General features: G+C 45.0%; 33 protein-coding genes, 2 pseudogenes and 1 other annotated feature (1 of these 36 running past the window's edge). Of the genes and pseudogenes, 20 read left to right on the top strand and 15 right to left on the bottom strand.

Annotation, left to right across the window (positions count from 1 at the left end; genetic code table 11):
• Positions 1-221 carry the start of a site-specific tyrosine recombinase XerD gene (gene xerD, locus AB4493_RS14895; RefSeq protein ID WP_372155293.1) on the bottom strand. It extends 694 nt beyond the left edge of the window, so the window shows 221 of its 915 coding nt (coding positions 1-221); the start codon lies at positions 219-221; its stop codon lies beyond the left edge, outside the window.
• A 150-nt stretch (positions 222-371) separates the two neighbouring features.
• On the opposite strand from xerD, the gene fldB reads away from it, so the two are divergent.
• On the top strand, positions 372-893 hold the full coding sequence (gene fldB / locus AB4493_RS14900) for a flavodoxin FldB (protein WP_017062875.1): 522 nt from the start codon (positions 372-374) through the stop codon (positions 891-893).
• A gap of 146 nt (positions 894-1,039) precedes the next feature.
• Here fldB and brnQ read toward each other — a convergent pair whose 3' ends face one another.
• Complete coding sequence (gene brnQ, locus AB4493_RS14905) at positions 1,040-2,353, bottom strand: branched-chain amino acid transport system II carrier protein (protein ID WP_372155295.1); 1,314 nt, start codon at positions 2,351-2,353, stop codon at positions 1,040-1,042.
• Positions 2,354-2,667: 314 nt separating this feature from the next.
• On the opposite strand from brnQ, the gene AB4493_RS14910 reads away from it, so the two are divergent.
• Together AB4493_RS14910 and srmB are read left to right on the top strand one after the other, a co-directional pair.
• Positions 2,668-3,396, top strand: coding sequence for a tRNA1(Val) (adenine(37)-N6)-methyltransferase (locus AB4493_RS14910; RefSeq protein ID WP_372155297.1), 729 nt, complete (start codon positions 2,668-2,670; stop codon positions 3,394-3,396).
• Positions 3,397-3,503: 107 nt separating this feature from the next.
• Positions 3,504-4,769, top strand: coding sequence for an ATP-dependent RNA helicase SrmB (gene srmB, locus AB4493_RS14915; protein ID WP_017059323.1), 1,266 nt, complete (start codon positions 3,504-3,506; stop codon positions 4,767-4,769).
• 133 nt (positions 4,770-4,902) lie between these two features.
• Here srmB and yaaA read toward each other — a convergent pair whose 3' ends face one another.
• Entirely contained in the window at positions 4,903-5,679 is a 777-nt protein-coding gene (yaaA, locus tag AB4493_RS14920; RefSeq protein ID WP_017059322.1) for a peroxide stress protein YaaA, read from the bottom strand.
• A 208-nt stretch (positions 5,680-5,887) separates the two neighbouring features.
• Positions 5,888-7,315 (bottom strand): sodium:alanine symporter family protein, encoded by a 1,428-nt coding sequence (locus AB4493_RS14925; RefSeq protein WP_032545312.1) that lies wholly within the window; start codon positions 7,313-7,315, stop codon positions 5,888-5,890.
• A 709-nt stretch (positions 7,316-8,024) separates the two neighbouring features.
• On the opposite strand from AB4493_RS14925, the gene AB4493_RS14930 reads away from it, so the two are divergent.
• Positions 8,025-8,213, top strand: coding sequence for a DUF3545 family protein (locus AB4493_RS14930; protein WP_017059319.1), 189 nt, complete (start codon positions 8,025-8,027; stop codon positions 8,211-8,213).
• A 151-nt stretch (positions 8,214-8,364) separates the two neighbouring features.
• On the opposite strand, the gene AB4493_RS14935 is transcribed toward AB4493_RS14930, so the two are convergent.
• The 3 genes from AB4493_RS14935 to nfo form a co-directional block, all read right to left on the bottom strand.
• Positions 8,365-8,916: a hemerythrin domain-containing protein gene (locus tag AB4493_RS14935; RefSeq protein WP_017070073.1), complete on the bottom strand. Its 552-nt coding sequence runs from the start codon at positions 8,914-8,916 to the stop codon at positions 8,365-8,367.
• Between the two features lie 86 nt (positions 8,917-9,002).
• Entirely contained in the window at positions 9,003-9,683 is a 681-nt protein-coding gene (ung, locus tag AB4493_RS14940) for a uracil-DNA glycosylase (RefSeq protein WP_017059317.1), read from the bottom strand.
• 397 nt (positions 9,684-10,080) lie between these two features.
• Positions 10,081-10,989, bottom strand: a complete 909-nt coding sequence (nfo, locus tag AB4493_RS14945; protein WP_102319761.1) for a deoxyribonuclease IV — start codon at positions 10,987-10,989, stop codon at positions 10,081-10,083.
• 326 nt (positions 10,990-11,315) lie between these two features.
• Here nfo and grcA point away from each other — a divergent pair, with 326 nt between their 5' ends.
• Positions 11,316-11,693: an autonomous glycyl radical cofactor GrcA gene (gene grcA / locus AB4493_RS14950; RefSeq protein WP_017059315.1), complete on the top strand. Its 378-nt coding sequence runs from the start codon at positions 11,316-11,318 to the stop codon at positions 11,691-11,693.
• A 77-nt stretch (positions 11,694-11,770) separates the two neighbouring features.
• Here grcA and thrC read toward each other — a convergent pair whose 3' ends face one another.
• The 3 genes from thrC to thrA are packed head-to-tail and all read right to left on the bottom strand — an operon-like array spanning position 11,771 to position 16,484.
• Positions 11,771-13,054, bottom strand: a complete 1,284-nt coding sequence (gene thrC, locus AB4493_RS14955) for a threonine synthase (protein ID WP_102394353.1) — start codon at positions 13,052-13,054, stop codon at positions 11,771-11,773.
• Complete coding sequence (thrB, locus tag AB4493_RS14960) at positions 13,051-14,007, bottom strand: homoserine kinase (protein WP_372155311.1); 957 nt, start codon at positions 14,005-14,007, stop codon at positions 13,051-13,053. The genes thrC and thrB overlap by 4 nt, the downstream gene beginning before the upstream one ends.
• A 17-nt stretch (positions 14,008-14,024) precedes the next feature.
• Positions 14,025-16,484, bottom strand: coding sequence for a bifunctional aspartate kinase/homoserine dehydrogenase I (gene thrA, locus AB4493_RS14965; protein WP_017059312.1), 2,460 nt, complete (start codon positions 16,482-16,484; stop codon positions 14,025-14,027).
• A gap of 29 nt (positions 16,485-16,513) precedes the next feature.
• Positions 16,514-16,632, bottom strand: a sequence feature (Thr leader region).
• A gap of 317 nt (positions 16,633-16,949) precedes the next feature.
• On the opposite strand from thrA, the gene AB4493_RS14970 reads away from it, so the two are divergent.
• Positions 16,950-17,408 (top strand): hypothetical protein, encoded by a 459-nt coding sequence (locus AB4493_RS14970; protein WP_017070076.1) that lies wholly within the window; start codon positions 16,950-16,952, stop codon positions 17,406-17,408.
• 138 nt (positions 17,409-17,546) lie between these two features.
• On the opposite strand, the gene AB4493_RS14975 is transcribed toward AB4493_RS14970, so the two are convergent.
• Positions 17,547-18,032: a putative 4-hydroxy-4-methyl-2-oxoglutarate aldolase gene (locus AB4493_RS14975; RefSeq protein WP_017059310.1), complete on the bottom strand. Its 486-nt coding sequence runs from the start codon at positions 18,030-18,032 to the stop codon at positions 17,547-17,549.
• Between the two features lie 47 nt (positions 18,033-18,079).
• On the opposite strand from AB4493_RS14975, the pseudogene AB4493_RS14980 reads away from it, so the two are divergent.
• Both AB4493_RS14980 and arcA read left to right on the top strand, forming a co-directional pair.
• Positions 18,080-18,181: pseudogene (locus AB4493_RS14980) on the top strand (ribonuclease activity regulator protein RraA); the annotation flags it as partial.
• A 429-nt stretch (positions 18,182-18,610) separates the two neighbouring features.
• Positions 18,611-19,327, top strand: coding sequence for a two-component system response regulator ArcA (arcA, locus tag AB4493_RS14985; protein WP_004741534.1), 717 nt, complete (start codon positions 18,611-18,613; stop codon positions 19,325-19,327).
• Between the two features lie 136 nt (positions 19,328-19,463).
• On the opposite strand, the gene AB4493_RS14990 is transcribed toward arcA, so the two are convergent.
• The 4 genes from AB4493_RS14990 to AB4493_RS15005 form a co-directional block, all read right to left on the bottom strand.
• Positions 19,464-19,907, bottom strand: a complete 444-nt coding sequence (locus tag AB4493_RS14990) for a hypothetical protein (RefSeq protein WP_017062884.1) — start codon at positions 19,905-19,907, stop codon at positions 19,464-19,466.
• Between the two features lie 7 nt (positions 19,908-19,914).
• The gene (gene arcB, locus AB4493_RS14995; RefSeq protein ID WP_372155299.1) at positions 19,915-22,284 is read right to left on the bottom strand and encodes an aerobic respiration two-component sensor histidine kinase ArcB; all 2,370 of its coding nucleotides are present in this window, start codon (positions 22,282-22,284) and stop codon (positions 19,915-19,917) included.
• A gap of 174 nt (positions 22,285-22,458) precedes the next feature.
• On the bottom strand, positions 22,459-24,210 hold the full coding sequence (locus AB4493_RS15000; protein ID WP_017059307.1) for a diguanylate cyclase domain-containing protein: 1,752 nt from the start codon (positions 24,208-24,210) through the stop codon (positions 22,459-22,461).
• A 91-nt stretch (positions 24,211-24,301) separates the two neighbouring features.
• On the bottom strand, positions 24,302-25,255 hold the full coding sequence (locus tag AB4493_RS15005; RefSeq protein ID WP_017059306.1) for a TIGR01212 family radical SAM protein: 954 nt from the start codon (positions 25,253-25,255) through the stop codon (positions 24,302-24,304).
• Positions 25,256-25,784: 529 nt separating this feature from the next.
• Between AB4493_RS15005 and gltB (AB4493_RS15010) the strand changes: the two genes are divergently transcribed.
• The 12 genes and pseudogenes from gltB (AB4493_RS15010) (at position 25,785) to AB4493_RS15065 (ending at position 44,201) form a co-directional block, all read left to right on the top strand.
• Positions 25,785-30,332 (top strand): glutamate synthase large subunit, encoded by a 4,548-nt coding sequence (gltB, locus tag AB4493_RS15010; RefSeq protein ID WP_372083386.1) that lies wholly within the window; start codon positions 25,785-25,787, stop codon positions 30,330-30,332.
• Positions 30,332-31,801 carry a glutamate synthase subunit beta gene (locus AB4493_RS15015; protein ID WP_017066517.1) on the top strand — a complete coding sequence of 490 codons (1,470 nt, stop codon included), beginning with the start codon at positions 30,332-30,334 and terminating at the stop codon, positions 31,799-31,801. The genes gltB (AB4493_RS15010) and AB4493_RS15015 overlap by 1 nt, the downstream gene beginning before the upstream one ends.
• Before the next feature lie 428 nt (positions 31,802-32,229).
• A complete protein-coding gene (gene gltB / locus AB4493_RS15020) occupies positions 32,230-36,693 on the top strand; it encodes a glutamate synthase large subunit (protein ID WP_372155301.1) in 4,464 nt (1,487 codons plus the stop codon).
• 16 nt (positions 36,694-36,709) lie between these two features.
• Positions 36,710-38,122 carry an FAD-dependent oxidoreductase gene (locus AB4493_RS15025; RefSeq protein ID WP_372072700.1) on the top strand — a complete coding sequence of 471 codons (1,413 nt, stop codon included), beginning with the start codon at positions 36,710-36,712 and terminating at the stop codon, positions 38,120-38,122.
• 170 nt (positions 38,123-38,292) lie between these two features.
• Entirely contained in the window at positions 38,293-38,724 is a 432-nt protein-coding gene (locus AB4493_RS15030; RefSeq protein ID WP_372155303.1) for a DUF1499 domain-containing protein, read from the top strand.
• A gap of 127 nt (positions 38,725-38,851) precedes the next feature.
• Positions 38,852-39,547, top strand: a complete 696-nt coding sequence (gene mtnN / locus AB4493_RS15035) for a 5'-methylthioadenosine/S-adenosylhomocysteine nucleosidase (protein WP_372155305.1) — start codon at positions 38,852-38,854, stop codon at positions 39,545-39,547.
• A 10-nt stretch (positions 39,548-39,557) separates the two neighbouring features.
• Entirely contained in the window at positions 39,558-40,511 is a 954-nt protein-coding gene (locus AB4493_RS15040; protein WP_372155307.1) for a cobalamin biosynthesis family protein, read from the top strand.
• Position 40,512: 1 nt separating this feature from the next.
• Positions 40,513-41,382 carry a vitamin B12 ABC transporter substrate-binding protein BtuF gene (btuF, locus tag AB4493_RS15045; RefSeq protein ID WP_372155309.1) on the top strand — a complete coding sequence of 290 codons (870 nt, stop codon included), beginning with the start codon at positions 40,513-40,515 and terminating at the stop codon, positions 41,380-41,382.
• A gap of 74 nt (positions 41,383-41,456) precedes the next feature.
• On the top strand, positions 41,457-42,074 hold the full coding sequence (locus AB4493_RS15050) for a TRIC cation channel family protein (RefSeq protein ID WP_016789753.1): 618 nt from the start codon (positions 41,457-41,459) through the stop codon (positions 42,072-42,074).
• 248 nt (positions 42,075-42,322) lie between these two features.
• Positions 42,323-42,832 (top strand): annotated as a pseudogene (locus tag AB4493_RS15055) (IS5/IS1182 family transposase); the annotation flags it as partial.
• A 668-nt stretch (positions 42,833-43,500) separates the two neighbouring features.
• Entirely contained in the window at positions 43,501-43,776 is a 276-nt protein-coding gene (locus AB4493_RS15060; protein ID WP_017066511.1) for a hypothetical protein, read from the top strand.
• Positions 43,777-43,889: 113 nt separating this feature from the next.
• On the top strand, positions 43,890-44,201 hold the full coding sequence (locus tag AB4493_RS15065; protein ID WP_102428212.1) for a hypothetical protein: 312 nt from the start codon (positions 43,890-43,892) through the stop codon (positions 44,199-44,201).
• Positions 44,202-44,602: the final 401 nt, after the last annotated feature.

The raw sequence follows: 44,602 nt of genomic DNA on the forward strand, positions 1-44,602 counted from the left end.
TTAAAATCGGCGTCGGCTAACCAGCCTTGATAATCCTGTAAACCTGAAAGGCTAATGAAGTCGAGGCGGTAATTGTTCTTTTCCATCCACGCTAATAACTTGGACAAATCGGTACGGTACGAGACAAGCGTATTCTCCGATAATCCTCGCTCCATCCACATAGCATCTAAAAACTGCTCAACGAGACCGTGGTCTGCGCTCTGCCCTTGAGGCGACTGCATAGTGTTACTCACAATATTGGAAACTGTTTTGAGAGTATGCCAGAGCAAATATGAATGCCATAAAAATTACGACTTGAGCGGATAATCGCTGCAATCGAAGTCGATTTATGGTTAGAATTCGCCATCTGAAATTAAAATCGAACGTTTGCTATGAAAATTGGATTATTTTACGGCTCAACCACCTGCTACACAGAAATGGCAGCAGAGAAAATTCGCGGCATTATTGGTGAAGACCTAGTTGATATCCATAACGTGAAAGAAAGCCCTCTTTCATTGATGGCGGACTACGACCTTTTATTGCTGGGCATCTCGACTTGGGACTTCGGTGAAATCCAAGAAGATTGGAATGAACTGTGGGAAGACATCGCAACCACGCCTATGAAAGGCAAGGTTGTGGCTCTGTTTGGTTTGGGTGACCAAGAAGGCTACGGCGAATGGTTCCTAGATGCGATGGGTCTATTGCATGATGAACTGAAAACCGCGGGTGCAGAGTTTGTTGGCTTCTGGCCAAACGATGACAGCTACGAGTTCGAAGCGTCTAAAGCGTTAACCGAAGACAAATCTCAATTCGTTGGTTTGGCGCTTGATGAAGATTCACAATACGAGCTAAGCGACGACCGTATCGCAAGCTGGGTTGAGCAAGTACTGGTTGAGTACAGCGAAAAGCTATAACCAAACAGAAGTACTCCCGGCTAAGTAGCTAACCAAGTAACTAGCTGGATATAAAAAGACCACAGAATACAAAAAGGCCTCATTACTGCGAAGTAATGAGGCCTTTTCTATTTCATCTCGAAGGACAATCTAATCTCAACGGAAGATTAAACAGTCTCTTCAGCCATCTCTTGTTCTGTTGACTTGCCAACAAAGAACATACAGATGATTGCAGCCGTTGTTGGAAGCAACCAACCCATACCGATCTCAAACAGTGGCAGCATCTCAAGTGCAGACACGTCTACACCCGCTACTTTAGCGCCATCAATAAGAGCAAACAGCAGTGACACTAATACCACTACGCGGTAAGCCGCTTTTGGATTAGGGAAACGGCTACGTAAGAATGTCAGAGCAACCAACGCGATAGCGACTGGGTACAGTGCAAACAGTACTGGAACAGACAGAGAAATCAGTTGAGAAAGACCAACGTTCGCAACGGTTGCACAAGCTACACCATTGATGATTACCCAAGTCTTGTAAGACAGAGGCGTTAGCGAGCTGAAGTAATCAGAACATGCTGACACAAGGCCAATCGCCGTAGTTAGACATGCTAATAGTACGATCACAGAAAGCACTAGCTGACCAGAAGGACCAAACAACGATTGAACGTATAGGCTTAAAATAGCACCGCCATTGTCTGCACCAGCTGCGACTGTTGCACTTGTTGCGCCTAGGAAAAATAGAGAGATGTAAACAAACGCCAGACCCGCTGCGGCAATACAACCCGCGCTAATTAGGTACTTAGTCGTCGCTGCACGGTCAGTAATGCCCTTGCTACGAATCGCATCAACAATCAGCATACCAAACATCAAAGAAGCAAAAGTATCCATGGTGTTGTAGCCTTCAAGGAAACCTTTGGTTAGTGGTTGAGTGATGTACTCACCGTGAGCCGCAAGAATATCGCCTTGAGGGTTAACGAATACAGCAATCGCCAGCACAACCAAACCAACGAACAGTGCAGGTGTTAGCACCTTACCAATGACGTCAATAAGCTTACCTTGCGACCATGAGAAGAACATCGCTACTGCAAAAAATGCAATCGAAAAGAGAGTTAGGTGAGCTTGAGAGGCATCGATGAAGAACGGTTTCACCGCCATCTCATAGGCAACAAGGCCAGTACGCGGTGCAGCAAATGCAGGACCGATAATGATAAAGATCAGTACAGCCATGATGGTTGCTGCTTTCTTAGGAAGATCTTTAGTTAAGTGACCCCAAGAGCCACCAGCCACTGCGACCGCGACGATAGTGATTAACGGCAGACCAACGGCAGTCAGCAGAAAACCAGACATCGCTGGAAGGAAGTGATCACCGGCTAATTGGCCAGCTAGAGGTGGGAAGATGATGTTACCCGCACCCAAGAAAAACGCAAAAAGCATAAAGCCCAATGCCATTATATCTGTTAGTTTTAGACTCTGTTTCACAGATAATCCTTAATTATATTTATGAATTTATGTTGTGCTTACATGAATGTTACAGCTCAAAGCTGCCAATCAATCTATAAAATAGTCGCGCATAATGACGAAACAACTGGCTAGCTGCAAGTCACCACACAAAAACACCATATAAATTTGCATATGAGAACAAAAAGCAGTGGATTCCACTAGCTATAGAAAAATAGCCACAATTATAAACTAACCATAATGCACAACAATATTTTTCCAAGCAGAACATTGATTCATACAAGCGGTTAACATTAGAGCTAATCACTTAAAATATCTCGATACTCAGAACATTAATGAAAGACAAAACAGTGCAAACTAAAAGCTTCAATTTTAAGCAATTCTCAATTTACGGCGGGAAAAGCGGTATGCCAGTCAGTACCGATGGCGTATTACTTGGCGCGTGGGTAAGCCTGCCACAAAGATCATGTGTACTCGATATTGGAACCGGGACAGGTCTGCTGGCTTTGATGGCTGCGCAGCGTTTTGAAGATGCTTCAATCTCTGCGATAGATATTGATCAACACGCTATTGATGCTGCCACTATCAATATTGAGCAGTCGCCTTGGCAAAATCGTATCTCCCTTGATCACGGCAGCGTGTTAACAGCCGACTTTCCACAAAGGTTTGATGCGATCATCTGTAACCCGCCCTACTTCAACTCTGGAGAACAGGCGCAGCAAAGCCAAAGAGCCACCGCCAGGCACACCGACAGCTTGGATCATTTAGCGCTTGCCCAGCGTTGTTTCGAGATAACAACCGACGCCGCGACTGCCAGTTTCATCCTACCGACGCCTGAGGGGGAAGGTTTTATCAAGCTTGCCGAGCAATGTGGTTGGTATCTAGCAAAACGCCTTGATGTAAAAACAACAGATAAAAAGCCAGCTAGCCGAATTTTATTCGAGTTATCTAAAGATCCTGCTTGCGAGCAAGATTTGCAGCGCGAATCGCTTACAATTCACCATCAAGGTGGTTATAGCGAAGCATTTATTGCGCTCACTAAAGATTTTTATCTCAAGATGTAGCAAATACCATGTGATCCTAATCACTAATGCTTCTATAATGTCCGACTACTCTTTTTTATCGTCTGCTTTTTGAGGCAGAAACATTTATTGCTTGTGGAGAAACAACAGTGATCAGAACCTTTGCAGAACTCGATCTAAACCAAGAGCTGCTTAAAGCAATTGACGAAATGGGCTACGAACGTCCAACACAGATACAAGCTGAAGCAATCCCACAAGCGTTAGATGGAAGAGACGTTTTGGCTTCTGCGCCAACAGGTACTGGTAAAACAGCATCATTTGTATTGCCAGCACTGCAATACCTACTGGATTTCCCACGTAAGAAATCTGGCCCTGCACGTATGCTTATCCTGACGCCAACGCGTGAGCTAGCAATGCAGATCACCGAACAAGCACGTGAGCTTGCTAAATACACCAGCCTAAATATCTTCACGATCACGGGCGGTGTGATGTACCAAGAGCACGCAGATATCTTAAGTACCACTCAAGATATCGTAGTAGCAACACCTGGCCGTTTGATGGAATACATTGAAGGCGAGCGTTTTGACTGTCGTGCGATTGAATGGCTGGTTCTAGATGAAGCCGACCGCATGCTAGACATGGGCTTTGGTCCTGTTGTTGACCGTCTGTCTGCAGAGTGTCGCTGGCGTAAACAAACTTTACTGTTCTCAGCAACGCTAGAAGGTAAAGGCATTGAAGGCTTCACTGAAGATCTACTGAAAAACCCAGCGGAGATCGATGCGAAATCATCACTTCGTGAGCGTAAGAAGATCACTCAGTGGTACCACCGTGCAGACACAGCAGAGCACAAGCTGAACATCCTAAAGCACGTCATCACAGAGCAAGCTGAGCGCAGCATCGTATTCTTGAAGACGCGTGATCGTCTAGGTGATCTACGAGCTCAACTTGAAAGCGCGCAAATTCCATGTGCGTGGATCCAAGGTGAAATGCCTCAAGATCGTCGTAACAACGCGATTGCTCGTTTCCGTGACGGCTCTGTAAACGTACTGCTAGCGACTGACGTTGCTGCTCGTGGTATCGACCTTCCAGACGTAAGCCACGTAATCAACTACGACATGCCACGTACTGCTGACGTATACCTACACCGTATTGGCCGTACTGCTCGTGCTGGTAAAAAAGGTAACGCGGTTTCTATCATTGAAGCGCACGATCAACTAATGATTGAGCGTGTGGCTCGTTACACAGACGAACCAATCAAAGAACGCTTTATTGAAGGCATGCGCCCTACGCATAAGAAAGCGGCCGTGACTAAGAAGAAGAAGCCGAAGAAAGAAGATAAGAAAGCGGTAGAGAAACAAAAAATCGCGAAGAAGAAAAAAATCGCGAAGAAAAAGAAAGCAGCAAAGAAGAAGTAATCTACCAGCTTCAACGATTCAATAAAAAAGCCCCATGCAGTTCGCTGCATGGGGCTTTTCTCTATCTGGCCTGTCTCGGTCTCTAATATTAACTACAGGCTAAAACCGAGAGCTACTCGTTAGCCAAGGACTACTAGTTTTGCTCTTCGCGCTTAAAGACAAGCTCTTTCGCGTTCGACTCTTCTTCAACGAAGTAGTAGCCCGCCGTATCAAACTGGGTCAGCGCCTCAACCGAGTCGATCTTGTTCTCGATGATGTAGCGAGCCATCATGCCACGCGCTTTCTTCGCGTAGAAACTGATCACCTTGTACTGACCGTTCTTGCAGTCTTTGAATACAGGGGTAATCACTTGGCCATCCAAGTTCTTCGGCTTCACGGCTTTAAAGTATTCGTTCGACGCTAGATTGATCAACACATTGTCGCCTTGAGCATTCAACGCTTCATTGAGCTTGTCTGTGATGATGTTGCCCCAGAACTGGTACAAGTTAGTACCACGAGCATTGGCTAAGCGTGTACCCATCTCTAGGCGGTATGGCTGCATCAAATCTAATGGCTTAAGCAAGCCATATAACCCAGAAAGCATGCGCAGGTGGTCTTGTGCGTAGTCAAAATCTTCATCCGATAGCGTTTCAGCGTCTAGGCCAGTGTATACATCGCCTTTAAAGGCTAGGATTGCTTGGCGTGCGTTGTCTTGGGTAAAGGTCTCGCTCCACTGCTCAAAGCGCGCTACGTTCAACCCTGCGATTTTATCGCTGACTTTCATCAGTGCAGAAATATCTACTGGCGTCAGTTTGCGGCACTCTTCAATCAGCTCAGCAGAGTGTTCAACAAACTCAGGCTGACTAAAGCGTTCCGTCGCTAATGGTGATTCGTAATCAAGTGTTTTGGCTGGAGAAACGACAACTAACATAACTTTACCCTAATCGGTTATCTAACTGGATGCTGCTAGAGTATAGAAAAAACATCAACTTGTCTTTATGACTCTTCCTATTACTTCGATAGGGAGAATGAGCTTCGATAGACAGAATGAGACAAATGACAGGCAAACAAAAAGGCTAAGGTCGAAACCTTAGCCTTTCTAATCACTTTAGGATGAGCCGTTTATCGCTCCAACAAGATTACTTCTTGTTGTTGTCCCAAATACCGTCTTCCAGCTGAGACTTAAGCTCTGGGAAGTCATTCGAATCGAATGTTGGTACTTTACCCGCGTCTAGTTGGCGGTTGTAGTCTTTCGCTAGCTTAATCACGATACCTGATAGCAGGATAATCGCCACCAAGTTAACAATCGCCATTAGGCCCATCGATACGTCAGCCAGTGCCCATACCGTTGGTAACGTCGCTAGAGAACCGAACATAACCATACCCAGAACAACGATACGGAACAGCACTAGGCCCTTCTTGTTGTTGTGCTCAAGGAAGATAAGGTTCGTTTCAGCGTACGAGTAGTTTGCAATGATTGAAGTGAAAGCGAAGAAGAAAATCGCTACCGCTACAAAAATGCCGCCCCATTCGCCCACTTGTGCTGTTAGTGCACGTTGCGTTAGTTCGATACCCGTTACTTCACCGTGTGGTACATACTCACCAGACATCAGGATGATTGCGACTGTTGCTGAACAGATAACAATGGTATCCATGAACACGCCTAGCATTTGCACGTAACCTTGTGATGCTGGGTGCGGTGGGTAAGGCGTAGCAGAAGCTGCTGCGTTTGGCGCAGAACCCATACCCGCTTCGTTCGAGAACAAACCACGTTTGATGCCGTTAATCATCGCTTGTGCGATTGCGTAACCTAGGCCACCCGCTGCTGCTTCTTGCAGACCGAATGCACTCTTGAAGATAAGAGCCAGTACTTCAGGCACTTTCTCGATGTTCGCGAACATCACGTACATAGCGATCGCTAGGTAAGCCAATGCCATGATTGGAACGATGATTTCTGCTGTGCGTGCAATCTTACGGATACCACCGAAGATAACGAACGCAGAGATGATTACGATACCAACACCAACGTAGCTACGCTCAAGGTCGAATGCCGTATTCATTGCGCTTGCAATCGCGTTCGCTTGAACCGCGTTGAATACAAGACCAAATGCAATGATGAGGAAGATAGAGAATAGAACCCCCATCCAACGCATGCCTAGGCCTTTCTCCATGTAGTATGCAGGGCCGCCGCGGTAGTTACCGTCGTTATCACGCGTTTTGTATAGCTGTGCCAGTGTGCTTTCTGCAAACGATGTTGCCATACCTAGCATTGCGATTAGCCACATCCAGAAGATAGCACCAGGGCCACCAGCGGTTAGTGCTACAGCAACACCTGCCATGTTACCCGTACCTACACGAGCAGCGAGACTAGTACAAAGAGCTTGGAAAGAAGAGATACCAGCACTGTCTGCTTTACGGCTGTTTCTAAGAACAGAGAACATGTGGCCGAAATGGCGGAATTGAATGAAGCCTAGTCGTACAGTGAAGTAGATACCCACACCAACCAGTAAGTAAACTAAGATAGATCCCCAAAGGAGATCGTTCATCAAATTGATTAAGTCTGTCACGTGAACCTCGTAATTGAGTTTAAGCACCGATCATGCTTCCTAGCCTTCCTCTTAATCGCCTATGCCTCTGTCAATGTTGTGTCGGCACTCTTGTTATATTCTTGCGGCGATTGAGACTGTAAATGTCGCTTCATGCATCCATTTTACGTATCAGTGTATTTTTTGACGGGCGGATAATGCAGCGAGACGGCCTAAAAATCAATATGCAAATACACTTATATTAAAATGACATTTCACTAATAACACACCTTTTGTTAACACAACTTTCAACAATGCAGCCCAATAAAAGTCACATTATCGGGACATAATATCAACAACAGCCACGGCACTACCCCAACAAGAACACCATCCTATAAAAATGACGTCAGCCTAGGTTTTACAAGGTATAGTGAAGATCTTCGTTTTTTTCTAGGCCAATGAGATCCCTATACCGCACGGTACCATGTGCACTTCAATGCATTGTAGTCAAAACGCTATTCCATTCGCACAATGAATTAACATTCAATAACCCCCAATTTAATCGTTTACTTAGGTTTGTTTGCCTGTTTTTTATACATAATAATTCTCACAATGTGTGAGCATGCATAAGAAAATAGAACAAAAGCTTCATGGATTTGAAACAAATGAGAAACAAATCAAAGTTATTGTGAACCTAAATATGATATTTATTGGTTCGTAAGAACTAGTCCCACGGAAGGAGATATGGCTTATGGATAGCTTTCAATTCGATGAAGTATCAGAACTAGAAATGCCTCGTGTAACTCAAAAATCACGCTCGAAACCACTCAAGCGTAAGTGGCGTGAAATCGAAGCCATCAACGATCGTAGGCAGCTTGAGAAAGAGCTGAGAGAGATGAACCTAGGTCTTGATTTTAGCCTTGACGATATAAAACTTTAATCAGCACGATAAGAAATCAGATAGCAAAAGGCACCTATATAGGTGCCTTTTTTATTTTTTGAGGTAGTTAATCCGCTCAAAGCGCCATTTGGAAACCAACCCTCTAATATAGAGGACACCTAAAATAGGTGCACCTCAACATTACAACGGGCTAAACACACTCTTGTTCATTTTGTCGAACCCGAGCCGCGAGTTGGCGATATTGATCGGCGATGGTCTCTCCAAAAACAGGGTCATCTTCCGGTTGAAGCCATTGAGACTCCACTTCTTGCCAATCTTTCACCGTGAACGCCTCAACAATCATGGGTAGCACATGCTTCTCTTCATATTCCATGTGCTTTCGCTGAGCCTTAACAAACGCTTCAAGCTGCTCAATAAAGACTTGCTGAGGAACCACCGCATCTTGAAGGATCATATCGACCAAACCTAAAAAGTCCGCCGTTTTCTCAGAAAGCAATTGATGCTCTAACTCCAAGTCTTCAATCGCTTGCTCGCTGCCATATTGCTTAAGATAGTAGCGATAAATGACGTCTTCTTTAGGGTGATGCACTTTGTCTGAATGGTTCATAAGGTAATGAACCACCTCTGCGATCAGGCTATAGTTTATTTCTCGCTCCTGTTTCAGAAACTCTAACTTACTGTTGAGTATCGCGAGTAAACGAGCCATATAGCCATGCTCTCGTCTTATCCTTTCAATCATCATAGTATTGCACTCCATTACACCTACTATTTATAAGTGTATACGAATATGCTGATTTATGATTTGACCCTGCTCAGAAAACCACCAACCTACACTTCTGTTGGTAAACGCCAGTCAATAGGTTGTTGATCCATAGAAGAAAGCAGCTTGTTGGTTGTAGAGAAATGCTGACAACCGAAGAATCCACGGCGTGCCGATAATGGCGATGGGTGAGGTGCAACCAACACATGATGCTTGTCGTCATCAATCGCTTGACCTTTCTTCTGGGCGTGTGCGCCCCACAACAAAAAGATGATCGGTTCAGAGCGCTGATTGAGCTCAGCAATAATGGCATCGGTAAAGGTTTCCCAGCCACACTTAGCATGTGAGTGTGCTTTTGCCTCTTCGACTGTAAGGACTGTGTTCAACATCAACACCCCTTGCGATGCCCAAGAATCGAGATAACCATGACTAGGAATCTCAAAGCCCTCTATATCTTGTGCAAGCTCTTTGTACATATTGCGTAGAGAAGGTGGGATTTTCACACCAGGAAGCACTGAGAATGCTAAGCCGTGAGCTTGGTTAGCACCGTGATAAGGATCTTGCCCTAAGATAACCACTCGCACGGATTCGAAAGGCGTCATATCAAAGGCACTGAACACCTGTTCTTGTGGCGGGTAGACGGTTTTACCACTATTACGTTGCTGTTCAACAAACGCGAGGACACTCTGAAAGTACTCTTTATCACGTTCATCATTAATAATGGATTCCCAAGTCTTTGGTGCGGTCATCGTTTTACTTCCCAATCATCAAGGTTTCTAGCGGCTTTCGCCAGACAAAAAAATAGCTGTATCGGCTAACTGTCCTAAATAAGGCTCTAGTTATACCTCATACAGCTATCAATAAACATGATGTGTAGGGTTCACTTGTTGATGAATCATAATAATCAGTTCAAGTTGTGCTTATCTCGATTAACCACTTTTCTGCTGTGTACGATGGTGGCCGTGGTTATGCACGTGACGGTTTGGTGTAGGTAAACGGCGTGCGACAGCAATAGTTGAAGTTTGGGTGATTGAATACATAAAGGCACCTCCTCTAAGACATCGTGAACTACATATTCACTTTAATACTATGAAAGAAAGGTGCCAATTTTTAGAAATAGACGGAAATAAATTTCCCCCTCTATTATTACGCTTGTTCGCTCGCTAGCGTTGCTGAGCGATGAAACATTCTAAGTTGTTGAATTTCCTCTTTCCAGATCGTCGAATCAATGGTTTCCAAGATAAGAGGGATACCATTAAAGCGAGAATCAGAGGCAATATACTCAAAACAATCCCAGCCAATTTCGCCTTTTCCTAAAGAATGGTGTCGATCGACTCGGCTCGCGAACTCAGCTTTTGAATCATTGATGTGCATTGCTCTTAGATAGTGCATACCCACGATGCGGTCGAACTCAGCAAAAGTATGCTCACACGCCTCTTTTGTACGTAAGTCATAGCCAGCAGTAAACGTATGGCAGGTGTCTAAGCACACACCCACACGTGACTTATCTTCTACCTGCTCGATAATCTCGGCTAGATGTTCAAACTTCCAACCCAGATTAGTGCCCTGCCCAGACGTATTCTCGATCACTGCGATTACGTCAGGTACCGCTTGATGAGCTAGGTTGATCGATTCAGCGATCTTCGCCAAACATTCGCTTTCTGAGATTTTCTTTAAATGACTCCCAGGATGAAAATTCAAAAGCGTTAGTCCAAGTTGATTACAACGCTCCATTTCATCAATAAAAGCCGCGCGTGATTTCTCTAGCTTCTCTTCTTCTGGCGCTCCTAGGTTAATCAGATAGGAGTCATGAGGAAGAATGTGCTCAGCACCGTAGCCCAACATTTTGCAATTGGCTTTAAAGGCACTAATGGTTTTCGCTTCTAGTGGTTTTGCCGCCCACTGTCTCTGGTTCTTGGTAAACAGTGCAAACGCATTGGCACCTATTTCACGTGCACGCATAGGCGCCTGATCAACACCACCAGCAGCCGACACATGAGCGCCAATAAACTTAATATTTGTTTCCGGTTTTGAGGATGAATTATTGTTTGTCATTAAATCACTTTACACTTTCAGAATGCTTAATAAATAAAGGGTCGTATCGGTTGTAGTTCAATAAAAACACAACAAATGTAGTAAACTTACAACAAATATGACTGTTAAATATTTTTTATACTTTAAAATATTTTGTAATTACTTTGTTTTCAAAGGTTTTATTGATTTACCTCAATATAATCACCTTTGTAAAAATATGGTTTTTGGTTGTTTTTTGACTTAAATCAATGTTAACCTTACCAATATTAGGTATACATTACCCAGCTCAATAAAAATCGAAAGTTAACACCATAATCAAACCACATTCAGTGGACTAGGAGATAGTTATGATCCAAGGTATTCAAATTACTAAAGCAGCAAACGATGACCTACTAAACTCAATCTGGCTACTAGATAGCGAGAAGAATGAAGCTCGTTGTGTTGTTGCTACTGCAGGTTTCGAAGCTGACCAAGTTATCTCAGCTGCAGACCTAGGCGAGTACGAAAGCCGTGAAGTTGCAATCGAAGCAGCACCACGCATCGAAGGTGGTCAACACCTAAACGTTAACGTTCTTAAGCGTGAAACGCTAGAAGACGCAGTTGCTCACCCAGAGAACTACCCACAGCTAACTATCCGTGTATCGGGTTACGCTGTACGTTTCAACTCTCTAACAACTGAACAGCAACGTGACGTTATCGCACGTACGTTCACTGAGTCTCTATAATTTTTAGAGCTTAAATTAGAATACAAAAACGGCGCTCATTGAGCGCCGTTTTTATTTGTTCGAAAAACAAATGGACGTTACGGTTGAACTCGACGAAGCACAGCTTTTAGCGCTTCAAAATCGTTATCAAGATCTTCAGACAACAATTCCATCGCCGCGTGTTTTGCTAGCGGGCCAGGCAGTTCGATATCAGAACCTAGGATGTCATCAACCACTTCTTTGAATTTCGCTGGGTGTGCTGTACACAGGAACAAGCCAGTTTCGTTCTCTTGCAGTTGCTCTTCCAGTAGACGGTAAGCAATCGCACCATGTGGTTCACATAGGTAACCTTGTGCTTTTAGGTCGCGAACTGACTCAGCGCTCTGCTCGTCAGATACTTTACCTTTGCCTAGTGTATCTAAGCCCCAACCTTTCAGTTGGCAAAGCTCTTCGATACGAGGCCAGTTGTTTGGTTGGCTTACGTCCATCGCGTTCGATGTTGTCGCAACAGTCGGTTTTGGATCCCATTGACCTGTTTCTAGGTAACGAGGAACAGTGTCATTTTCGTTAGTTGCTGCGATAAAACGCTTAACAGGTAGACCTAGCGCTTTAGCCAATAGACCAGCCGTTAGGTTACCAAAGTTACCACTTGGTACAGAGATAACGAGGTTTTCACGTTGCTCTTTAGTCAGCTGAGAAGCCGCCTCAAAGTAGTAACAGATCTGAGCCATTAAACGGCTGATGTTAATCGAGTTTGCCGAATTAAGACCGATCTCTTTACGCAGTTCAGCGTCATCAAATGAGTCTTTAACTAGAGCCTGACACGCATCAAAGTCACCATCAATCGCCACAGTGTGGATGTTCTTGCCAAGCGTACAGAACAGCTTCTCTTGCAGTGGGCTGATCTTGCCTTTCGGGTAAAGAATCACAACATTGATGTTTTCCATGCCGTAGAAAGCATGCGCAACCGCCGCACCAGTATCACCTGATGTTGCCGTTAAGATAGTGATTTGACCACCATCAGAAACAGCTGCTAAAGATTGAGCCATAAAGCGGCCACCGAAATCTTTAAACGCCAGTGTTGGACCGTGGAAAAGCTCAAGCGCGTAAACGCCGTCTTTTACTTGGTTGATTGGTGCAGGGAATTGGAACGCTGCATCCACCATTTGGTCGATCTGTTCTTTTGGTAATTCATCACCAATCAATGCTGACAGAATCTTTGAGCTACGAGGGACAAAGTCCTCTGCTAGCAGCGCATCGATATCATCAAACTTTGGCAGTTCAGATGGGAAAAATAGACCTTGATTACGGCCTAAGCCTTGACGAACGGCTTGGCCAAAAGAGACTTGTTCATCATTTTCTTTGATGTTGTACAGTTTCATAACTCACTTCCTGTAACGATCGAACCCTGCTTATCTAGGCGACAAACGTGAACGAATCCTTCTTCATTTTGTACGTAATTTTGTTCTAACCAGCGTGCAACACGCTCGGCGACATCTTGTTCTTTGCAAATGCTAAATAGAGTTGGACCACTACCAGAAATACCAGTAGCCAGTGCCCCAGCTGACAGCGCGTATTTACGAGCATCAGCAAACCCTGGAAGCAGTTTCTCACGATATGGTTCAGCGATCACGTCTTTGATCATCTTCGCCGCCAGTTCAGATTGACCTGAATGACACGCGTGGATAAAGCCCGCTAAGTGACGACCATGAGCAATAATATCCTGACGACGATATTGAGATGGTAGGATCTCTCTCGCTTCAGCCGTTGAAACCTTAATACCCGGATAAGCCATTACCCAGTACCAGTCGTCAAAACACGGTACTTCTTGGCTGATGATGCCTAGCTCTTCAAGCATGAGCTGCACACCACCAAGGTAACATGGCGCAACGTTATCGTAGTGGATACCACCTGAAATCTTGCCTTCCATTTCACCCATCAGAGCAAGCAGTTCAGTTTCATTCAGGGGCTGACCGTGAAAACGGTTTAGCGCATCCAGTGCCGCGACGATTGAACATGCACTAGAACCCAAACCTGAACCGATAGGCATGTTCTTTTCTAGTGTCATTTCTAAAGGCTTTAGCGTAACGCCTTTTTTATCAAGCTCTCTCGAGAACACCACCCAGCAGTCGTAAACGATGTTTTCTTTTGCTTCAGTTGGCAGCTTAGAAACAAAGCTGCCTGCAGTTTTAAGTGAGAATGGTTCATCACCGGCTTTAACCATAACTCGGTCACCTAGCAGCGTGCCATCCACTGGAGACACAGCGGCCCCCAGCACATCAAACCCTACACTGACATTACCGATTGATGCAGGAGCATAAACGACAACATCCATATCACTTGAACTCATTCTTAAACTCCTAATTTCCAACCAAGAGTACGCATCACATCAGAGAATACGCCAGCAGCTGTTACTTCAGTACCCGCGCCGTAGCCACGCAGTACTAGAGGGATTGGTTGGTAGTAACGGCTGTAGAATGCTAATGCGTTCTCGCCATCTTTAATCTTGAACATTGGGTCGTCGCCATCAACAGCAGCGATACGAACCTTACACTTACCTTCAGCGATTTCACCCACATAACGAAGTACTTTACCTTCTTCTGCTGCGATAGCTGACTGCTCTTTGAAGTAAGCATCCGCTTCTGGTAGGCGAGCCATGAACTCTTCAACCGTACCTGAATCATCAAAACCCGGTGGCAGAGCTTGGTCTACTTCAACATCTTCAAGTTCAAGCGCCATGCCTGCTTCACGAGCAAGAATAAGCAACTTACGCGCCACATCCATACCAGATAGATCATCTCGAGGATCCGGTTCAGTGAAGCCGTTATCTTTTGCAATATTGGTTGCCTGGCTCAGTGTCATACCTTCATCAAGCTTGCCGAAGATGTAAGACAGTGAACCTGAAAGAATGCCGTTGAACTTCTCAAGTTCATCACCTGCAGAGATAAGGTTCTGTAGGTTTTCGATGACCGGTAGACCTGCACCTACTGTTGTCTCGTACATCAGCTTACGACGTGAGTTGCGTGCAACTTCACGAAGCTGATGGTAGTAAGCCATGCTTGCTGTGTTTGCTTTCTTGTTTGGTGTTACTACGTGGAAACCAGCCGCTAGGAAATCAGCGTACTGCGCCGCAATACCTTCGCTAGACGTACAATCAACCAATACTGGGTTGATGATGTGGTTACGTTGAACCAAAGCCGCTAAACGCGCTAGGCTGAACTCTTCAGTCGCACTCGACATACGGTCACGCCACTGCTCTAACGGTAGACCATCGCTGTCTAGCAACAAACCTTTACTGTTTGCTAAACCACATACGCGAATCACGATGCCTTTTTCAGCCAGTTTGCCTTGCTGACGTTGGATCTGGTCAACAAGCTCGCCACCAACACCGCCGACACCCACAACGAATACATCTAGGAAGTGCTTAGAGTTAAATAGGTTCTCGTGACACGCTTTGATTGCTTCAGAGATTTTGTCTTCAGGGATAACCGCTGAAATAGCGCGCTCTGAAGAACCTTGAGCAATAGCAACAATGTTGACGTTCACTTCAGCTAAAGAAGAGAAGAACTGAGATGCTACGCCACGTGAAGTGCGCATACCGTCACCCACCAGCGTTACAATCGCAACGTCATCCATGAACTCAACCGGCTCTAACAGGCCATCTTTAAGTTCAAGTTCAAACGCGTCTGACAACACTTGTTTCGCTTTCACCTTATCAGCCGATTCAATACAGAAGCTGATGCTGTACTCAGAAGAAGATTGAGTAATAAGGACAATAGAAACGCCAGCAGAAGACATCGCGCCGAATACACGACTCGCCATACCTACCATGCCCTTCATGCCTGGGCCTGATACGTTAACCATGGTTAGGTCACTTAGCGTCGTAATACCTTTGATTGCTAGGTTATCTTCGCCAGTGTCTTGGCCAATCAAAGTACCTGCGCCTTGTGGGTTGAAGCTGTTTTTGATCAGACAAGGAATGTGGAATTGCGCAATAGGAGCAATGGTTTTTGGGTGTAGAACCGAAGCACCAAAGTAAGAAAGCTCCATCGCCTCTTGGTAGCTAAGAGACTTGAGCAGACGAGCATCATCAACTAAGCGTGGGTCACAGTTGTAAACGCCATCGACATCAGTCCAGATTTCACAGCAATCAGCACGTAGACACGCCGCTAACACAGCCGCTGAGTAGTCAGAACCATTACGACCTAGTGTGACTAGCTCACCTTTTTCATTACCCGCAGTAAAGCCAGGCATGATGTTAACGTGACCTTTAGGAAGTGGAGATTGTTGGAAGTTCTGAGTAGAGACATCCACATCGACCATAGCTTCAAGGTGATCGCCTTTAGCGTATAGGTATTGGACAGGGTCAATCAGGCTTGCTGGTTGGCCTTTCGCTTCCAGTACCGCTTTCATTAACTGGATAGAGATTCGCTCACCTTTACTGATGATGCGAGCATTAACGTGGTTCGGGCACATACCAAGTAGGTTGATGCCATTCACGAACTGCTTTAGCTGAGCAAGAGAGGTATCCACCTGCTCTTGAAACGCGGCACCATCGATAGAAGGCACGACCGCTTTGATCTCTGCAAACAGTGTGTTAAATGAAGATTCGATCTCTGTAATCTGTGCGTCAGCTTCACCATTTTTCAGTGCAGCTTCAATAACAGCGACCAACTTATTGGTTGTTTTTCCTGGAGCCGATAGTACAACGGCTAGCTCTTCTTGCTGGGCATTATTAGCGATGATATCAGCCGCTCGTAAAAAACGATCTGCATCAGCTAATGATGAACCTCCAAACTTTAAAACGCGCATCCCTTTCTCCATAAGTCATAAAAATGGTACAAAAAAAGGCCTGTATCTTGTTGGATACAGGCCTTTTTTTTAAAATCCGTTACTTAGCAGCCTGCCCCAACAATGTTAATGTCGGTAATAATAATGGTTGTGGTCATTACTAGGTGGCTTACGTGCTGCATATCAAATTCTCTGCTTGTGCTTTACTCTACGTGTATCAATTTTTACCACTGGACGTCAATGAAAAGTTGCGTTTTTTTTACATTCGCACCGTTTTTCAGAGCAAACCGTCATTTAAGGGATAAAACACCCTGTATAAACCTTCACTTAAGATACTGGATTTACTCATTGAACAGGCAATAGTGATCAGTTGCATATATAGTCATAACAAAATGCTATATCGATTGTGCAGCGAACGTACAAGTTCTGTGCTTTAATTGAACGATAACGTTCGAAGAACAATAATAATGACATCAGGAGTGGGAAATGAAGAGATTACTTATTCTTTTGGCTTTTGCTATGCCTGTTGTTTGTTCAGCGAATAGCTTGCCTCTACTACCCAGCCAGATCGATAGTTCTTCTCATAAATTCTTTATCTCCACACAAAACGCGTCGAGTGAAAGCTTCGATACTTGGAAGATAGACAGTGGCTACTCTTATAGCTTGTTTTCAGATGTGGATCTTTACGTCGGTACACGTATCAATAGTGCGGCACTGAAACAGGAAAGTGGATTCTTGAGTGGTGTCAGTTATCAGTTCTCAGAAAGAGTCTCTTTTAACAGTTCTCTACACACCTATAAAGACGAGACCGAAGACAATGAGAAATCGGTAGCCGCAGAGGTTTCCAGCCGAGTGCAACTAACAGATAACCTAGATTTGCATGCCACCCTTGATTATGAAGAGTGGCAGCAAGGTGTTGAAGTGGGACTAGGGTTTCGCTTTTAGTCTCTTTAGCTTGTTCTTTATTAACAGATTAGTGCGGATTGAGATCCAAACTTTTAGTACATCACAAACCATTCCCCGTTTAGTACATCACAAACCATTCCCCGTTCTAATCTATCAACGGCATTCAATTTGAGTCAGTTACGATTCAATTAACAGCTCAGATGAAATTAACACGCCATTCCAATCGGCATAAATATAGTCACCAGGCTGAATCAGTTGATTATGTATAGAGAGTGTCACATTCACTTGGCCGACACCGCGTTTCTCTGTTTTGAATGGCGATGCACCTAACGCCTGAACGCCAAGGTCCATTTGCGACATCATGCCTACATCACGCACCGCACCGTTTACAATCACGCCTTCCCAACCGTTTTCTATCGCGAGAATAGCGAGTTGATCGCCAAGCAGCGCCTTCTGGCATGAGCCATTTCCGTCAACGACAAGCACTTTGCCACAGCCGTCGGTCTCTAAAACCTCGCGAACCTTGGAATTATCGTGATAACAACGAACTGTTACAATTTTTCCAAAGAACGCACCACGTTGGCCGAAGTTCTGCAATGGCATGTTCAGTAGGGTGACTTCGCTTTCAAACTCATCACACAAGTCGGGTGTTATATCGTGCATATATCCTCCGTGAGTAAGGCGTTACCGGTTATGTCAGGCTAGCCTCTATGCTTTTATATGTTATTAAAATTAATCCTTTGTTTTCATTGTTCTATGCTCAATTTATTACTCAATAAAAGTTGATTGAGCATATTTATCTACTAGACTCTTAAGACAGCTTTCAGCTTCCTTGGTTCATAATCCGGTCTGTAGCAGGCAAGATGTGCGAAGCATCTCGAATAATCATTCTTGTTTTGGTGCTAAATAGTCACCATAACATTGGTTAAGTTGTAGCCATACTATTAAAGTTTGTTGCGATACGGCAATTGATGTAAATCAACAAAGTGAATGGAATTAACATTCTCGCGTTGTTAGCATGCTGTTAACATTATAGAATCCACTCCAATCACTAAAAGAATGATTGAAAGGCGTACTGGATCTACGTTATTGGGCAATACTTCAAGGAAGGCAGATAGCTGGAAGTAAGTGTTTTTTTGAAAACTTTAAGTTATCATCAAAAATACATTACCTGTATGTTATGTTTTTGCCTAGAATTTATTCTATTAGCACAGTTTCGTCACAAATTTAGGTACCGCCAAATGCAAACCCCGCAGATTCTTATCGTTGAAGATGAGCAAGTAACTCGTAACACTCTAAAGAGTATTTTTGAAGCAGAGGGATATGCTGTTTTTGAGGCTAGCGACGGTGAAGAGATGCACCAAGTGCTATCTGACAACCAAGTTAACCTTGTAATTATGGACATCAACCTTCCAGGTAAGAATGGCCTACTACTTGCGCGTGAACTACGTGAGCAAGCAAACGTAGCGCTTATGTTCTTAACTGGTCGTGATAATGAAGTTGATAAGATCCTTGGCCTAGAGATCGGCGCTGATGACTACATCACTAAGCCTTTCAACCCTCGTGAACTGACTATCCGTGCACGCAACCTTCTGAACCGTTCAATGAGCACAAGCTCTGTTCAAGAAGAGAAGCGTAGCGTTGAGAAGTATGAGTTCAACGGTTGGGTACTAGATATCAACAGTCGTTCTCTGGTTAGCCCAGATGGCGAAGGCTACAAGCTACCTCGTTCAGAGTTCCGTGCTCTACTTCACTTCTGTGAGAACCCAGGTAAGATCCAAACACGTGCTGACCTTCTTAAGAAGATGACTGGCCGTGAGCTTAAGCCACACGATCGTACTGTAGACGTAACAATCCGTCGTATTCGTAAGCACTTTGAATCTGTTTCTGGTACGCCAGAAATCATCGCAACGATTCACGGTGAAGGCTACCGCTTTTGTGGTGACCTAGAAGACTAATTCGATTCGCGCCTCTTACCATTTAGCACTACTCACCAGTAAGTGTTTTGAACACTAGAAGCGTCATCAATAGTTATTAAAAAGGGAGAATGCCAACGCATTCTCCCTTTTTTATTGTTCTTAATTGGATAAGATTTTAGTAAACCGTATCCACCTTAACGTCTTTCTCTACTAACCACTTCACGGTTTCGCCATCTTTAAGTTCCACCGCCACATCAACAGGCTTGTCACTGTCGATTTCTAGCTGCCATACAAACGCGACTTCCCATTGAGTTTCACTGTGTGTTCTTAAATCAAGATCGTCAGCCGTTACCAACAAGGTGTCTGCACCCTGTTTAACCGTAACACTTTCAACCGCAAGCGTTGCTGGCAGTTGTGAGTCTGACTCTAGGTAGATAGCACCATGTAGGGTCTTATCTTGAGTCTCGCCAATCGTTGGCATCTTGTTGTGCCAAAGGTTGCTTTTCATGGTAACTGTTGCTGCAGATACTTCGACTTGATTATCTTGCTGCCATTCTACTTGTGGCGCAGAACAACCCGCTAATGCCACTACACATGCGGCGAATGCTAATTTTTTCATTATTCTTCTACCTTTGATTTAACCAACTCTTTAAAACTTCAATGTCATTCTGGTATTCGTTATTTATCTCATCAACCCAATCTGAAATGTTCTCCCACCACGCAGGCAAATCTGGAGATTGAGCTTTCTGGGCAACTTGTTGGATGCGTTTCAGACCAATAGAACCTGCAGCACCTTTAATCTTATGTGCCTCAGAAACGATACTGGCTTTATCTTTCGCGACCATGTTGGAGTTCAATATTTCCATATACTCCGGCATCATATCTTCGAACATCGCGATGTTATCCAAAACCGGTTTCGGTCCAACAATATCAACATAAGACTCTAGCATATCAATATCAAGCAAAGTGGTATCAATTTCTGAAAGAAAAGGCTTACTCGCGTCGACTTTATCAATGCTCTCAACCTTATCGGTGCCCGCTACCTTCTCAATTACCTCTGGTGCATCTTCGATAAGTTCACTGATGACATCTTGGATAGCTCGAACCGACAAAGGTTTACTGATCGCTTCGTCCATGCCTTTCTGGAAGTACTCTTGCTTGTTGTTTAATACGTTCGCAGTTAACGCCACCAAAGGCGGTAGCTGGCTGTATTTCTCGCGGTAGTATTGAGCAATATCGAAACCCGTCATATCTGGCAGTTGGATATCCAACAACACCAAATCATAGTCTTCAGGATTGAAAGCAATTTGCGCCTCTTTACCCGTCATCACGACTGTCACTTCATGGCCAAGGCTTTCAAGTAGAGAGCGAGCCACTGTGATATTGAGTTCAATGTCTTCGACCATAAAGATCTTAAGATTCGACTGTTTTCTTGGCGTTTTGATCAGAGCCTGAGTATCGTGATTCACTGGAACTCGAATCGAAACCATAAAGGTACTGCCAAAGCCCTCTTCACTGATGACTTCAATGTGGCCATCCATCATATTAATTAGCTGTTGAGAGACAGCGAGACCAATACCCGTGCCGACAGCGTGCAAGTTGTCCGTGCCCGATTTCACCTGATAGTACATCGCGAAGATCTTCTCGATTTCACTTTCAGGGATACCAATACCAGTATCTTCCACTTCCATCGTAATGTTGGCAAAGTCACCATCAATGTCGGCGCTGACTGTCATCACCACTCCACCATCTTTGGTGAACTTCATCGCGTTACTAACAAGGTTCCACAGTACCTGTCTAAGACGAGTACCATCCACCTCAACAGCAGCTGGAAGATCAGACAATCTTTCTAGATCGAACCTTAACCCTTTCTGCTCAGCCATCAACGCAGAGATACTTTCGATCTCGACAACGAAATCTTCAAAGTTAATAGGCGTAGGGAAGAGTTCAAGCTTACGGCGGTCGAACTTATCCATATCAATAATATCGTTGAAGATATTACCCAGTGTCACCGCGCTCACCTTGATGGTTTGCATCTGCTTGCGCTGTTCGGTGGTCAGTTGGCTATCAAGCAGCATGCGGCTCAAGCCAATGATGCCGTTGAGCGGCGTTCTTAACTCGTGGCTAATAGTTGAGATAAAGGTGGTCTTATCGCGGCTGGCTTTTTCTAACGACTCTTGATGCTCTTTACGTTCAGTAATATCGCGGCCAAAACCAACCAAGCCCAAGTGACGACCATCTTTGCTGTAGAAAGGCACTTTACGCAGTTCGAAGTAACTCTTGCGGCCATCTGGGTATTCAAGCCATTGGTCATAAGTCAGTGCTTGGTTGTCAGCAAATACTTTCTTATCGGTTTCAACAACTTGCTGAGCGACCTCTTTACTGTAAACATCCCAAGGAGTTAAACCAACTAGCTCTTTTTCTGTTTTACCAGTGAGCTCTTCAACCGCACGGTTACAACCAGAGAACACACCATCTTCATTACGGTAGTAAATAAGGTCAGGCGAGGCATCGATAAACGAGCGTAACAGTGCAGTACGTTCTGCGAGTTCAAGCTGAGTACGCTCGCGCTGGAACACCTCGTTTTCGAGATCTTGCATTGCTTCTGCGCGCGCTTCTTCCGCTTTTTCACGCTCTTCAATTTCTTGATTAAGCTTCTCGATATTGAGCTGCATTTTATTGTTGAGTTCTTGGTCTCGCTCACGCATGTCGCCAAGTTTAGAGACCAATTTCGCTAACCTTTGACGTGATTCTTCCAACTGGTCCACGACCACTGACAGAAAATAAACCGCCCAAGGCGTGATCACTAAACCGAAGAAAACTGAACGGACAATGTCGATGTCATCAACATTGCCTTTGAGTGCAAGGGTGATACCGACTTGCACAACAACAGCGAGGGCAACAAGCGCTAGGGCGAGTAAGATAGAAAAGCGGACAATCCCCAGTTTTACGAGTAGATCCACGTAATACTGGGCAAGATTTTTCATGGGTTTCATTTAGCGCTCCATGCGATAAGACTAGCAACATTCTACCCTGTTTGAAGATGGGAGGTAAGCTAGCTACATCACACGCAGCAAGTGTTCAGCGGTAATTTCGAAGGTTAATTAACCAATACAAATACTAACTAAGCAAAAATAGCCGGGGATAATCAAATTGCCAATTTTATAGCGTTAGCGAATTGAGTATGGATGCACCATTGAACGGTTGCGACCGTCTGATTTCGCTTGATACAACGCACTATCAGCCAAGGCAACAGCCGATTCCATTTCATCATCAGGTGTAGGAATGTAAGAGATAATACCAATACTCACCGTGATGAATTCAGAGACTGTCGACTTCTCATGCGCAAGTTCCAATTTTAGGACTTCATCATGAATACGCTGCGCCACCAGCTGAGCACCTTCGGTCGTTGTATTTGGCAGAATAAAGCCGAACTCTTCACCACCATAACGAGCCACACAATCAGATGAACGATTCAACACCTGCTTAAATGCCTGAGAAACCTGAATCAAAGCATCATCGCCTTGTTGGTGTCCGTAAAAGTCGTTGTAGCCTTTAAAGAAGTCGATATCACATAGCATGATCGTCAGTGGCAGCTTCTCACGCACATGATAATGCCACAGTGTAGAGAGCTGTTCATCGAAACGACGTCGGTTAGACACTTTAGTCAGGCTATCCATAAAGCTGAGGCGTTCAAGTTCAAGGTTGGCTTCTTCAAGCTTTTGTTCTGCTAGATAACGCTCTGTAATATCACGCGCCATGATCAACACACCATTAGTGCTCGATGCTGGATCTCTAAACGGTGATTTGACTACATCATACCAAGTAAATGTTCCATCACTTGAGACCACTTTGTCGATATAACGCAGTGATTTACTTTGATGAAGCACTTGATGATCGGTTTCTGATATTCGCGTATAGATGCTATGTGGCACCACATCTTGTAAACGTTTACCGATCAAGTCACTGACTTCAGAGATACCCAGCGCAGCCACAAATGGTTTATTACACGCTTGATAAACCATGTTTTCATTAAAGATACCAATCGAGTCTGGGCTGGCCTCCAGGAGGTTTTGCAAGATGGTGTCACGCTGCGCAAGTGCCACTTCGGTATCTTTTCGCTTCTCCATCTCGCCACGCAGTTTCTGCTGCATGTCATGCCAATCGGTCACATCATGACTAATAGAGAGCGTGCCGATGGTTTCTCCATCTTGGGAAAGCAGCACACTTTGGTAGGTTTCAAGCAAGCAGCTTTTTCCATCTTGATCTGTAGTCCAAGAGCGTTCACTTACACGACCTTTTAATACTCCACCAGAAACACTCAGGGTGCCCTCTTCAGCACGACCATGCCAAAACTTTTTAAACGAGCGATTACTCGTCACTAACTGACCTTTCTGATCTTTCACGTAGATCAGCTCAGACAAAGAATCCAAAGCGGTACGAGCAACATTCAGTTCTCGAACTTCTTGGGACAGTTCTTCGTTAGTGTTTTTATAAGGTGAGGCGTGAATCATCCAAGCCTGCTTATTTCTAAAATGGATCTTACGACCGATCAAGTTGATCTTGAACGACTCAAATTCAGAAAGCGCCCACAGGGAGACCTGCTCGAAGGCTCGAGAGTTGATGTGGTTGGTTAAGTAGTGACGAAAGCTGTTCTCGCTTTCCACAGTAGGAAAGCGAAAATTAACACCGATTTGGCGGATACCAAGCAACTGCATGGCTTGGCGATTGGCATAGAGTATTTCGCCACTTCGAACATCAACAAAGTAGAGTGGCGACGGGGTAGCAAGTAGAAGCGTTTCGATATGCGACTGATAACGAGAATAGAGATGCCAGCAGATGAGAGCAATCAGCAATACAACAACGATATAAATACCGTAGCCATACGCCCTGTCCCACAACCAAGTCATTACCAGTTCCATTTACTCTCAATCTATACCATAAAATCTATTAGGGAAATGTTACCACTATTTATTGGTTTTATCTGCTGTTACCTACAGTCACCCATTTCTATTAATTGGCCGCGTTTAAAACAGGCAACGTGTACTCGAATGCAGAGCCCGTTTTGATGCCTTGAGCACCGGTTTTATCCAACGAACGACCTATTTCAGTCATCGCTAACCAGCGGTTCTCACACCATAAAGGAGAAAGTAAGGTTGGGCGTCTCGCCGCTGAAGAAACACGGTGATAAACCACGTCCGCAGGAGTGCGTTGAATGATCTCACTCGCGATATCGATGTACTCTTCGAGGCTTGGGGCTTCTAGCTTTCCTGCCTTCCACGCCTTAGCCATGGTACTGCCCTCTACTATATGAAGGCCGTGCAGCTTAATACCATCGGTGCCAACGGCTAATACCTTGTCTAAGGTTTCAAGGTTATCCGCTTTGGTTTCTTTTGGTAGGCCAACAATCAGATGAGTACACACCTTGATACCTAAAGCGCGTGCGCGTTGGGTGATCGTTTCATACACTGCAAAATCGTGGCCGCGGTTAATTCGCTTGAGGGTTTTATCATTGGCGGTTTGCAGGCCAAGCTCGAGCCAAATCTCATAGCCTTGTTTAACGTAGCCCGCTAACAGATCCAACACCGCATCAGGCACACAGTCTGGTCGCGTACCAACACAAAGGCCGACGATCTCTGCACCGGGTGCTTTTAGCGCCTCTTCATACATATTCTTGAGCACTTGCACCTCAGCATAAGTGCTGGTGTACGCCTGAAAGTAAGCCAGGTACTTCTTGGCACGAGCAATCTCACCCGCACGATCTTTTAGCTGGTCAGCAATACTTTGAATTTGAGTTTGTTCATCGGCAAAGGAAGCCACGTTACAAAACGTGCAACCTCCACGGCCAATTGTCCCGTCTCGGTTTGGGCAGCTGAAACCACCATGAAGCGTCAGCTTGTGAACCTTCTCGCCATAACGGCGTTGAAGGTCTTGGCCGATAGTATTGACCAACTCGTGTAATTGCATATTTTCAAAGCACTCAAGTAAATAAGAATGAATATCAGTCTTTTTTGAAAAAAAATTACATCCCTGCAAAATTCGACCAATTAGTTTACTCAAGGCTTTTTGCGAGCAACCTAACAAATATCAATAAACATGCAAAAAATCGGCTCTATTTGCCTAATGTTGCACATTTGTTAGGCATTAAATTCAAAATAAAACGAAAAAAATGGTCTACATGGGTCAACTTTCATTGCAATTCGCCTAGACAAAATTGTAGGATACTTACACATATTGGCTATTTTTGAGTATTTACTTACAACGAAAACTTGCTAATAAGTCGGTGATATCTAACTCCCACCTATATAAACCACTAGTTTGTGGTTAAAAATAAACAGGTATCACTAAGGATTGTTTTTCTCGCAATACTTTTCCTGCGAGATACGGAAAGGATTCAAACCGCCAGCATAGGCAGGTTTAGACCCATAAATATAAAAGGACAAGGCTGACTTTATACAAATAAGTTGCGCCTAGATTTAACTGGAAGGATGTATCTATGGTAGATCAAGAGCAGAACTCACAGGGTCTGTATACTCCTGAATTGGAGCATGACGCTTGTGGTATCGGTTTTGTTGCGCATCTAAAGAATCGCAAATCTCATGATGTAGTAACTCAAGCACTCGATATGCTTGCACGTATGGAACACCGTGGCGGTCAAGGCTGCGATCCGTGTTCTGGTGATGGTGCAGGTATCCTGCTACAGAAGCCGCACGAATTCTTACTAGAAGAAGCCGTAAAGCTTGGAATTAAGCTGCCATCTTTTGAAAAATATGGTGTTGGTGTTGTACTTTTCCCTAAAGATGAACACAAACGTGCACAGTGTCGTGACATTCTAGAACGCAATGCACAACGCCTTGAGTTAGAAGTTATCGGTTACCGTGAACTTCCAACGGACAATTCAATGATTGGTGCTGACCCACTAAGCACTGAACCTCAATTTGAACACGTATTTATTTCTGGCGGCCCAGGTATCACACCAGAAGAGCTTGAGCGTAAACTGTATGTTCTACGTAACTACACGGTTCGTGTATGCCTAGAAAGCGTTTCAAATATCGGTGATGACTTCTACATCAACTCAATGTCTTACAAGACATTGGTGTACAAAGGTCAGCTAACAACTGAACAAGTTCCTCAGTACTTCCTAGATCTGCAAAACCCAACCATGGTGACAGCTCTAGCACTAGTACACTCTCGCTTCTCTACCAATACATTCCCACGTTGGCGTCTAGCTCAGCCTTTCCGTTACATCGCGCACAATGGCGAAATCAATACGGTTCGCGGCAACCTGAACTGGATGAAAGCACGTGAAGCAATCCTAGAATCGGATCTGTTTACACAAGCTGAAATCGACATGCTGCTTCCTATCTGTCAGGAAGGTAGTTCGGATTCATCAAACTTCGATATGGCACTTGAGCTACTTGTTCTTTCAGGTCGTACTCTGCCACACGCGTTGATGATGATGATCCCGGAAGCATGGCAAGAAAACAAAAACATGGATCCAACTCGTCGTGCGTTCTACCAGTACCACGCGAACGTAATGGAACCATGGGATGGCCCAGCATCAGTATGTTTCACCGATGGTGTTCAAGTAGGTGCAACACTTGACCGTAATGGTCTGCGTCCTTCTCGCTACACAGTAACTAAAGACGACTTCCTAGTAATGGCGTCTGAGTCTGGTGTTGTTGAGATTGCACCTGAAAACGTTGAGTACCGTGGTCGTCTACAACCAGGTCGTATCTTCGTTGCTGACCTTGAGCAAGGCCGCATCATTTCTGATGAAGAAGTGAAAGACAGCATTGCTAAAGCACAACCTTACGAAAAGTGGGTTGAAGAGAACCTTCTGAGCCTGAAAAAGCTACCGGATGCGAGCAACGAATTTAGCCAACCTTCTCCAGAGAAACTACTACACAAACAACAATCGTTTGGCGTGAGTTCTGAAGAAGTAAACGAAATCATTCTACCTCTTGCGAAAACAGGCTACGAGCCACTTTCTGCAATGGGTGCTGACTGGCCGCTAGCGATTCTTTCTCACCAATCGCAGCACCTTTCAAACTACTTCAAACAGTTGTTTGCACAAGTAACTAACCCGCCGATCGACCCGATTCGTGAGCGCATGGTTATGTCTCTGAACACTTACCTAGGTAAAGACCAGAACTTACTTGCTGAAACACCTGAGCACTGTCAAAAAGTAGAACTTGAGTCTCCAGTACTGTCTAACTCTGAGTTAGAAAAACTGCGTGCAATCGATAACGAGCACCTTCAGGCGAAGACGCTGGATATCGTATTCCAAGCAAATGGCGACCAAGGTAAGTTAGAGCGCGCACTTAAGCGTATCTGCCAATACGCAGAAGACGCAGTGATTGATGGCTACTCTATCATCCTACTGACAGACCGTGCGGTTAACTCTAACCATGCCGCTATTCCAGCAATGCTGGCGGTTGGCGCGGTTCACCACCACCTAATCCGTAAAGGTCTACGTGCTAAGTGTGACATCGTTGTTGAAACGGGCGACGCTCGTGAGACACACCACTTTGCAACGCTTATCGGTTATGGTGCAAACGCAGTTAACCCATACCTAGTTATTGAAACGATTGTTGAACTGCAACGTACTAAGAAGCTAGATCCAAACGTACACCCACGTGAGTTATTCGATAACTACCGTAAAGGTGTTAACGGCGGTCTACTTAAGATCTTCTCTAAGATGGGGATCTCTACGCTGCAGTCTTACCACGGTGCACAAATCTTTGAAGCACTTGGTGTTAGCAAATCAGTGGTTGAAAAATACTTCACAGGTACTGTTTCTCGTATCCAAGGTCTAACGATCGACGATATCGCGCGAGAAGTATTGGTTCGTCACCGTGTTGGTTACCCAGCTCGTGAAATTCCAGCTCAGATCCTTGATGTTGGTGGTGTTTACCAGTGGAAACAACGTGGTGAGAAACACTTATTCAACCCAGAAACGATTTCTCTACTTCAAGAATCGACGCGTAACAAAGATTACGGTCAGTTCAAGAAGTACGCAAAAGCAGTTGATGACCAAGGCGACAACGCAGCAACGCTACGTAGCCAACTGGACTTCATCAAGAACCCTGCAGGCTCTATTCCTCTAGCAGAAGTAGAACCAATCGAGAACATTCTTAAGCGTTTCGCAACCGGCGCAATGAGCTTTGGTTCAATCTCGCATGAGGCTCACTCAACACTGGCTGTTGCGATGAACCGCATTGGCGCGAAATCAAACTCAGGTGAAGGTGGTGAAGATCCAGCACGTTTCGAACGTAAAGAAAACGGCGACTGGGAACGTTCAGCAATCAAACAGGTGGCTTCTGGTCGCTTTGGTGTAACGTCTTACTACCTATCTAACGCTGATGAGCTACAAATCAAGATGGCTCAAGGTGCGAAACCGGGCGAAGGTGGTCAACTACCTGGTGATAAGGTTGATGACTGGATCGGCGCAACGCGTCACTCGACTCCGGGCGTAGGTCTTATCTCGCCACCGCCACACCACGATATCTACTCAATCGAAGATTTGGCTCAGCTGATCTACGATCTGAAAAACGCGAACCGTAACGGTCGTGTCAACGTGAAGCTAGTATCAGAAGCTGGCGTAGGTACGATTGCATCGGGTGTAGCGAAAGCGAAAGCTGACGTGGTACTTATCGCAGGTTTTGATGGTGGTACGGGTGCATCTCCGATGTCTTCTATCCGTCACACAGGTCTGCCTTGGGAACTAGGTCTAGCAGAAACGCACCAAACACTACTGAAAAACGGCCTACGTAACCGTATCGTTGTTCAGTCTGATGGTCAGATGAAAACACCACGTGACCTTGCAGTAGCAACGTTACTTGGCGCGGAAGAATGGGGCGTAGCAACAGCAGCATTGGTTGTTGAAGGCTGTATCATGATGCGTAAGTGTCACAAGAATACCTGTCCTGTTGGTATCGCAACACAAAACAAAACTCTGCGTGAGCGTTTCGACGGCCGCGTAGAAGACGTAGTGACTTTCTTCCAATACATGGCTGAAGGTCTGCGTGAAGTAATGGCTGAACTTGGCTTCCGCTCTATCGATGAGATGGTAGGTCAATCGCACAAACTTAAAGTTCGTGACGACATCGGCCACTGGAAGTACAAGAACCTAGATCTAACACCTGTACTGCACATTGAGCAGGCTCGTGAAGAAGATGGTATCTACAACCAGACACAACAAAACCACAACCTAGAAGACGTTCTAGACCGCAAGTTGATTCAAGCGGCAATTCCAGCGCTTGAGAAAGGTGAAACCGTGAATGCGACCTTCCCTATCATCAACACAGACCGCTCTGCGGGTACCATGCTGTCGAACGAAATCTCGAAGGTTTACAAAGACCAAGGTTTACCACAGCCAATGAACGTTAAGTTCCACGGTAGTGCTGGCCAATCTTTCGGTGCGTTCCTTGCGAAAGGCGTTAAGTTCGAAGTAGAAGGCGACGCGAACGATTACTGGGGTAAAGGTCTGTCTGGCGGTACTTTGGTACTGTACCCAGATGCGAAGTCTTCTATCGTTGCTGAAGATAACATCGTGGTTGGTAACGTATGTTTCTACGGTGCAACCTCAGGTGAATCTTTCATTCGCGGTATGGCTGGTGAACGTTTCTGTGTTCGTAACTCAGGTGCGAAGGTTGTTGTTGAGGGCGTTGGTGACCACGGTTGTGAATACATGACTGGCGGTGTTGCCGTTATCCTTGGCTCAACAGGTCGTAACTTTGCTGCGGGTATGAGTGGCGGTGTCGCTTATGTTTGGGACAAAGCTGGTGACTTCGAAACCAAGCTTAACCCAGAACTTGTAGACCTAGATCCAATTGAACAAGAAGATAAAGATCTTCTACTAGATATGCTAACCAAGCACGTTGAATTCACAGGAAGTGAAGTTGCTCAGTCTTTCCTAGACAACTTTGAAGCAAGTATTGCATCACTGATTAAAGTTATGCCACGCGACTACAAAGCAGTTCTTGAGAAGCGTAAAGCTGAAGCACAACAGGCACAAACGGAAGAAGTGGAGGCAGTATAATGGGTAAGCCTACTGGATTTTTAGAACACGGTCGCGAGCTTCCAAAGAAGCTCGACCCATCGGTTCGTATCGAAGACAACAAAGAGTTCGTACTTAACGAAGAGTTTGGTGAAAAGATCAATACTCAAGCCTCTCGTTGTATGGACTGTGGCGTACCTTTCTGTCACAACGGCTGTCCGATTGGTAACATCATCCCAGAATTCAATGATGCGGTTTACCGTGACAGCTGGGAAGAGGCTTGGAATATCCTAAGCTCTACCAACAACTTCCCTGAGTTTACCGGTCGTGTTTGTCCTGCTCCTTGTGAAAGTGCCTGTGTTCTTGGTATCAACCAAGACCCAATCACTATCTGTAATATCGAGAAAACGATTGTCGAAACTGCGTACCGTGAAGGGTACGCAAAACCTAAAACACCACGCTCTCGCACAGGTAAAACTGTCGCAGTTATCGGTTCAGGTCCTGCTGGCCTAGCCGCAGCTGAGCAGCTAAACAGCGCTGGTCACTCGGTAACGGTATTTGAACGTGACGAGAAAGTCGGTGGTCTACTTCGCTTCGGTATCCCAGATTTCAAACTGGGTATGGACGTGATTGATCGTAAGATCAACTTAATGGCTGAAGCTGGCGTTGAGTTTAAAGTTAACCAACACATCGGTGTTGATGTTAATGCTCAACAGTTACGCCAAGAGTTTGATGTGGTATTGCTAACGGGTGGTTCTACGGTTCCACGCGACTTGCCAATCCCTGGTCGTGAGTTGAAAGGCGTTCACTTTGCCATGGAATTCCTTGGTCAAAACAACCGCCGTGCTAACAACCTAGATCTTAAAACAGAAGAGATTCACGCTAAAGATAAGCACGTTGTGGTTATCGGTGGTGGTGATACTGGTTCTGACTGTGTGGGCACATCAAACCGTCATAAGGCAGCGAGCATTACTCAGGTTGAGATCATGCCGATCCCACCAGAGAAGCGCCCTGCAAACATGCCTTGGCCTCAATACCCAATGATCATGAAAACCACCACTTCTCACGAAGAAGGTTGTGAACGTCACTGGAACATCTTAACCAAAGAGTTCATCGGTAACGAGCAAGGTCAAGTGACGGGTCTACGTATTGCTGACATCGTTTGGCAAGATGCGAAACCAGGTGAGCGTCCAGGCTTTGATGAAGTCGCGAACTCTGAACGTGTTATTCCTTGTGACATGGCATTCCTAGCAATGGGCTTCTTACACCCGGAGCCAACCGGCGTGCTTGCTCAACTAGACATTAAACTGGACGAGCGCGGTAACGTCGCTTCTGAAGGTTTTGCAACGAACCAGAAAGGCGTTTTCGCTGCTGGTGATATGCGTACTGGTCAATCTCTAGTTGTACGTTGTATTAATGAAGGTCGTGAATGTGCAATTGCCATTGATGACTTCTTAATGGGTAACTCAAACTTAGAAGCGAAAGCTGATTCACTCATGCTTTCCGCATAATATTTCTCGGGCTAACGTCAATTACGTTAGCCTAGAGGAAAAGCAATACCCTTCCTAACTTTTATATTTGGCTAGCACTCGATGCTAGCCTTTTTTCTATCTGGCATTTGTCGTTTTCAAAATCATCCTGTTGTATATGTTAAATCTCGTTAACATTCAACTTATATATCTCATTGATATCCATCGACTATTTTAGATTATTAAGTGGCTAATCGCGTTTATGCATGATAATTAACCATGAACTTGACCTTAAACACAATTAGCTATACGTTGTAAAGCTGATGAAAATAAAATCAATCGGTTTTGTTAACACAACCAATAACGTTTTAACTGGCTAAAGCAAACTATCAGTTTATAAAAAACAACAAGTATATGAATAGTTAGTCATTTACTGTCTGGATGACAGAGAAGCAAAAGGGAGAATTGCAATGGCTCTATATGATCCTAGTCTTGAAAAAGACAACTGTGGATTTGGTTTAATAGCGCAAATGGAAGGCCAACCTAGTCATAAGTTGGTAAGAACTGCTATTTCAGCCCTCGATCGCATGACACACCGTGGTGGTATCGCTGCGGATGGTAAAACCGGGGATGGCTGTGGCTTATTACTACAGAAGCCTGACTCTTATCTCAGAATTATTGCTGAAGAGAATAACTTCAAGCTCGGCAAGCAATACGCTGTCGGCATGATTTTCTTCAGCCAAGATCCAATCAAAGCGCAATCCGCGCAAGACATCGTCAATAAAGAGCTCGCTCAAGAGACCTTAACGGTTGCAGGTTGGCGCGTAGTACCGACCAACACCGACGTATTAGGTCCGATTGCCAAAGATTCAGTTCCCAATATTCAGCAAGTGTTTATCTCGGCCCCCGCGGGTTGGCGTGAACGCGATATTGAACGACGCCTTTATATCGCTCGTCGCAGAATTGAAAAACAGATCACCGAAGACAAAGGTTTCTATATTTGTAGCCTTTCAACACAAGTCATGGTTTACAAAGGCTTGTGTATGCCGGCTGATCTTCCGCGATTTTACCTCGATCTTGCTGACTTACGTATGGAATCGGCGATATGTCTGTTCCACCAGCGTTTCTCAACCAATACTCAGCCACGTTGGCCACTGGCTCAACCATTCCGCTATTTAGCGCACAATGGTGAGATCAATACCATTGAAGGTAACCGACAATGGGCTAAGGCTCGTGCCTATAAATTCTCTTCGCCGTTGCTGCCAGATTTACAAACCGCCGCACCCTTTGTGAATGAGACAGGCTCAGATTCATCAAGCCTAGATAACATGCTCGACCTGTTCCTTGCCGGTGGTATGGATGTGTTCCGAGCGATGCGCATGCTTGTGCCGCCCGCTTGGCAAAACCACCCAGATATGGACCCAGATCTACGTGCATTCTACGACTTCAACTCCAAGCACATGGAACCGTGGGATGGCCCTGCAGGTATCGTACTTTCTGATGGTCGTTACGCTGCGTGTAACCTCGATAGAAATGGCCTGCGTCCTGCGCGTTATGTCATCACCAAAGACAACCTGATCACCTTGGCATCTGAGGTCGGTATCTGGAACTACGCGCCAGATGAAGTGGCAGAGAAAGGGCGTGTCGGCCCAGGTGAATTGCTCGTCATAGATACTCGCCGCGGCAAGCTATGGCAATCTAATGAGATCGACAATGACCTCAAAGGCCGCCACCCATATAAAGAGTGGATGGAAAAGAACGTTCACAAGTTAACGCCATTTTCTGCGCTGCAAGATGACCAAGTGGGTAAGCGTAGCTTTGACGATGATACGCTCAAGACCTACCAAAAACAGTTTGCGATGAGCAACGAAGAGTCCGACCAAGTGCTGCGTGTGCTTGGTGATATGGGGCAAGAAGCAGTAGGCTCAATGGGCGACGACACGCCAATGGCTGTGCTCTCTTCAAAAGAACGCTTGGTCACTGATTACTTCCGTCAAAAGTTTGCACAAGTCACCAACCCACCGATTGATCCATTGCGTGAAAAACACGTGATGTCTTTGGCGACCAGTATTGGTAAAGAGATGAACGTGTTCTGTGAAACAGACGGTCACGCCTATCGTGTCACGTTTGATTCACCAGTACTGCTTTACTCAGACATGCAGCAGCTTCTGCAGTTGAGTCAAAAACATTATCGTCATGTCATTCTCAGCATGCACTACGACCCGAATAACCAAGATCTAGAACAAGCAATCAAAGCAGTATGTGATAGCGCCGAACAAGAAGTCAGCGAAGGTGCGGTTTTAGTTGTGCTGTCGGACAAAGGTTTAGAGAAAGGAAAACTACCGATCCCTGCAGCCATGTTGGTTGGTGCGGTGCAAACAAGGCTTGCTGATACCAACCTGCGTTGTGATGCCAACATCGTTGTTGAGACAGCAACAGCTCGTGACCCACACCAGTTCGCAGTGCTACTTGGCTTCGGTGCGACTGCGGTTTACCCGTACCTTGCTTATGAAGCATTAGGTAAAATGTTGGATGATGGCTCTTTAGATAAAGATTATCGTGCCGCAATGCAAAATTACCAAAACGGCATCAACAAAGGTCTGTACAAGATCATGTCGAAGATGGGAATTTCAACCATTGCCTCTTATCGCTGTTCACAGCTTTTCGAAGCCGTTGGCCTTCATTCCGATGTTGTTGAGCTCTGTTTCCGCGGAGTTACCACTCGAATCCAAGGCGCAAGCTTTAGCGATTTCCAGCAAGATATCTATAACTTATCTCGTAAAGCCTGGACTAAGCGTAAGCCAATCGAGCACGGTGGTTTACTCAAATACGTACACGGCGGCGAATATCACGCCTATAACCCTGATGTGGTTGGCACTCTGCAAACTGCAGTAAAAACAGGTGAGACATCGGATTATCTCTCTTTTGCTAAGCAAGTAAATGCTCGTCCAGCTGCGATGTTACGCGACTTAATGAGCCTCAAAAAAGCCGATCAGCCTCTACCACTAGAGCAAGTCGAGCCTAACAGCGATCTGTTTAAACGCTTCGACTCTGCGGCAATGTCGATCGGTGCTTTGAGCCCAGAAGCGCATGAAGCATTAGCAATGGCGATGAACCGCTTGGGTGGTTACTCAAACTCTGGTGAAGGTGGTGAAGACCCTCGACGCTTTGGTACTGACCGTAACTCTCGTATCAAGCAGATAGCTTCCGGTCGTTTTGGTGTGACGCCACATTACTTAACCAATGCGGATGTTTTGCAGATCAAGGTCGCGCAAGGTGCGAAGCCTGGAGAAGGTGGTCAACTGCCCGGCCATAAAGTTACCGCAGAAATCGCTAAGCTGAGATATTCAGTTCAAGGGGTGACACTGATCTCCCCTCCTCCACATCACGATATTTATTCTATCGAGGATCTAGCGCAGCTGATTTTCGACCTTAAACAAGTGAACCCTAAAGCCTTGGTTTCAGTAAAGTTAGTATCGGAACCGGGTGTAGGCACGATTGCAACTGGTGTAGCGAAAGCCTATGCCGATCTGATCACCATTTCTGGCTACGATGGCGGTACCGCGGCAAGCCCTCTAACCTCGGTAAAATACGCAGGTTGCCCTTGGGAGCTTGGCTTAGCAGAAACTCAACAAGCACTGGTTGCTAACGGGCTTCGTCATAAGATCCGCCTGCAAGTCGATGGTGGTTTAAAAACTGGCCTTGATGTGATTAAAGGTGCGATTCTCGGTGCAGAAAGCTTTGGTTTTGGTACCGCGCCAATGGTCGCAATGGGTTGTAAGTTCTTACGAATTTGTCACCTAAACAACTGTGCGACGGGTGTTGCGACTCAAGATGAAACACTACGCCGCGAATACTTCAAAGGCCTGCCAGACATGGTGGTGAACTACTTTACAGGCCTAGCCGATGAAGTTCGCCAATACCTTGCAGAACTCGGCGTAGAAAAACTCACGGACCTGATTGGTCGTACTGACTTACTTGAAGCCGTTCAAGGCCTCACCGCGAAACAGAACAAGCTCGATCTCTCTTCAATACTCGAAGCTCCGGTATCTCCAGAAGGTCACCCACTGTTTTGGACCGAGCCAAACGCACCATTTGATAAAGCTCAGCTCAACCAGCAGATTCTGGATGATGCACTCGATGCAATTGAGAAACGTCAATCCACCAGCCTTTACTACAACGTGATCAACACAGACCGCTCGATTGGTGCTCGTATCTCTGGTGAAATTGCTAAGCGATACGGCAACCAAGGGATGGCAGGTTCACCAATCAAGTTATATCTCGACGGTACAGCAGGCCAATCTTTTGCGGTTTGGAACGCAGGCGGCGTTGAGCTTTACCTAACAGGCGATGCCAATGACTATGTTGGCAAAGGCATGGCTGGCGGCAAAGTGGTTATCAAGCCTCACCAAGGCACCGCATTTACTTGTAACGAAGCGACCATCATAGGCAACACCTGTCTGTATGGCGCAACTGGAGGCAAGCTGTTTGCAGCTGGTACGGCTGGCGAACGATTTGGCGTACGTAACTCAGGTACGGTTGCTGTGATTGAAGGCGCTGGTGACAACGCCTGTGAATACATGACCGGCGGTATTGTTGCCATTCTTGGCGCAACTGGCGTCAACTTCGGTGCGGGTATGACAGGTGGCTTCGCTTATGTCATGGATAAGAACGAAGACTTCCAAGGTCGAGTAAATAACGAGTCGGTCGAGGCACTTTCTCTGTCTGACTTATTTATCCACCAAGAACATCTGCGTGGCTTAATTGCAGAGCACTTAGAAGAGACTGGCTCAGTACACGCTGAAGCTATTCTGGCGAACTTTGATGAATGGATTCCAAAGTTCTACCTAGTGAAGCCAAAGACGGCGGATCTGAACACCTTGCTCGGCCACCAAAGCCGCAGCTCAGCTGAACTTCGTGTTCAAGCGCAATAATTGGAAGGAGCCAATAATGAGCCAGAATGTATACCAATTTATTGATGTGAATCGCGTAGACCCAGCGAAGAAACCAATCAAGATACGTAAGATTGAGTTTGTAGAGATCTACGAACCTTTCACTAAACAGCAAGCGAAAGCGCAAGCAGACCGTTGTTTAGACTGTGGTAACCCATACTGTGAATGGAAATGTCCTGTTCACAACTACATCCCTCAGTGGCTTAAGCTTGCCAATGAAGGGCGCATTATCGAAGCCGCTGAACTGTCTCACCAAACCAACAGCCTGCCTGAGGTTTGCGGTCGAGTTTGCCCTCAAGACCGCTTGTGTGAGGGCTCTTGTACCCTCAATGACGATTTCGGTGCCGTAACCATTGGCAATATTGAAAAGTACATTACCGACAAAGCCTTTGAGATGGGTTGGAAGCCTGACATGTCTCACGTTGAGTGGACTGATAAAAAGGTCGCGATCATCGGTGCGGGGCCAGCAGGTCTAGCGGCGGCTGACATCCTAGTTCGTAATGGCGTAAAAGCCGTTGTGTTTGACCGCTATCCGGAGATCGGTGGCCTACTGACGTTTGGTATTCCATCGTTCAAGCTTGAGAAAGGCATCATGGAAAATCGTCGCCGTATCTTTAGCGAGATGGGCGTCGAGTTCCAAATGAATACCGAAGTCGGCAAAGATGTACAACTTCAGCAACTCGTCGATGACTACGACGCTGTTTTCCTTGGTGTCGGCACCTATAAAAACATGCGTGCGGGTTTAGACAACGAAGATGCACCGGGCGTTTATGATGCTCTGCCATTCTTGATTTCTAATACCTACAAGGTCATGGAACTGGAAAACCCAACCCCATTTATCGATATGCAAGGTAAGAAAGTCGTCGTGCTTGGTGGTGGTGATACGGCGATGGACTGCGTTCGAACCTCTATTCGTCAGAATGCGGCAGATGTGGTGTGTGCTTACCGCCGAGATGAAGCCAACATGCCAGGTTCTCGCCGTGAGGTAAAAAATGCACGTGAAGAGGGGGTGAAGTTCAAGTTCAACCTACAACCTATCGGCTTAGAGCTTAACAGCGCTGGTCATGTGGTTGGTGTGAAATTCGTGAAAACCGCTTTGGGTGAGCCTGATGAAGCAGGCCGTCGTCGTCCAGAACCTGTCGAAGGCAGTGAGCATGTTCTTGAAGCAGATGCCGTTATCATGGCATTTGGTTTCCAACCTCATGCGATGGAATGGCTAGAACCTTTCGGTGTGGAGCTCGATCAGTGGGGTCGCATCAAGGCTCCTAACAAACAAGAGTTTCAATACCAAACCACCAACAGCAAGATCTTTGCAGGTGGTGATGCGGTTCGAGGATCTGACTTAGTGGTGACCGCTATCGATGAAGGCCGCAAAGCCGCGGAAGGGATATTAGATTACTTAGAAGTGTGATTAGGTTTCCTTTATTACTCAGTTCGTTACTATAAAAAAGGATCCAATTATGGATCCTTTTTTGAATTAGATACGTTTATCACAAGCACAACAAAAATACGTAAAACAATCGCAGACAAACCAATGCCGATAACTACAATTAGAATTAAAAACAAGCCATAGGAAACACTATGAAAAAAGCCGCTCTCCTCTCGCTATCACTTTTAACGTTAACCGCTTGCAGCCAAGGAATCACGGACATGAAAGACAGAACTTCATCACCTTGTGGAGACAAACCAAATTGCGTATCAACTCAAGATGATCGTGAGCAGCATGCATTGGCCGCATTTGAGTTATCAGATTCAGCAAACCTAGATGCGATTGAGCAGGTTGCACTCACCTTACCAGGGTCGAAAACCGCGAGTAAAACAGAAGAAGATTATCTGCGTGTTGAATGCACCTCTCGCATCATGCGTTTTGTCGATGACTTAGAACTTAAAATCACCGATGGCAAACTGATCGTACGTTCAGAGTCTCGTACTGGCCATTCTGATTTTGGCGTAAACCGAAAACGAGCTGAACAACTTCGTGCTAGCTTGAAAAGCGAAGGCCTAATCAAATAGATAAAAGAATACGCAGATAAATCGCTACTATTCGGATGAGAAGTGCCTCTGGGCAGTCGCTCGACACTTCTTATCCATGCTACAATTTCGCTCTACTGTTTAAATATTATTTATTAAGAGACTACACATGAAAATCGGCATCATTGGCGCAATGGAGCAAGAAGTTGCGATCCTAAAAGCAGCAATTTCAGACATTACTGAAGTTAATAAAGGCGGTTGTACCTTTTTCTCTGGTCAGCTAAATGGTGTTGACGTTGTTTTGCTTCAATCTGGCATTGGTAAAGTAGCAGCGGCTATTGGTACTTCAATCCTACTAAGCGAATACCAACCAGATGTCGTTCTTAACACGGGCTCTGCTGGCGGTTTTGATTCAACACTGAACCTTGGCGATGTGGTTATCTCAACTGAAGTTCGTCACCACGATGCAGACGTTACAGCTTTCGGTTACGAAATCGGCCAAATGGCAGGTCAGCCTGCAGCGTTCAAAGCTGACGACAAACTGATGGCTGTTGCTGAACAAGCTCTAGCACAAATGGAAGATAAGCATGCCGTTCGCGGTCTTATCTGTACTGGCGACGCATTTGTTTGCACAGCAGAACGCCAAGAATTCATCCGCAAGCACTTCCCATCTGTTGTTGCTGTAGAGATGGAAGCATCGGCTATCGCTCAAGCTTGTCACCAATTCCAAGTACCATTCGTGGTTGTTCGTGCAATCTCTGATGTTGCAGACAAAGAATCACCAATGAGCTTCGAAGAGTTCCTGCCACTAGCAGCGCAAAGCTCTTCTGAAATGGTTATCAAGATGGTTGCCCTACTAAAGTAAGCGACTAGACATGCAAACACTGTTTGATCAGGTATTTGCAAATGGCGTGCTCCTTGTGATGTGGGGAGCACTGCTTTTTCATTTAATTTTACCTATCCCCCATGCCGCACACCCCACTACCTTATGGCATAAGTTTGCTGAACTTTTAGCAACCAAGGTTAATAACAACCACAACTATTCCCAAAGCTTAATCTCAGGCACATTAGCCTGGGGGTTAATGGTACTGCCAACTCTGGTTATTCTCTTGGCACTGCAACCATTGGTTTGGCAATCTCAACTGTTTGAATTGGCACTGTTATTACTCGCGATTGATTGGCGCAATAATGAAAAGCTGGCTAACCAACTGATCAAAGCTCTTGGTCGAGAAGATAAAGCGGCCGCTCGTCAGTTACTGGCTCCGATTATCAATCGTCAGACCGAATCACTTTCGTCACTTGGCCTCGGCAAAGCCGCCACAGAAACCATAATCATGGGTTACGCTCGTAATGTGGTTTGTGTTTTATTCTGGTACGCCATTGGTGGTGGAATCGCCGCTTTAATGTATCGCCTGATTGTCGAATTAGCGCGAGCGTGGTCACCAAGCCGTAAGCAGTTCTCTCCATTTGGATCAACGGCAATCAAGATAGTCGCGATTCTAGAATTTATACCAATGCGCTTATTTGCCTTGATGATTGTATGTGGTGATAAAGCGTCTCACACGTTCAAGATGATGTTAGTCCAAAGTCGCTCTTGGCCACTGCCCGGCCCTGCCTGGTTGATCACGGCCGTTGGCAACAAGCTGGAGTTATCATTAGGTGGCCCTGCGATTTACGACAACACCAAAGCCATTCGCGCGAAATTAGGCGGAAGAATCGCACCGTCAGCTCTGCATCTATCTCAGGTTCAGAAACTACTCTTTGGTCGCATCGCTATCTGGATCTTTTTACAAAGCCTAGCCTTACTATTTATTCACCAAGGGATTTAGAGTGAAACCTTCAGCACTTGTTACAAGCCTTACTATTTTGTCTTCCAGCTTATGGCTGCCTTTATCATTTGCAGAAGAAGCACCACTGACTCAAGAACAAGTACAGCCGGCTCAACGCGTGGTCAGCCTTGCTCCTCATGCCACTGAACTCACGTACAGCGCAGGTTTAGGTAACAACCTTGTCGCCGTAAGTGAACGAAGTGATTACCCACCACAAGCCGATAAGCTTGAAAAAGTAGCAAACTATCAAGGCATCAAGGTTGAGAAGATCATCGCACTTCAGCCTGATTTGATTCTTGCGTGGCCAGCTGGAAACCCGCCCAGAGAACTCGCGAAACTAAAGCAATTTGGTTTTAATATTTACTACTCGAAAACTAAAAGCCTAGACAGCATTGCGACCAATATTGAACAACTCAGCCAATACTCCAGTGATCCGAGTATTGGCGAAAATAATGCCAAGCAATACAAAGAACAACTCAACGCATTGAGACTAAAATATAAAGATGCCGAACCCGTAGACTACTTTTATCAGCTCAGTGAGAAGCCAATCATCACTGTTGCTCAAGGACACTGGCCAAGTGAGGTGTTTGAGTTTTGTGGCGGTCACAATATTTTCGAAGACAGTGCTTCCCCTTACCCGCAAGTTGGCATTGAGCAAGTTGTATTAAGGAAACCGCAAGTGATCTTCACTTCTCAGCATGCAATTGAGAATGGAACCATGTGGCAAACATGGGAAGATGAGATCCCAGCAGTCGCTCAAAATCAGATTTGGTCACTCAACTCTGACTGGATTAATCGCCCGACGACGAGAACTTTGAAAGCGATCCAACAAGTATGCGATTTCTTCGATAGAGCTAGGCAAAATCACTAACTATTTGCTGCGTTTTTTCGTACAATTCGCCACCGACCTGTCCCTACAATTTCAACCATAAGAGCACCAGTATCATGGACTCCATGCTGCTTTATATTATCGATTTATTTGGCACTGCCATTTTTGCTGTCTCAGGCGTATTTGTCGCTGGCCGTCTTAAGATGGATCCCTTTGGTGTCGCTGTTTTAGGCAGTGTAACCGCGATTGGCGGCGGTACAATTCGTGACATGGCATTGGGTGCAACTCCCGTGTTTTGGATCACCGATACCACCTACCTTTGGGTCATCATTACCACCTGCTTGCTGACCATGATTATTGTAAGACGCCCGAAACGTCTGGCTTGGTGGATATTGCCGGTATGTGATGCGATTGGCCTAGCGGTGTTTGTTGGCATTGGTGTAGAAAAAGCACTTATCTATCAAGATTCAGCACTAGTGGCGATCATCATGGGTGTCATCACCGGTTGCGGTGGCGGTATTATCCGCGACGTGCTTGCCCGTGAAGTGCCAATGATTCTAAGAAGTGAAGTCTACGCGACCGCTTGTATCATTGGTGGCGCTTTCCATACCATGGCGATCAGCATGGGGCACGATTCAGAAACTGCATTTCTGGCCGGCGTGTTCTCAACACTATTGATCAGGCTTGGCGCTATTCGTTGGCATTTATCATTGCCGACCTTCGCCATCAAATAAGCTATCGTTACAAAGTGAAAGGCTCCGCAAAGGGGCCTCTATCATCTACATTTTAGTGTGAACTAAGCAGCCTTCACGAAATGACCTGCTACGAAATACCAATCCCTTCCAATTTTCATCATTGATTTGTGTGCGTTTACTCGCACACGTTTAAGAGGCCTCTCTCGTACACAAATTGCAAAATATCTCCAAGTCAGTCGAACCAAGATAAATAAGTGGGGGGATTGAGGTTAGCCCCCCCCCCCCTTAATTACACCTGTATAAGCTATCGCTCACAAACGGTAAAGTTAAATATTGGAATAAATATAAAGGTGCTGCTCACCACATAGCCATAGACTCAACAGAACTCAGGACCTTTAGAGAGAGTGAGTAAAAGATGAAAAACATGGCTCGAAAAGCAGAGAACATAGCGTAAGCTTTGACGTTGATATCCACGAAGCCATTAGTTATTAGATTAGCCTTGTAAAGCTTGGCGATAATGAGGTGATGCCAACATTATTTATTTCTTTACGTAGAAAGATCCGCGCCGTCTCAGAGGGGGGAGACTTACGACACAAAAATTCAGCACTTTGGAAAGACGGACATCCCAGAAATGAAAGAGTAACAGCTCTGAAAAATGGGATTATAACGGAGTGGAAAGCCAAGCTTGGTTATCACTACCTGAAATCGCAATGCCGCGATATAAAGGGCTATTCAGTGGTCAATTAAGCTTGAGATATTACAACGTTCAAGGGGCAAATCTTGTCGTTAATATATGATTATATTGAAATTCACCTCATTATCACGCCGAAAAACTGGTTAAGTTCGAAGATTACAAACCTCAAATTGCAACAAAAAGAATCAATTAGACACTCTCTCACAAAAAAACTTACCATCTGGTTAGTAAAAAAAGTGACCGCCATCAAACTTTCTAGTTAAAGTTCCTTATCTACAACCATAAGCTCACTCAATCAAAATAAACCCATCGATAAAAATCTGAACAAACATCACAAAAATGGAACGCTCATCGGCACCAATAAATTATGTTACAAATGGTTTCTAGTGCAAACTCAATTTGCGCATGGCTACAATGACGCGCTCAAAAGTCAATCAGACATAAGTGTTCGAAAAAGCACTTTTAAAACTCAACTAGCCCATAGAAACTGAGTTTATAGAAACAGTACGCATCTGCTTGGCGATCAATTATCGAGCAATTGAGATGGTTATTAACCTTTAATCACGAAATAGAAATCACCCAAAATAAATTATTGACATTGGAATGGTTGTACGTAAAAAACCTGACAGAACTTTTTATTACAAATATAATTTATTACACTTCCATGACAATTAACAAAAATAAAATAAAAGTGAAACAATTAATGCATTTGACTTAATTGTTCTACGTGGATTAACCTTTTAGAACACAAACACTAATTAGGGGATTAAAATGAACGACTCAATTAAAGAAGCTAGACTTAAGAACAACATGAAGAACCCAATTGTTGCCTTAGCACTTGGCTTCTTTATTCCAGGTGCTGGTCAAATGTACGCAGGAAGCGTCATGTGGGGTATTATTAATCTAATCATTGCTATTGTATGTGCAATTACCGTGATTGCATCTCCAATTAGTTTCATCATTTGGGCTGTAGCACTATTTATGGGTTACAAAGGCACAAAAGAGTTTAACAACAAAGTATTGGATACAGCGGAAAGCCAAGCCTAGTCTTTGCAAGAGCAATCGCAAAATATATACACTCAATAGTTTGATTTAGTGGCTAGTCAAAGCCAAACTGACGACTTAAATAAAGACCTTTAACTAATATTAAAGTTACCATCATGACGATTAGAATCTTCACCATTAGCCTTGCTACTATTCTTATAACTGGCTGTGGCAACGACTCGAAAAAAGTTGAGTCTCTTGTTGAACAAGGCATCATTGAAGCAACTGGAGCTACTATGGGGCTTGTAGAAACGACCATCGATAAAATCAACTGCTCAAAGAAAAAACACCCTAATGTTAGAAATACATCATACTTTTGCGATGTATCTATCACAGTAGCAAATAAAGACTTTGGCATTGAAGAGGCAATTTCTGAATCAGGTTATTTTGACTTTGATGGTAAAGAGACAATTACCCCTCTCGACTAATTTCAATCTATTAATTTAAAACACAAAATAGAACAATCGATTATCAAATGACATAGTTCAAGCTTTTTTATCAAAATTTAAATAACATATGGTGACCAAAATTATCTAAATTATTTTTGGTCACTACCTATTGCTATGAAAAATATATTTAAAAAGATCACCGTAAATCTTTAAATAATATAAAGCCTATGGTGATATCTTATATGAAATATATAAAATTAATTTTACCATGTTTAGCCACTTTCATGATTTTTTGGGGCAACACGGCGTTGTTGATCAAATCAGCTTGAAGATCAACGACACCATATGTAGCTAGCCGTTAGCTTCTAACGGGCATACCTAGTCCTATGACTTTGTTAATCGCTTTGACATTCGCCATGATTTCGCCCACTTGAGCGTTG

It is taken from the genome of Vibrio sp. 10N.222.55.A1 (genome assembly GCF_041473835.1).
Lineage (GTDB): Bacteria > Pseudomonadota > Gammaproteobacteria > Enterobacterales > Vibrionaceae > Vibrio > Vibrio crassostreae_C.

Coding starts and splice junctions, on each gene's coding strand:
- fldB (WP_017062875.1), top strand. CDS start 372: ATGAAAATTGGATTATTTTACGGCTCAACCACCTGCTACACAGAAATG.
- AB4493_RS14910 (WP_372155297.1), top strand. CDS start 2,668: ATGAAAGACAAAACAGTGCAAACTAAAAGCTTCAATTTTAAGCAATTC.
- yaaA (WP_017059322.1), bottom strand. CDS start 5,679: ATGTTAGTTGTCGTTTCTCCAGCCAAAACACTTGATTACGAATCACCA.
- AB4493_RS14930 (WP_017059319.1), top strand. CDS start 8,025: ATGGATAGCTTTCAATTCGATGAAGTATCAGAACTAGAAATGCCTCGT.
- AB4493_RS14935 (WP_017070073.1), bottom strand. CDS start 8,916: ATGATGATTGAAAGGATAAGACGAGAGCATGGCTATATGGCTCGTTTA.
- ung (WP_017059317.1), bottom strand. CDS start 9,683: ATGACCGCACCAAAGACTTGGGAATCCATTATTAATGATGAACGTGAT.
- nfo (WP_102319761.1), bottom strand. CDS start 10,989: ATGACAAACAATAATTCATCCTCAAAACCGGAAACAAATATTAAGTTT.
- grcA (WP_017059315.1), top strand. CDS start 11,316: ATGATCCAAGGTATTCAAATTACTAAAGCAGCAAACGATGACCTACTA.
- thrC (WP_102394353.1), bottom strand. CDS start 13,054: ATGAAACTGTACAACATCAAAGAAAATGATGAACAAGTCTCTTTTGGC.
- thrB (WP_372155311.1), bottom strand. CDS start 14,007: ATGGATGTTGTCGTTTATGCTCCTGCATCAATCGGTAATGTCAGTGTA.
- thrA (WP_017059312.1), bottom strand. CDS start 16,484: ATGCGCGTTTTAAAGTTTGGAGGTTCATCATTAGCTGATGCAGATCGT.
- AB4493_RS14970 (WP_017070076.1), top strand. CDS start 16,950: ATGAAGAGATTACTTATTCTTTTGGCTTTTGCTATGCCTGTTGTTTGT.
- AB4493_RS14975 (WP_017059310.1), bottom strand. CDS start 18,032: ATGCACGATATAACACCCGACTTGTGTGATGAGTTTGAAAGCGAAGTC.
- arcA (WP_004741534.1), top strand. CDS start 18,611: ATGCAAACCCCGCAGATTCTTATCGTTGAAGATGAGCAAGTAACTCGT.
- AB4493_RS14990 (WP_017062884.1), bottom strand. CDS start 19,907: ATGAAAAAATTAGCATTCGCCGCATGTGTAGTGGCATTAGCGGGTTGT.
- arcB (WP_372155299.1), bottom strand. CDS start 22,284: ATGAAACCCATGAAAAATCTTGCCCAGTATTACGTGGATCTACTCGTA.
- AB4493_RS15000 (WP_017059307.1), bottom strand. CDS start 24,210: ATGGAACTGGTAATGACTTGGTTGTGGGACAGGGCGTATGGCTACGGT.
- AB4493_RS15005 (WP_017059306.1), bottom strand. CDS start 25,255: ATGCAATTACACGAGTTGGTCAATACTATCGGCCAAGACCTTCAACGC.
- gltB (WP_372083386.1), top strand. CDS start 25,785: ATGGTAGATCAAGAGCAGAACTCACAGGGTCTGTATACTCCTGAATTG.
- AB4493_RS15015 (WP_017066517.1), top strand. CDS start 30,332: ATGGGTAAGCCTACTGGATTTTTAGAACACGGTCGCGAGCTTCCAAAG.
- gltB (WP_372155301.1), top strand. CDS start 32,230: ATGGCTCTATATGATCCTAGTCTTGAAAAAGACAACTGTGGATTTGGT.
- AB4493_RS15025 (WP_372072700.1), top strand. CDS start 36,710: ATGAGCCAGAATGTATACCAATTTATTGATGTGAATCGCGTAGACCCA.
- AB4493_RS15030 (WP_372155303.1), top strand. CDS start 38,293: ATGAAAAAAGCCGCTCTCCTCTCGCTATCACTTTTAACGTTAACCGCT.
- mtnN (WP_372155305.1), top strand. CDS start 38,852: ATGAAAATCGGCATCATTGGCGCAATGGAGCAAGAAGTTGCGATCCTA.
- AB4493_RS15040 (WP_372155307.1), top strand. CDS start 39,558: ATGCAAACACTGTTTGATCAGGTATTTGCAAATGGCGTGCTCCTTGTG.
- AB4493_RS15050 (WP_016789753.1), top strand. CDS start 41,457: ATGGACTCCATGCTGCTTTATATTATCGATTTATTTGGCACTGCCATT.
- AB4493_RS15060 (WP_017066511.1), top strand. CDS start 43,501: ATGAACGACTCAATTAAAGAAGCTAGACTTAAGAACAACATGAAGAAC.
- AB4493_RS15065 (WP_102428212.1), top strand. CDS start 43,890: ATGACGATTAGAATCTTCACCATTAGCCTTGCTACTATTCTTATAACT.